Here is a 57,671-nt window from a genome sequence, read left to right as displayed (position 1 = left end):
CACGACCACATGGAAGGCTCGCGCGGGATCGCCACCGTGCGCCCGGGGATCGACGAGAAGGTCGACGAGGTCGGCGAATTCGGCGAAGGTGCTGGGCCAGCCGTGGTTGAGGACCAGGGGCAGCGCCCCGGGCTCGGGCGAGCGCACATGCAGGAAGTGCACATCCACCCCGTCGATCTCGGTGCGGTACTGAGGGAAGCGATTGAGCCGGGATTCCTGCGCCCGCCAGTCGTATTCGGTGCGCCAGTACTCGGCCAGCTCGCGGAGCCGAGCCACCGGGACGCCCCGGCTGCCGGCCGCGCCGGGCAGCTGCGGCGCCCACCGCGTCCGGTCGAGGCGGTCCTGCAGATCGTCGATGTCGGACTGCGGGATGTCGATGCGGAAGCCGCGGATCTCTGCGCTCATGAACGCCACACTAGGGGCGATATAGGCCAGATTCCGTCCCAGTTCTCGCAGGGCGTTTCGATCGTTTTCTACGGCTTTCTACAAGCGTCCGTAGATACCGGCAGATTCTTCTGCCCACCGCCCCGCCGGATCGTCGGCGAAGCGGCGGCAGCGGTTGTGCAACTTCTGCATAACACCAGGTTGGAGCGGTTAACGCGAGGGCACTCACAGACGACATCCGGGCAGGAACGGACTCTGCAGGAGGACGTTATGTCCACGACGATCGCCACCCGCGTCACCGTCTGCGCCGACGACGGCACCCCGCTGGCCGCCTGGACCCTCGGCCCCGCCACGGCCTCGGCGACGGTGGTCTTCGTCCACGGTCACTGCCTGCGGACCGAATCCTGGTGGTTCCTGCGCGATCAGCTGCTGCGGCAATGGGGCTCGGCCACCCGGATGGTGTTCTACGACCACCGCGGTCACGGCGATTCCGCCGGCGCGGATCCCGCGACGTACACCATCGACCAGCTGGGCCGCGATCTCGACGCGGTCCTGCGCGCGGTCGCGCCGGCCGGACCGGTGGTGCTGGTCGGCCATTCCATGGGCGCGATGGTGGTACTGGCTTATGCTCGCCTTTTCCCGGCCACGATCGGCACCCGGGTGGTCGGCGTCGGGCTGATCGCCGGGGCGGCCGCGGGCATCACGGCGGTGGGGCTGGGCCGATTGCTCAATCGCCACACCGTGACGTCACTGCGGGTCGCGGTACAGCGGGCGCCGCGGGCGCTACAAGTCTCGAAACGGTTGGGGCGCCGTGTTTTCGAGCCGATGGTGCGGGAGGCGAGTTTCGGCTCGCGGCGGGTGAATCCACGCATGGCCGCGCTCGCCACCGCGATGCTCAACGACACCCCGCTGCCCACCGTGGCCTACTTCCTCGAATCGCTCATCCGCTTCGACGAGACGCCGACGCTGCGCCTGCTGTCGGATCTTCCGGCGCTGGTCCTCGGCGGATCGGCCGACATCATGATTCCGTTCGCGCATTCGGTGGTCCTCGCCGCGCAACTCGGCCGTTCGGAACTGGTGCGGCTCGACGGCGCCGGGCACAGCGTGATCCTGGAGCGCGCCGAGGAGGTGGCCGTGGCCGTCGCGGCACTCGTGGACCGCGCGCTCGGAACGCCGGCCGCCGTCCCCGGGAATCGCCCTGCCGACGCCGCACTTCCGGTTCTCGCCTCGCTGGTCGGTATGGAGCCTGCGCCGATGACGGCGGCCCTGCCGGCCGCCGGATGAGACCCGCGTCGGGCGCCGGGTGCACGCAGGTGGCGAGATCTTTTTCCATTCGCGACGAGCCAGAACGCAAATGATCACGTAATGTGTTGTAGATCACGATGTGCGGTCCGTCACAGGCTTTGATCTTGCCCACGAGGGGAGGTCCGAACCGGTGATCGGCCCGAAAGCACCAGGAGGTTTCGATGACACGCAGTGAGATCGCCGAACTGCGCTTCGCGGTCGGACAGCTCCGGCAATGCGTCGGCGCGTTGCGCAGCCACTACGGAGATGCCAATTCGGTCCGCCGGCTGGAGAACGATCTCGAACGACTCACCATCGATGCCGAGGAGTTCGAACACACCCCGCCGCCCGAGGTGGACAGCCGCCGCCAGCAGGAGGTCATCTACGTGCCGGACAGCAAGTCCGACGAGGCGGCATGGATGGGCGCGCAGGACGAAGGCCTCGGGTTCCATTCGCGGCCGCGCACGAAGTAACCGGACGTTCACCAGCGGCGCGGGCAGTCGCGGCGGCCATCCGATCCGCCGTGACGGCGCTGCGCCTCGCTGGTTCCCGCCCCACCGTATTCGCGAAGAAGGTCTGAAGTAGCTCGTCATTCACTCGTTGCACCGCCGCCGTCGAGCACGCAGAAAATGTGGCGCAAATCATAGGACGCGGCGTGGATAGATCTTGCCTGGACCGGCCTCGAGTCATAGCCCGGTTGTCGTATGGTGCTCAGCATCACATTCGACGCCGGAGGTAACGATGACGTTCCACGGGGTAGACCAGCGAGGCAGCTTGCAGTGAGCGCAGCACCGACACGCGCCCCCGAGGCGGGCACGGGAGTTTTCAGCAAAGGCCGCGCGGCCATTTCGACACGCACCCTGCGTACCGACCGATGGTGGGTTCCCCCACTGCTCACGGTGCTCGGACTTGCCGCATTCATCATCTACGCAACCGTGAGAGCCTTTGTGCGATCGGCATATTGGGTCTCCGACTACCACTATCTGACGCCGTTCTACTCACCGTGCGTGAGTACCTCGTGCGTCGAGGGTTCGAGTCACTTCGGGCACTGGGTCGGCGACCTGCCGATGTGGATTCCGCTCGGTTTCCTGGTGTTGCCGTTCCTCCTGCTGTTCCGGCTGACCTGCTACTACTACCGCAAGGCCTATTACCGCGCGGTGTGGTTCTCGCCGCCGGCCTGCGCGGTCGCCGAACCGCACGGTAAATACACCGGTGAGACGCGGCTTCCGCTGATCATCCAGAACGTGCACCGCTACTTCTTCTATGTCGCGGTCGTCGTCTCGGTGGTCAACACCTACGACGCGGTCATGGCGTTCCACGGTAAGGACGGCGGCTTCGGCTTCGGCCTGGGCAACATCGTCCTGGTGGTGAATGTCGTTCTGCTGTGGGCATACACGATCTCGTGCCACTCCTGCCGGCATATCACCGGCGGCCGTCTCAAACACTTCTCCGCCCATCCGGTGCGCTACTGGATGTGGACGCAGGTGTCGAAGCTGAACACGCGGCACATGCAGCTGGCGTGGACCACGCTGGCCACCCTGGCGATCACCGACTTCTACATCATGCTGGTCGCCAGCGGGACCATCTCCGATCCGCGTTTCGTCGGCTGATTCCGGCAACAGACAACGCCATAGAGCCCAATTCCTCAGTGTCCCAGGAGTATTCGTTTCATGCCTGAAGTCGAACGGCACAAGTACGACGTCGTCGTGATCGGTGCCGGTGGCGCCGGCCTGCGTGCGGTGATCGAGGCGCGCGAACACGGTCTGTCGGTGGCGGTGGTGTGTAAATCGTTGTTCGGCAAGGCCCATACGGTCATGGCCGAAGGCGGTTGCGCCGCCTCGATGGGCAATGCCAACGAGAAGGACAACTGGCAGACGCATTTCCGCGACACCATGCGCGGCGGAAAATTCCTCAACAACTGGCGCATGGCCGAACTGCACGCCCAGGAAGCACCCGAGCGGGTGTGGGAGCTGGAGACCTACGGGGCGCTGTTCGATCGGACGCCCGACGGGCGGATCAGTCAGCGCAACTTCGGTGGGCACACCTATCCGCGCCTCGCCCACGTCGGCGACCGCACCGGCCTCGAGATCATCCGCACCATGCAGCAGAAGATCGTCTCGCTGCAGCAGGAGGACTACGCCGCGACCGGCGACTACGAGGCCCGGATCAAGGTGTTCGCCGAATGCACGATCACCGATCTGCTCAAGGACGGCGACGCCATCTCGGGCGCCTTCGGATACTGGCGGGAGTCGGGGCGGTTCGTCCTGTTCGAAACTCCGGCGGTCGTGCTGGCCACCGGCGGCGTGGGCAAGTCCTACAAGGTCACCTCGAACTCGTGGGAGTACACCGGCGACGGACACGCTCTCGCACTGCGCGCCGGCGCCTCGCTGATCAATATGGAATTCCTGCAGTTCCATCCGACCGGTATGGTCTGGCCGCCGAGTGTGAAGGGCATTCTGGTCACCGAGGGTGTGCGCGGTGACGGCGGCGTGCTCAAGAACACCGAGGGCAAGCGCTTCATGTTCGAGTACATCCCGGCGGTGTTCAAGGGCCAGTACGCCGAGACCGAGGACGAGGCCGATCAGTGGTTGCGCGACAACGACTCCGCACGCCGCACCCCGGACCTGCTGCCCCGCGACGAGGTGGCCCGCGCGATCAACGAAGAGGTCAAGGCCGGGCGCGGCACCGAGCACGGCGGCGTGTACCTCGACATCGCCTCCCGGCTGCCGGCGGCCGAGATCATGCGGCGGCTGCCGTCGATGCATCACCAGTTCAAGGAGCTGGCCGATGTCGACATCACCAAGGAACCGATGGAGGTCGGGCCGACCTGCCACTACGTGATGGGCGGAATCGAGGTCGATCCGGACACCGGCGCGGCCACCGTGCCCGGATTGTTCGCCGCAGGCGAATGTTCCGGCGGTATGCACGGATCCAACCGCCTCGGCGGCAACTCGCTGTCGGATCTGCTGGTCTTCGGCCGCCGCGCCGGCTTGGGCGCGGCCACCTACGTCGAACGACTGGCACAGCGGCCGGCGGTCGCCGATGCCGATATCGACGCGGCCGCGAAATCCGCACTGGCGCCCTTCGATCCGCCGGCCACGGGGACCGGAGAGAACCCGTACACCCTGCACACCGACCTGCAGCAGACGATGAACGACCTGGTCGGCATCATCCGCAAGGAGCACGAGCTGGAACAGGCCATCGTGCGCCTGGGTGAATTGCGGGAGCGCTACGAGAGCGTGACCGTCGAGGGCCACCGGCAGTTCAATCCCGGCTGGCATCTCGCACTCGACCTGCGAAACATGCTGCTGGTCAGCGAATGTGTCGCGCAGGCCGCGCTGCTGCGCACCGAGAGCCGGGGTGGTCATACCCGCGACGACCATCCGCAGATGGACGCGCAGTGGCGCAATCGGCTGCTGGTGTGCCGCGTCGACCCGGACGGTGCCGGCCGGACCGTGCCGCCGGTGGTGGTCACCTCGGAGGAACAGCAGCCGATGCGACCGGATCTGCTCGCCCTGTTCGAGTTGAGCGAGCTGGAGAAGTATTACACCCCGGCGGAGACCGCCGCTCATCCCGCGGCCGCCGAATCATCCGCGAAAGGGGATGAGTAGCAATGGGTTACGATGCCCACTTCCGCGTGTGGCGCGGTGACGACGACAAGGGTGAACTGCAGGACTACACCGTCGAGGTGAACGAGGGCGAGGTCGTCCTCGACATCATCCATCGGTTGCAGGCCACCCAGGCTCCGGATCTGGCGGTGCGCTGGAACTGCAAGGCCGGCAAGTGTGGTTCCTGTTCGGCGGAGGTGAACGGCCGCCCGCGCCTGATGTGTATGACTCGAATGTCCACCTTCGCCGCCGACGAGGTGGTGACGGTGACGCCGATGCGCACCTTCCCGGTGATTCGCGACCTCGTCACCGACGTGTCGTTCAACTATCAGAAGGCCAGGGAGATACCGTCTTTCACGCCGCCGGCCGATCTGAAGCCGGGCGACTACCGGATGCAGCAGCGCGATGTGGAACGCTCGCAGGAGTTCCGCAAGTGCATCGAATGTTTCCTGTGCCAGAACACCTGTCACGTCGTGCGCGACCACGAGGACAACAAGAACGCCTTCGCCGGGCCGCGCTACCTCATGCGGGTGGCCGAGCTGGAGATGCATCCCCTGGATGTGGCGGACCGGCGCGAGATGGCGCAGGAGGACTTCGGTCTCGGCTACTGCAACATCACCAAGTGCTGTACGGAGGTCTGCCCGGAACACATCAAGATCACCGACAATGCCCTCATCCCGATGAAGGAAAGGGTGGTGGATCGCAAATACGACCCCATCGTCTGGTTGGGTAACAAATTGTTCCGGCGATAATTCGACGGCGGAATCGGCGACAATATTCGTCGCTGATTCCGCCGCTTTTCCACTCTGTTCGAATAATGGTTGTCAACGTAGCCGGTCGGTTCGCCGACCGGCTACAGCATTGTCACCACACCGATCGCGACCACCGCGACCAATGCTCCTACCAGCAATGACGAGAGCATGGCCCCGGTCAGTACGTAAACCCCGACGGCCGATACCACGAACAACATTCCGACGATAAGGTGTTCTACCCAGTCACCCGGAAGCAGTTTGCGGTACCGAGGTGAGGTGTTTCTCAGCCCGCGATCCATGTAGTTCTGATTACCCGATCGGGCCGAAGGTAAACATACATTCGTTGCGAAACGGGTGTGGTTTCGTGATCTGCGGGCAAATATTCGCGGCACGCGTCCGGGCGGCGGCGCGGCGGCGTGCCCGGCGTGTTCGCAGGTAGCGAGGCCCGAGCGGATGCGAAAAGTCCTTTTCTCCCAAGCTGATTCGGTGCTGGCGATTCGCTGGGAATCGGACCGGATCGGCGATTCCGCCCCGCGCAGCGACGATCTGATGGATGCTGAGAGTGTGCTCGCAGCCGGGCCCCGGAGTCGGTCCGCCGGGCACAGTCGGGTATCGCATGCAGGAACGAGGAGTCATGGCTGTTCATGTCATCGGGTCGTCGTTGATGACCAGCGAACTTTCGTCCGCTTCGACCGGCCGCGCCGCGACCGGACCACAGGATCCACCAGCTCCACCGCGCCGCCGGTTCGCGGCGGGGGTGTCCGAATGCAACTGACGAATCTGCACATGCCGGTCGCCGGTCTGCTGCGCTGCGGCGCCGACCCGGGCATCATGACCGTCGAACAAGCCCACGCCGCAATGCAACTGCACCTCGACTGCACCGTCGATACGTGCGTGGTCCGGCGGCGAGCGCGTGCGGTGCTCGTCGAACAGGGCCGCTGTGTCCTCGACGATCGGGCCATCCCGTGACCGCGTTCGCCGGGGGAGGCGCCCGGCATGCCGCCCACCGGCACGCACGGCACCGGGTCGACGGCGGGCACCGCGCGGCCGTCCATTTCCCGGACACCCGGCCGCTACCCGTCGCTGGCACCCGCCGCCCTCGCCATGCGCGCCGCAGCGGACCGGATCTGTACGACCGCATCGTTCTCGCGATTGCCGGTTGGCTGCTGGCGATCCGGATCGCGTTCGTCGGGGAGCACATGGTCGACGAGGTCTAGTTGCGCGCGCCGGACGCTCGGGGCTGAAATCCGGCGCCCGGCGCGCGCCGGCGCCCGGCCCTCGAGAGACGGGGGTTGCGGGTCGCGCCGATCCCCCTATTCTTCTTCGGTAACGGGCGGGGTCCGCGTGTCCAGGTTCCTGCACGACCGAGAGGAACCACATGGCCCGCAACCAGTACGCGGAGCAACGCTGGCCCGAGGTCCCCGAAGAGGAGTACTGGACCGACGAGCCGGAATCCGCGGACGATCGCTGGGATCCGGCGCCGCCGCGACGGGCAGCCGGTCCCCGGCCTACCGAACCCGCCGACGATCGGTGGGACAGCGCGCCCAATCGCCGCCGCACCGGACGGCTGCGGGTCGAGGTGCCACCGATCGTCAATCCGTACGCGATCGTCGCACTGGTCGCCGCGCTGCTCGGACTGTTCCCGGTGGCCATCGTCTTCGGCCTGATCGCCTTCAGTCATCCGCGCGGGCGGGTGATGGCGATGTCGGCCCTGCTGCTCGGAATGGCCGAGGTGTTGATTCTCGCTGCGGCGCTGGTGCTTTCGGGAGTGACCTTGCCGCACACCACGCTGGGCACGGTTCCCGCCGCCCTCAGCACCGATACCGCCGCATCGAACACCACCACGCGGACCGTCGCTCCGACGACGGTGGTGGCACCGCCGCCCACCACCACGGCCGCTCCCGCCGGTCCCGTCTCGGCGGCCAAGGGCGAGGTGTGCACGCAGCAGCAGGCCGGATTGATCGGGTCCGCGACCGACGGCAGCACCCTGCTGTGCCTGCACGGGAGCAGTGGCTACCGCTGGACCGGACCGTATTCGGTGTCGACGGCGGTGTACGAGGGCGGGGCGAAATGCGATCCCGGTCTGGACAAGACGGCCCGCACCCCGGACGGGCACGCACTGGTCTGCGAGGGACAAGGGCGCAGCAGCATCTGGTCGCTGTGGGTGGAATAGCGACTGCCGCCGCGGTGGATGGAATAGCGGCTACCGCCGCGGTGGGTGGAAGAGCGGCTACCGCCGCAGGAGGGGCGGAACAGCGGCGCGTACCGTTCCCTCACAGCGAATGTTCCGAGAGGTACAGGAGGACCGCCAATGGCTGAACGCGTTGCCGTCGTCACCGGCGCGGCACGAGGCATCGGGGCCGCGATCGCGACCCGGCTGGCTCACGACGGACTGAAGGTAGGCGTACTCGACCTGGACGCGGCGCACTGCGCCGATACGGTCCAGGCGATCACCGACGCCGGTGGCCGGGCCGTCGCGCTGGGCGCCGACGTTTCGAACGAGGATTCCGTCGCCGCCGCGGTGACGCAACTGGCCGACGAGCTCGGACCCCCGACCGTCCTGGTCAACAACGCCGGCATCCTGCGCGACAACCTGCTGTTCAAGATGAGCGTCGACGACTGGGACGCCGTGATGAACGTGCACCTGCGCGGCGCGTTCCTCATGACCCGCGCGGTGCAGAAGTACATGGTCGACGCCAAGTGGGGTCGCATCGTGAACATGTCGAGCAGTTCGGCGCAGGGCAATCGCGGTCAGGTCAACTACTCCGCGGCCAAGGCCGGCCTGCAGGGCTTCACCAAGACCCTCGCGCTGGAGCTCGGCAAATTCGGCGTCACGGCCAATGCCATCGCGCCCGGCTTCATCGTCACCGATATGACCGCCGCGACCGCCGAGCGGGTGGGCGTGCCGTTCGAGGACTTCCAGAAGGCGGCGGCCGCGCAGATCCCGGTGCAGCGGGTGGGCCGGCCCGAGGATATCGCGCACACCGCGTCGTTCCTGGTCAGCGAGGGCGCCGGCTTCGTCTCCGGGCAGGTCGTCTACGTCGCCGGTGGTCCGCTGGACTGAGCCAGTCCGTCGCCGCGGCGCGCCGATACCGGTGGCCCGGTAGCGTCACCTGCTGTGAACCGACGAGCGGTTCGTCGTGCCGTGACGAGTTGGATGCTGCTGGCGCCGAGCCTTTTCGGGATCGGGATCTTCCTGATCCTGCCGATCGTGCTGGTCGGCTGGCTCAGCCTGCACAGCTGGAATCTGCTCGGGCCCATGGAATTCGTGGGCCTGCGCAATTGGCGCTCGGTGCTGTCCGATGACGCGTTCGGCCATTCCCTTCTGGTGACGGCCGCGCTCACCCTGCTCGTGGTACCGCTGCAGACCGCTCTCGGTTTCGCGGTGGCGGCACTGCTGGTACGCCGCCGTGCCGGTGGTGCGTTCCGGGTGCTGTTCGCGCTGCCCTGGATGTGCGCGCCGGTGGCGGTGGGCGTGATCTGGCGCTGGCTGTTCGCACCCACCGACGGGGCGCTCAACGCACTGCTGGGCCGGCGGATCGAATGGCTGGCCGATCCAGCGCTGGCCCTGCCTTCGGTTGCCGCGGTGAGCATCTGGTCGAACGTCGGCTATGTGGCCCTGTTCTTCGTCGCCGGTCTGCGGGCGATACCGCCGGAGATCCACGAGGCGGGGGCGCTGGACGGAGCCACCGGCTGGCGGCGCATTCGCTGGCTGACGGTGCCGCTGCTGCGCCCTACCCTGTTCTTCGTCCTGGTGACCGGGACCATCACCGCGTTCCAGACCTTCGACACCGTGTATGCCCTGACCAAGGGCGGTCCGGGCGATCGCACGAATGTGGTGGCGATGCAGATCTTCTCGGAAGCGTTCGACGCCGCGCGGCCCGGGCGGGCCGCGGTCATGGCGATCGTGGTGTTCGTGATCATGCTGGCGATCACCGTGCTCCAACATCGCTACTTCCGTACCAGGACCGGCTATGAATTCTGAGGCCCGGCACCGTTCTTCGGCGGTGACGCGATCGGCCGCCGCCTACCTGCTGCTGCTCGCGGGCGCGGTGTGCGCGGTGGCGCCGCTGGTGCTGGGAGCGTTCACGGCCGTGAAGACGCCGGGGCAGTTCGCGACTGAATCTCCGCTCGCCCTGCCGCATCCGGTGACCTGGGACAACTTCCGGGCCGCGTTCGACCAGGGGTTCGGCCGGGCGGTGCTGGTGACGGCGTTGATGACCGCGTTCATCACCGCCGGGCAGCTGATCACCTCGATCGCCGCCGCATACGCCTTCGGCTGCACCGAGTTTCGCGGCCGCGACCTGTTGTTCTGGATCTACCTGGCGACCATGATGGTGCCGCCGATCGTCACCGTGATTCCGCTGTATCTGATGTTCGCGCACCTGGGTTGGCTGAACACCTTCTGGGCGCTGGTGTTGCCGTTCGTCTTCGGCTCGCCGTATGCGATCTTCCTGCTGCGCCAGTACTTCCGGGGTATTCCGCGCGAGCTGATCGGCGCGGCGCGACTGGACGGCGCGAACACCCTCGATGTGATCGTGCACGTCGTGGTGCCGATGAGCCGGCCCGTTCTGGCGACGCTCGCGGTGATCACCGTGGTGACGCAGTGGAACAGCTTCCTCTGGCCGCTGGTCGCCGGCTCGGGCCGCTGGCGGGTGCTCACGGTGGCCACCGCGGATCTGCAGACCCGCTACAACGAGCAGTGGACGCTGGTCATGGCGGCGACGACGCTGGCGATCGTGCCGCTGCTGGTGCTGTTCGTGGTATTCCAGCGCCAGGTGCTGCGTTCCATCGCGTGGACGGGCCTGAAATGAGAGCCGTGAAGACCTCGACGCTGAGCGTGCTCGCCATAGCGCTCGGCGTGGTCCTGCTGGTGACCGCGGCGCTGTGGCTGGGCCATGACGGGGGCGGGACGGGTCGCACGGTGATCCGGCTGCGGATCTGGGATGCGAGTTTCGTACCGGTTTATCGCGCCGCACTCGACGAATTCCAGCGCGCCGAACCGGATGTCGAGGTGCGGATCACGGTGGTGCCGTGGGGTTCCTACCAGCAGAAGTTGCGTCTCGACGTGGCGGGCGGAACGGCGGACGATCTGTTCTGGACGAATCTGTACACCGATTACGCCGACGCCGGCCGGCTCGCCGATATCGGCGCCATGCTGAGCCCCGAGGCGGTGCGGCAGTGGGATCCGGGTGCGGTGGAACAGTACACGCGCAACGGAAAGCTCTGGGCGGTGCCGCAATTCGTGGACGGCGGTACGGCGGTCTACTACAACCGCGATCTGCTGGCCGCGGCCGGAATCGACCCCGCGGAATTGGCAGGTGCGACGTGGGATCCCCGCGGGCCCGATTCCTTAGTGCCGCTGTTGCGCCGGATCGCCGCGGCGGGGCCCTGGGCTTACAACGCCGCCAACGATTTCCAGTCGCTCTCGCTGCCGTATCTGGGATCGGCGGGCGGGCGGTTCCAGGACGGGGATCGGTACGTCTTCGATAGTCCCCAGGGTGTGGACGCCTTCGGATATCTCGTGGGGCTGGTGCGCGCGGGGCTCACCCCACCGGCGGCCGATACCCGCAGCGGCAGTGATTTCGCGAAAAACGCGTTCCTGCAAGGCAAGCTGGCCTTGTTCCAATCGGGCAGTTTCACTCTGGCGCAGATCGCACAGCAGGCTCGCTTCCGATGGGGGATCGCGATGATTCCGGCCGGGCCCGCGGGGCGGGTGAGTACCGACAACGCGATCGGCATCGCCGCCGACGCCCACACCGCCCATCCCGATGCGGTGCGGCGCGTGCTGGCGTGGCTCGGCAGCCCCGCCGGCAACCGCTATCTGGCCGCCGGTGGCCAGACCATTCCGGCCGTGGTGGCCGATCAGCAGCTGTACCGGGACTATTGGGCGAACCAGGGCATCGACGTGTCGCCGTTCTTCGATGTGCTGCGCGGGCCGCGGATCGCGTCGGGTGGCGGACCGGGTCTCGCGGCCGCACTGCGGGCGATCGACCCCGTCTTCGACGAGATGTTCCTCGGCCGCATTCCGGTACCCGAGGCGCTGCGTCGCGCCCAGAGCGCCGCACAGGCCACGGCGCAGCGCTGATCCGCTCAGATCCGGCTGTGGTCGACCAGCGGCGTCCGCGGGCCGAACGCCGGTTTGCGCGCCTGCCCCGATATCTCGAGCAGCCGGATCGCCCGATAGCGGTGCGGGCGTAGCGGTTCGAGGTAGTCGACCATGCCCTCGTCGTCGAGCGGGCGGCCCAGCAGCGTCCAGCCGACGATGGCGGCCAGATGGAAATCACCGACCGACAGCGCATCGGCGTCACCCAGGGCTCGCTGCGCGATCTCCGCGGCCGTCCACACTCCGATGCCCGGCACGATGCACAGCCGCTCGGCGGCTTGCTGCGGCGTCATCGTCGCGGCGGCCTCCAGCTTCTCGGCCATCCGGGCGGCGGTGACGATCGTGCGTGAACGTTGCGGATCGACATTGGCGCGGTGATAGACCCAGGACGGGATGTAGCGCCAGGTCTGCGCCGAGGGCGGCACCCGCATCGGCGCGGGCGTGGGTCCGGGGGCGGGTTCGCCGTACTGCCACACCAGTTTTCGATACGACGCGCGCGCGGTGACGGTATGCACCCGCTGCTCGAGCACGGCCGGCACCAGGGCTTCGAAGACGAGTCCGGTGCGGAGCATGTGCAGGCCCGGATGACGCCGGTGTGCCTCGGCGATGCGGGGATGTTCGGGGGCGAAGTCGTCGAGTTCCTCGTCGACACACAGCATGCGGGGCAGGTACTCCAGGAATTCCGCCGCCCCCGGACCCCAGGCCCGCGCCGCCACGACATTCGGGTCGGCCTGGACCAGGCGGTAGGTCACCGGGCCGCCGGCCATGCGCGACGCTCGCCAATGGGCGCCGTCGGGAGTGACGCGGTGGCACGGGTCGCCCTGCCCCCGGCGCAGCGGGGCGAGAGTATGGGCGAGGGCTATGGGCCGCGACGTGGTGAGGGTGCGAGCGAGCCCGTCGCGGTCGGCGCGAGGGATGCCGTGATTCGCGCGCGGGGAGTTGTGCCGGGCGGCGAATACCCCGGATCGGGGTGTCTCGATCATCGGCCTGCTTCGTCCTCGCACCGACTCATTGTGCGCCGTGCCCGAGGCGGACCGGGCCGGACCCGCGGTCCGGGCCCGCGCCGGCCGCCGGGCAGCCGCATCTCGAGGAAACTCCCAGGCATTCCTATGGCGGGGATCACGAACCAGGCAAGCATGTAACGATACGATCACGCACGGCGATTTCGCTGAAGAATGGTTCCAACAGCAATCATTCGGCAAGGCCGCAACGGAGGTGTCCATGCTTACCAACATTCTGAATTGGCTGCTCAACGCGTGGGGCGGAGTATCCGCCGGTAGCTCGGGCTACCAGATCCCTCCCGGCACCCTGCCGTTCGGCAGCTGATCCCTGCGCCCCTCGCCCGCCGCCGCTCGGCGCGGCGGGCGTGCGCGGTGAATCACCGGCGCGACCTACCGATATCTGAATCACCGATCAGTCAGATATTGCGCGAGGTGCCGGCCCCGGCGTCCGGCCAACTGGTCGGCCTGAGTACGGCACGAGAATCCGTCCGCCAGGAAGGACGTCTCCGGGTCGGCGGCACGTAATGCCGGGAGTAATCCGCCTTCCGCGATCGCGACCGAAATCTCGTAATGCCCGGATTGCATTCCGAAGTTTCCAGCAAGTCCGCAGCATCCACTGATTTCGGTGATCTCGGCACCCGTTCGCCGCAACAGCCGCCGGTCGGCGTCGAAGCCCGTCACGGCATGCTGATGACAATGCGGCTGCAACACCACGGTCTCGCCCGATCGGTCGGGTGGCTGCCAATCCGGTTGCTCCGTCAGGAATTCGGCGAGGGTGCGCACCGCCCGGGCGGTACTCGCCGCGCGCGGATCGTCGGGTAGCAACTCCGGCAGATCCGCTCGCAACGCCGCGGTGCACGACGGCTCCAGGCCGATCACCGGGCCGCCCTGTCGAACATGGTCGTCGAGCGCGTCCAGAGCGGCTCGCAATCGCCGCCGCGCACCGTCGAGTTGGCCGGTGCTGATCCAGGTGAGGCCACAGCACACCCGGCGCTCGGGGATGCGGACCCGGTATCCGGCCGATTCCACCAGTTCCACTGCGGCCCAGCCTATTTCCGGGGCGAAGGCATCGGTGAAGCTGTCGATCCACAGCATCGCCACCGGACCGTCCGGATGCCGGTCGCTGCCGCGGCGCACCCACCGGCTGCGGAACGAATGCGGCGCCAGTCGCGGCGCCGCGCGCCGCGGATCCATTCCGGCCAGGCGCATCCCCGCGCGCCGCAGCCACCGAATGCCGGTGAGCGCGTTGACGGTTCGTGGCATCGCCGTGCCCGCCGCCAGCCACTGCGGCAACCGGCCGAGCACATAGTGGTCGATCGGTCGCGGCCGTCCCCGGTACGCCCGATACAGCGTCTCGGATTTGTAGGTCGCCATATCGACACCGGCCGGGCAGTCGGAGGAGCAGGCCCGGCACGACAGGCACAGGTCCAGCGACTGTGCGACCGCCTCGTCGCGCCAGTCGAGCGCGCCTCGGACGACCTCCTGCAGCACGCGGGCCCGGCCCCTGGTGCTGTCCTTCTCGTCCGCCGTGGCGAGGTAGGACGGGCACATGACACCGCCGGTCGCACGGCTGTCGGCGCGACATTTTCCGACCCCGACGCAGCGGTGCACGGCCGCGCCGATATCGCCGTCGGCGGTGAACGGGAAACCGCCCACCTCCGGAACCGGCCGCAGTCCGGGCAGCCGCAGATCGGCATCGACCGGTTCGGGACGGACGAGAACCCCCGGGTTCAGAACGGCATCCGGATCGAAAAGCCCTTTGAATTCGGCGAATACGCGCAAGGCATCCGGTGAGTACAGGCGCGACAGCAGTTCCGAGCGGGCGCGGCCGTCGCCGTGTTCACCGGAGGCCGACCCGCCGTAGCGCACCACCAGATCGGTCGCGTCGAACAGGAAGTCGCGAAACCGTTGTGGCGCACGGGCGATCGGAAGATCGAGCCGGACGTGGATGCAACCGTCACCGATATGGCCGTACAGCAGGCCGTCCACACGGTGATCACGCATCAGCCGATCGAAATCGCGCAGGTAGTCACCGAGACGTTCGGGCGGAACGGCGGCGTCCTCCCAGCCCGGCCAGGCCGGCTCCCCCTCCGGTGTGCGCCCGGCCAGACCGGCGCCGTCGGCGCGAATCCGCCACAGCCGAGCCGCCGTGCGATCGTCGGTGACGATCCGGGTGTCGAGTGCGGCGCAGGCGGTGGTGACCGCGACCGCACTCTCGTAGGCGGATTCCGCGGTGTCCCCGGCGAATTCGACGAACAACCAGGCACCGCCCGCGGGTAGTTCGGGTACCGGGTGTCCGTGGGCGCGCACGACATCCACCAGACGGACGTCGAGACCTTCGACCGCGATCGGCCGGCCCGCCATGACCGCTTTCACGTCGTCGGCGGCGGCGGGCATATCGGGATATCCGAGGACCGCGACCGCGGTCGCGCTCGGCAACGGGACCAGATCGACGGTCGCGTCGAGAACGAGGCCGCAGGTGCCCTCGGACCCGACGAAGGCCTTGGCGATCGACGCACCGCGCTCGGGGGTCAGATACTGCAGTCCGTATCCCGACGCCTGCCGGTCGAACCGGCCCAGCTCGGTGCGCAGCGCCGCCAGATTGCGACGGGTGAACTCGGCCAGCCCCGCCACCACCGACAGGTCGGTGCCCAGGTCGCGCTCGGCGCCGGTGCCGTCGAGGATGCGCAGCTCACGCACGGTATCGGAGGTGCGGCCCCAGGACACCGCGCGGGGGCCGCAGGCATTGTTACCGATCATGCCGCCGAGCGTGCAGCGGTTCTGCGTCGACGGGTCCGGTCCCAGTCGCAGGCCGTGGTGGCCGGCGGCCCGTTGCAGGCCGGACAGCACGACACCCGGCTGCACCCGGGCACGGCGGCGGTCGGCGTCGATCGACAGGACGGCGTTCATGTACCGGCTGAAGTCGAGGACCAGTCCGGGCCCGATCGCGTTGCCCGCCACCGATGTTCCGCCACCGCGCGCGGTGATCGGCGTGCCTTCCTCGCGGGCGAACCGCACGGCCGTGGCCACATCCTCGTCCCCGCGTGGGTAGATCACCGCCGCCGGGAGGACGCGGTAGTTCGAGGCATCCGAGGAGTACTCCGCGCGGCGTCGGGCGTCGTCGTCGACCTCGCCGTCGATCCGGTCGCGCAAGGCCCGCACCCAGGAGTCGGTCATATCGCCAGCGTAGAACGCGCGCCGCGCCGGGCCGGTTACGGGAGCAGGACTATCTTGCCGAGTCCGTGACCGGTTTCGCTGTCGCGCTGCGCGGCGGCGGCCTCGGACAGCGGGTAGGTCCGTGCGGCACCGGGCAGGCGGAATTCCCCCGCGGCGACGAGCTGCGCGACACGGGCCACGATGTCGAGGTCGGGGCCGCCGGTTCGAGCGAAGAAGGTGACGCCCTTGTCGGCGGCGGCGCCGTCGGCGATGGTGATGATGCGATCGGTTCCGCCCCGCAATTCGATTGCGGCGTCCAGGAATCCGTGGCCGGCGCAGTCGTAGACCGCGTCGACGCCCTGCGGCGCCAGCTCACGCACGCGGTCGGCGACGCCGGGACCGTAGGTGGTCGGCACCGCCCCCAGCGTGCGCACGACCTCCTGGTTGGCGGACGAGGCGGTGCCGACGACCGTGGCCCCCCGCGCCCGGGCCAGCTGCACCACGAACGCGCCGACCGCGCCGGAGGCGCCGTTGACCACCACCGTCTCGCCCGATTTCACGGCCAGTACGTCGAGTCCGGTACCGGCCGTATTGGCGGCGACCGGAATCGCCGCGGCCTCGGGGAAGGACAGCTCGGCCGGTTTGGCGACCAGCTGGGTGCCCAGGGCGTACTCCGCGTAGCCGCCACCCTGAGCCCAGCCCAATACCTCGTCACCCGGCCGGAACCGGGCCTCGGGGCCGGCGGCGTCGACCACGCCCGCGATCTCGAATCCGGCACGACGCGGGAATCCGGGCGGACCGGGCATCAGGCCGGCGCGCATCTTCCAATCGGCCGGATTGACGCCGGCCGCCCGGATCGCCACCCGCACCTGCTCTCCGGCGGGCTCCGGAATCGGCACCTCCACCAGCGCCAACACCTCGGGTCCACCCACTCGCTCGTACTGGATCGCTCGCATGCTGTGGTTCGACGACATGACGTCGACCTTAGGAGGCGGACGAACCGCGGGCGGGCGCATCGCCGCGGCGCGCGTCGCCGGCGCGTTTCGCCCATGGCGAAGCGGGACTACTTGCTCTCAACCTTTGTTGAGGTCTTAATGTCGGTGGCCCGGAGTTGAATGAACCCGGCAGCGGAAGGAGATGCGGATGAGCATCGAATCGGTCGCGTGGAGTCAGCTGTACCGGCAGGCGCACGCACCCCAGCAGCGGCGTGGTCTGCGCCGGGAGACGGCAGCGCGTATTCTGCGATTCGCGCGCCCGCATCGGGCTCAGCTCATCGGCTTCCTGGTATTCAGCATCGCGTCGGCATTGCTCACGGTGGCCAATCCGGTGCTGGCCGGGCGAGTGGTCAACGACATCGTCGGCCATGCCGCGCCGCGCTCGGTCCTCACCCTCGCGGCGGTGATCGCACTGGTGGCCGTGCTGGACGCGGGCCTGGGCATCGTGATCAGGTGGCTGTCCGCGCGGATCGGCGAGGGTTTGATTCTCGATCTGCGCACCGCGGTATTCGACCACGTGCAGAAGATGCCCGTCGCCTTCTTCACCCGCACCCGCACCGGGGCGCTGGTCAGCCGGCTCAACAACGACGTGATCGGTGCGCAGCGCGCGTTCAGCACGACCTTGTCCGGTGTGGTCACCAATCTCGTGACGCTGCTGTTGACCGTGGGGGTGATGGTGCGGCTGTCCTGGCAGATCACGCTGCTGGCACTGATCCTGTTGCCGCTGTTCATGTTTCCCGCTCGTAAGATGGGCACCCGGATCGCGAGCATCCAGCGCGAGGCCGCCCAGCTCAACGCCTCGATGAGCACCCAGATGACCGAGCGGTTCTCGGCACCCGGCGCCACGCTGGTGAAACTGTTCGGACGCCCGGATCAGGAGTCCGCGGAATTCGCGATGCGCGCCGGGCGGGTACGCGATATCGGCGTGCGGACCGCGATGCTGCAGACGGTGTTCGTCACCGCGTTGACGCTGGTGTCCGCGCTCGCCGTGGCATTGGTCTACGGCCTCGGCGGCTGGTACGCCCTGCGGGGACAGCTCGATGCCGGTGCCGTGGTCGCGCTCTCGCTGCTGCTGACCCGGCTCTACACCCCGCTGACGGCGCTGGCCAGCGCTCGGGTGGACATCATGTCGGCGCTGGTGAGCTTCGAGCGGGTCTTCGAGATTCTCGATCTGAAGCCGCTGATCCAGGATGCGCCGAATGCGGTGGCGGTTCCGCCGGGGCCGGTGTCGGTCGAATTCGACCGGGTGCGCTTCGGTTATCCGTCGGCCGACAAGGTATCGCTGGCGTCGCTGGAAGATGTGTCGACGCTCGACCATCGCGGCGGCAGCGAGGTGCTGCACGATATTTCGCTGCATGCCGAGCCGGGGCGGATGATCGCCCTGGTCGGGTCCTCGGGCGCGGGTAAATCGACCATCGCCCAGCTGGTCTCGCGGCTCTACGACGTGGACGACGGCGCGGTCCGGCTGGGCGGTGTCGACGTGCGGGACCTGAGCACGCGCTCGATCCAGGACACGGTCGGACTCGTCACCCAGGACGGCCACCTGTTCCACGACACGATTCGGGCCAATCTGCTGCTCGCCCGGCCCGAGGCGAGCGAGGCGGAGCTGTGGGATGCGCTGGAGCGGGCGCGGTTGCGCACGGTGATCGACGCGCTGCCCGACGGTTTGGACACCGTGGTCGGCGAACGCGGATACCGGTTGTCCGGCGGCGAACGCCAACGGCTGACCATCGCCCGGCTGCTGCTCAAACAGCCGCGGGTCGTCATCCTCGACGAGGCCACCGCCTCGCTGGATTCCACCTCCGAGGCCGCGGTGCAGGAGGCCTTGACCGAGGCGCTGGAGGGGCGGACCGCCCTGGTCATCGCGCACCGGCTCTCGACCATCCGGAATGCGGACGAGATTCTGGTGATCGAGGACGGGCGCATCGTCGAGCGGGGCAGTCACGCGCAGCTGCTCGCCGAACAGGGCCGGTACGCGGAGCTCTACCGCACCCAATTCGCCGACGATACGGAAGTCGCTGCGGCATAAGGTCTTCGGTGCGGAGGTGGGATACCCCACCTCCGCGCCGTCACGTTCGCTACCGCTCTGCGGGGACGACCGTGGCCGTCTCGGCGGACGGCCGGGCCGCGCCGGTCGGCGACGGACCCGCGTCGGAGCGCTTCCCTTCGGCCCAGCTCAGGCCCACCGATGCCAACGCCGCCACTCCCAGACCCGCGCCGATCCAGGCCACCGCCGAGTAGTCCGCGCCGGCGCCGATGGCGAGTCCGCCCAGCCACGGGCCGAGGGTGATGCCGATGTTGAACGCCATCACGTTGCCTGCCGCGCCCAGCGTCCCAGCGGCCGGGGCGAGGGAGAACACGCGGCTGTTCAACACCGGATTGGTTCCGAAACCGAAGGCGCCCAGCAGGAACGAGACCACCACGACCGCCGGCCAATAGTGCGCGGTCGAGGCCAGCACGGCGGAGGCGAGCACCAGACCCGAGATGCCGACGGTGAGACTGCGCAGCGGATGCGCGTCCGCGGTGCGTCCGCCGATCACGATGCCGGCGAAGGAGCCGAGGCCGTAGATGCCCAGCACCACCGGGACCCAGTTCTCGCCGATCCCGGTCGTCTCGGTGAGCAGGGCGCCGAGGTAGCCGAAGGCGACCAGCAGTGCGGCGGTGGCCGTCACGGTGGTGCCGTACAGCAGGGCCACCGGGCGGGTTGCCAACGCGCGCAGTTCCTTTCGCACCGGCGGCACCTGCTCGGCGCGTTGTTCGGGCACCACGATCGCTACCGAGACCATCACCAGCGCGCATCCGGCGGCGACCGCCCAGAACGCCGCCCGCCAGCCCAGATGCTGACCGATGAAGGTGCCCGCCGGTAATCCGAGAATGGTCGCGATGGTGAGGCCGCCCGCGACGACGCTCATCGCGCGCCCACGAGCCGTCGGCGGCACCAGCCCGACCGCGGTTGCCGAGGCCACCGACCAGAATCCCGCGTAGACGAAGGCGCCGACCACGCGCGTGCCGACGAGCACGCCGTAATCGGAGGTCAGCGCCGCGACGGCGTGCGTGGCGACGAAGACGGCGAGAAAGGCGAGCAGGGCGGTTCGCCGCGACCAGCGCGCCGTGACGACGGCCAGAATCGGCGCGCCCACCAACATGCCGACCGCGAAGGCCGAGATCAGCAGTCCGGCCTGCGGAACGGTCACGCCGAGATCGGAGGCCATTCCCGTGAGCAGGCCGGACAGCATCATCTCCGAGGTGCCCTGGGCGAAGATGGCCAGGCCCAGTATGTATACCGCCGGGGGCATATCGTTCCCTCTCTCGTTTTGGATCATTCAGTTCAAAACAAAGCCACGCGGAGCCGCGTGCCAGCCGATGGACCACCCCGACCGGCCGGTCAGAGGCAGCGCAGAGCAACCTCGGCGATACCTGCCAACGTCTCCCGAGAGGCGCCGCCGCGCGCCGCGACCCGCATACCGCCGATGGTGGCGACGACGAATTGGGCCAGATCGGACGGATCGGCCCGCCCATCGATCTCACCCGACGACTGCCCGCCGCGAATCACCGCGACCAGCGCGGACATCCGACGGTCCAGGTCGGCACGCAGCATCGCGGCGACCTCCGGGTCGCGGGGGCCCATCTCGACGGTTGTGTTCACGACCAGACAGCCCAGCGGATCGTCTTCGGGCGCATCCACCACACGCCACAGCAGCGCCTCGATCTTCTCGCGCACCGAACCGGGGCCGTCGAGCAGTTCGAAGGTATCCGCGTTCTTGGATTCCATGTACCGCCGCAGCGCCCGCTCGAACAGGTCGTGCTTACTGGTGAAGGTGTTGTAGATACTCGAGCGGCCCAAACCGGTGGCCGCGCAGAGGTCCTGGGTGGACGTGCCCTCGTAACCGGCGCTCCAGAACGCTCGCATGGCCGCGTCCACCGCCTGCGGCTCGTCGAACTGCTTGGGTCGTGCCATGCGGTCAGGCTAACACATTTTGGATAGATCAGTTCAAAACTGAGGAGCGAGCGACGGACGCCCGATTCCGGCGTCCGCCGCCCGGTCAGAACTCGCCGGCCACCGCGAGTACGGTGCGGCCGGAGTGGTGACCGCGGCGAATGGCATGCAGTACCGCTTCGGCCTCGGTGATCGGCGCGACATTCTCCAGCGTCGACAGATGCCGGGGTTTCAGGTCTTCGCCGAGCCGGGCCCACAGCGCGCGACGCTGCTCGATCGGGAAGTTCACCGAATCGATGCCGAGGAGGCTGACCCCCCGCAGGATGAACGGTATGACGGTGGTGGGCAGTTCGGTCCCACCGGTCAGTCCGCTGACCGCCACCGACCCGCCGTAGCGGACGGTACTGAGGATGTGGGCGAGCGATCTGCCGCCGACGCTGTCGACCGCGCCGGCCCACTGCGCCTTACCCAGCGGACGAGGCTTGGCCTCCGGATCCTCGGGCAGGCGGCCGATGACCGCGGACGCGCCGAGGGTCGACAGCAGCTCGCCGGCATCGGTCTTCCCGGTGGAGGCGGTGACCTCGTAGCCGAGGCCGGCCAGGATGTCCACCGCGACACTGCCGACGCCTCCGGTCGCGCCGGTCACCAGCACCGGCCCGTCACCGGGTTTCAGGCCGCGGTCGAGCAGTGCCTGCACACTCATGGCCGCGGTGAATCCGGCGGTACCGAGAGCCGCTGCCTCGCGCGGGCTCAGCCCCTCCAGCTTGACCACCCATTCGGCGGGCACGCGCGCGTATTCGGCGAAGCCGCCGTTGTGCGCGACGCCGATCTCGTAACCGTGCGCGATCACGAGATCACCCACCGTGAAGGCGGCGTCTTCGGAGGCGACCACCTCGCCGGTCAGGTCGATACCGGGGATGATCGGGTAATTGCGCACCACGCCCCCGCGCGGGGTGATGGCCAGCCCGTCCTTGAAGTTCGCACTGGAGTAGTGCACCTTGATCGTCACCGTGCCCGGGCCGAGGAAGTCCTCGCCCACCTCCTCGCGGGTCAGTACCACGCCGTCGTCGGTCTCGTGCGCAACCATCGCCTGGAACTGCATGCGTCCGAGCATAGGGTGGGCGGACGCCTCGCGGCTACGACCGAGGTGCAGCCGCACCTCGGTCAGGAAATTTCCCCCGCCGGCCGTCCCTCCCGCCCGGGGCGCGTCTCGTCGGCTTCCGGCGCGTCGGCGGTCAATGCCCGAATGCGGCGACCCCTACCGGACCGACGCCGACGCACACATCCAAACCCGGAGTACGAGAACCGATTCGCAACACCTCACCGCTGCCGACCACATGCACGAACACCGTGTGGACACCCGCCCGCACCGGCGCCACCACCGCATCGCCGTGTTCCATCGCCACCGTGAGGCGACCGTCCTGATTCGCGAAATAGTTGATCTGCGCGGTCCACCCGTGCTCGATCATCGGCCCGTCCAGCCAGAGCGCGACCGGGTCGGAGCCGTCGATGCGGTATCCGCAGCCGGGTTCGGGACCGGCGAGGATCCGGCGATTCCACCAGACCGAGGCATCGACGAGTGTGCCGTCGTCGGTGATCATCCGCAGGTACGGTGTGGACGTGCCGAAAGCACCGTCCGGTGCGATCGGGCCCAGCACCTCGGCGATGAGATTCTGCGGATAGGTCATCGGCGTCAGCACTCCCCACGGCACCTCCTGCTCGAGGAGCGGTGCGCCGCGGGTATCCGCAAGTGCGGCACGGGCATTCGTGAGATAGGTGCGCGTCGGCGAGATCTCCCACGACCGGGCGAACGATACGGTCGTGCAGACACTGCTGACCACGAATGCCGCGGTCAGTGCGACCGCCGCGGCCCGCGACCACCGACGCGCCGGAGAGTACGAGCCCCCCGATTCGGGCGCACGACTCGCCCGCCCCGATCGTGGCCGAGCGACCAGCAGCAGCGCGATCGCCGCCGCCAGCACCACGGCGACATCGGCCAGATAGCGCAGCGACTGCATGAGTTCGGCGGCGGTGTTCGGCCCACCGCGGATCAGCACGATCGGAAGCTGAACGGCCAGAACGTATCCGGCGACCAGGACCCACACCGGCAGCACGCGGCGGCGCAGTCGCAGTGTCACCAGAACCACCGCGGCGACGATCAGCCAGGCCGGCACGACGGTCCACCCCGGCGGCGTGGCCCACGGTGTAGACGGCAGCCAGCGCGCCCACACCCACGGGCCGCCGAGCAGGGTCGGGACGATCCCCAAGGAGGTGGCGCTGTGCAGAAGCCGGCGCGCCCCGGCCAGGCTGGTGTCCATCGCGATGTGGTCGGCGACGGTGAGATAGGCCGCGGCCCAGCCCGCGAGAATCAACGCCGAACCCGCCCACAGCGCCGCGCCCGCGCGCGCCACGTCGCGAACCGCCGCCCGCGCGCTCGGGCCGGCACGATCGCCCGCCGGCTCGGCACCATCGGCGGTGCCGGCGCCGACGAGGTAGCGCTCCAGCACCGCGACGGCGAACGCGACGAACGGCACCACCACTGCCTTTTCGAAGAACAACAGCCCCACGATCAGCACCAGCACGCCGGAGATCGCATAGCGCCCGCGGCCGGTGCGCACCAGCAGCACCGCATCGGCGATCACCCAGGCCAGCGCGAATTGCAGCGGCAGCGCGTTGAGCGAGGCCGCCCACCAGGCGAATGCCGGAAGGGTCAGCGGACAGAACAGATAGCCGATCAACGGAATCAGCACGGCCCAGCGCACCGCACCGGCTCGCCGGGGAACGAGCACCAGCAGCATGCGCAGCACCGCTACCGAGGCCGCGAGTTGCAGCAGCACCATGGTCACCACCGGCCCGGCCCACTGCAGCGGCGCGATGCGGGTCACCACCCACGCGGTCGCGAAGGCCAGCGGCATGAAATGGCCGTCGTGGTCGTAGAGCAGCAGGTCGGCGGACCAGAGCGGATAGCGGTCGGCGCGGCCCACCAGAATGAGATCGTCCCAGTAGAAATAGCCGCGCCCCGCCACCCAGCCGCGCAACGCGATCTGGGCGAGGATCAGCAGTACCGCCACCAGCAGTACGGGACGACGGATCACCGCGCGCAGACCGGGGGACACCGATCGGCCGCGCAGCACGGCGCGCACCGATCCAGGGTGGTGTGCGGGCGCCGAGTCGACCGGGGCAGCCTCCGTCGATCTGTCGTATCGGGTGGCGGACGAGGCGACCTGCGCAACGGCGTCGACAGCAGCATTCCCCCGGCCGTCGCGGTCCGGGCGTCCGTCGCCGCGGTCTTCGTGCCCGTCGCGACGACCCGACCGCACCGGGACCGGTATCCACCCGCGTGCGAAGCCGGGCGCGGAGAACATGGCACCCCACCCTAGTGGCCCACGACCGGCCTCGCGCGCGGCGACGGGTCAGTCCTTCACTCGAAGACGGGGGCGCGCTTGCCGAGGAATGCCGCGATGCCCTCGGTGCCGTCGGGCGAATCGGCACAGGCCGAGATGAACGCCGCCTCGCGCGCGGTCTGCTCCTCGAGCGTGTGCGAGGAACTCACCAGCAGGAGCTTCTTGACGCCGGCATTCGAATGACGGGGCCCCGCTGCGAATTCCGCGACCAGGTCGTCCACGGCGGAGGCGAGTTCGGCATCGGGCACCACGCGATGCACGAGATTCCAGTCCAGGGCCTCGGCCGCCGTCAGGGTGCGGTTGGTGAACATGAGTTCCTGCGTGCGACGCAGGCCGATCAGGCGCGGCAGATAGTAGGAAGCGCCGCCGTCGGGGCTGAGCCCGGCACGGGTGTAGGCCATGGTGAACGCCGCCGATTCACCCGCGAGGACCAGATCACCGGCCATCGCCAGGCTGAAACCGGCGCCCGCGGCGACACCGTTGACCGCCACGACGAGCAGGGCGTCCATCCGGGCGAACGACGAGAGGGCCGCGTGCAGGTCGTCGGCCAGGCCCTTCACGTAGTGGCCGGCGCCGCCGCCCTGGGCGGCCATGGCCTTGAGGTCGCCGCCGGCGGAGAAGAATCTGCCCGCACCGGTCAGCACGACCACCTTCAGCGCCGGATCGTCCACGCACTGCCCCGCGATCTCGGCGAGTTCCCGGCCGAGGACGTGGTCGATACCGTTGGCGGCCTTCGGCCGGTTCAGGGTGATCCGGGCAACGGGGCCGGTCCGCTCGAAGGTGATCGTCTCGTACTCGCTCATGGGCTGCCTTTCGGTCGAGTCTGCGGGCCCAGCATGACAAACCGCCGCACCGCGTGCGACGCCGCCACCACCGAGACATATCCGGCATCCCGGCACGGAAACGCGGGGGACTCGGCTATTGCGGGACGAGTTCGAGTCGCACCCCGAGCAGCCGGACCGGCCGATCGAGTTCGAAACGGTCGATGATCTCGAGCGCGACCGCGGTGATCGCCTCGGCGTCGATCGTCGGTTCGGGCAACTTCTTCTGCTTGGTGCGCGTGTAGAAGGTGTTGGTACGCACCGTGACTCCCACCCGCGTGCCGATCCGGCCGGCCGCGGCCATCTCCTCGGCGACCTCGCGGGCCAGCCGCGCCACCTGCGCACGAATCTCCTCGCGATCGGTCAGATCGTGCGGGAAGGTTTCGGATTTGCTGCGCCCCACCGGGATTCGTGGCTCGGTCACCACATCGGTGTCGCCGGCGCCGTGGCCGAGAACCCAGAGGTACGGACCGGTGGCCGGGCCGAATTCGGCGGCCAGGGCATTCCGGTCGGCGGCCGCGAGCTGGGCGACGGTATCGATGCCCAGGGCCGACATTCGCTGTGCGATGCGAGTGCCGATGCCCCACAGCGCACTGGTCGGTCGGTGGGCCATGAGTTCGTTCCAGTTCTCGGCGGTGAGCCGGAAGACTCCCGCGCCCGGGTCGGCCGTCGGGGAGGGCACCGCTGCCTCGCCGTCCGCATGCTCCTGTCCCGCAACCTCCTTCGCGCGCTTCGCGTCCGTGCCTTTGCCCACGCTCTTCGCGAATCCGGTCGCCAGTTTCGCGCGCAACTTGTTGTCGCCGATACCTATCGAACAGGTGAGGTTCAATTCCGCTATCGCACCGCGGATTTCGCGCGCGAGTCGCTCGGGATCATCGGTGTCGGCGGCGAGAAATGCCTCGTCCCAGCCCAGCACTTCGACCCGCACCGGGAATCTCCGCAGCACCTCCATGACCTCGTCGGAAGCCTCCTCGTAGGTGGTCATGTCCAAGGGCAGGAACACCCCGTCCGGACATTTGCGGACGGCGGTGCGCAGCGGCATTCCCGCCCGCACGCCGAAGGCCCGCGCCGGATACGACGCACACGTGACCACCTTGCGCGGTTCGTTCGGGTCGCCGTTACCGCCGACGATCACCGGCTGCCCACGCAGCTCGGGATGACGGCGGAACTCCACCGCCGCCTGGAACTGGTCGAGGTCGACATGCAACAGCCACCTGGCCACGATTCCGTTCTTACCGCACGGCACCGACAGCCGGTGGGACTTCGCAGGTAGCGCCTTGCGTTCGCCGAAAAACAGAACTAAATTCTGGTCATGAAGATTCGGGATCGGTTGCTGCTCGCGGCCGAGCGGCAGTTCGCCGAGCACGGGGCGCTCGACGCGACGCTGAGCCGGATCAGGGCCGATGCCGGTGCCAGCGTCGGCGCGCTGTACCACCACTTCCCGGACAAGGCCGATCTGTATCGGCAGGTGTGGGCCAACGCGCTGGCCGACTACCAGCGGCATTTCTGGGCGAGCATCGCCGACAGCGCCGATGCCGAGCAGGGCGTCACCGCAGGAGTCGTCGAACATCTGCGGTGGGTGACCGACAACCGATACCGCGCGACGATTCTCATCTCACCGCGGCCGCCCGGAGTGCGCGACAGCGAGAGCAACCGGGAATTCCTCACCTCGGTCGCGCGCTGGTGGCGCACCCATGCCCGGTACGGCGCGGTGCGCGAACTGGAATTCGACGTGCTCTACGCGCTGTGGCTCGGGCCGGCCCAGGAGTACTCGCGGCAGTGGCTCGGCGGCAGTATCCGGATCGCACCGGCCGACGTCGCGGCGGAATTGGCAACGGCGGCATGGAAATCGCTGCGCAGCGATTGATGACCACGGCTTCGACAACAAAGGACGTGACGATGAACCCTCCGACTCGGGTAAACGGCTCCACCGACGGTGCGGCGGCCGAAAAACTGACGTTCGAACAGGCTCGCGCGGTGCTGGCCGCGCAGCCGTTCGCGCAGCACGTCGGCACCGAGATCACCGAGTTCGCGGACGGCGCGGCCACATTGGTGGTCGAGGTGGCCCCCGAGCACGCGCAGCAGTTCGGTTTCGTGCACGGCGGGGTGATGGCCTATCTGGCCGACAACGCGCTCACCTTCGCCGCGGGTTCCGCGCTGGGCCCGAACGTACTGACCGGCGGCTTCAGCGTCACCTATCTGCGGCCCGCGCGGGGCGGCCGGCTCCGCGCGCACGCGACGGTCACCGACGCCACCCGCCGCCAAGCCGTAACCCGCTGCGAGATCTATTGCGACAGTGAAGGTTCCAGCACGATATGCGCGGTCGCGCAGGGCACAGTGCGCGTCGTCGAGCGCACCCTGCCCACCAACGGATCACGTGAGCCGTAGGCGAGGATTACTGGGCGCACCGGCGAGATGATCCTTACGGCCGCTGCACCACACCACGGTCGGCGAGCACGCACACCCGGCACGGCAGCACACATGGGTCGCGCCGACCGATATCCCGGGCGGGCACCGGACGTAGGATTTCGGCATCACGACCATGAGGATGTGCCGATGACCGAATCCCCGGACCGCCGCCCGGACATCGCCCGTGACCGACCGGCCCCCACGGTACGCATCACCGACCACGAACGCGCCCAGGTGGAGCGACTGCTGCGACTGGCACTGAACGACGGCTCCCTCGATCTCGCCGAGCTCGACCGGCGCCTGGCCGTCGCCTATGCGGCGAACACTCGCGAGGAGCTCGCCGCGGTCACCGCCGATCTGCCGGTGGCGGCCGCGCGCGAACCCCTGGTGCTGAGCACCGTCAGTGGTTCGCTGCGCAAGGACGGTCAGTGGATCGTGCCCGCCGAGATCACCGTCTCCGCCGCCTCCGGTTCGGTGCGCCTGGACTTCACCGAGGCGATCTGCCCGCACGCCGTCGTGGACGTGCACGTCGGAATCGCTTCCGGCAGTCTGCGATTGACCGTCCCACGCGGCTGGCAGGTGGATCTGGACCGGGTGTCCTTCGTCAGCGGGAAGGCGAAGAACCGGGTGACCGAACCGCCGCTGCCCGGCTGTCCGACCCTGCGAGTCGACGGGTCCGTCACCTCCGGCTCGATCCGCGCCCGCTATCCGGAACCGCCTCGCCGCTCCTTCTGGGCCTGGTTGCTGCGCCGCCCTCGCCGGTGACCGGGCACGGCGAGGAGGCCGAAATACGGCGAGAGGCCGTTCACCCTCCGAGGGTGAACGGCCTCTCGACTCGTGCGAGCCGGTCGTCCGATCAGGCGCTGGCCGCGAACGCCTCGTAGGCCGGTTCGGCGACCGGTTCGATGGCGTAGGCCAGGATGTCGGCCACGTCGGCGACCGGGCGGACATCCAGTGCGGCGAGCACCTCGGCCGGGACCTCGTCCAGATCCGGCTCGTTGCGGGCCGGGATGAAGACCGTCTTCAAACCGGCACGCTGGGCGGCCAGCAGCTTCTGCTTCACGCCGCCGATCGGCAGGACCCGTCCGTTCAGCGTGACCTCGCCGGTCATGCCGACGTCCGCGCGGACCTGCCGGCCCAGGGCCAGCGACACCAGGGCGGTGACCATGGTGACGCCCGCGGACGGACCGTCCTTCGGCACGGCACCCGCCGGGAAGTGGATGTGGATATTGCGATCCAGCACCCCCGCAGCGCTCCGGCGGGCCGGAGCGTAACCACGTAGGCCCTCGGGAGCTGCGGCATCGGATGGAGCCTCGATGCCGATCTCTTCGAGGTGCGAGCGCACGTAGGTCAGTGCGATCTGCGCGGATTCCTTCATGACGTCACCCAGCTGGCCGGTCAGGGTCAGCGAGCGTTCGCCCTCGGCGGCGTTGGCCTCGATGTAGAGGACATCGCCACCGGCGCCGGTGACGGCCAGGCCGGTCGCCACACCGGGGACCGAGGTGCGTTCCACCGAATCGGGGGTGAAGCGCGGGCGGCCCAGGTAGTCCTTCAGATCGCCGAGGCCGATCACCAGTGGATCGGAATCTGCTGCGGCACCGGCGTTTTCCCCGTAACCGAGCGACGGATCGTAGCCCAGGTCGATCACCGTGGCATCCGAATCACCGTCCGCCGCAACCGGCTGCGCACCGAACTCGTCCTGCGACAGCCGAGTCGCCGCCTTGCGCAACGCCTTCGCGAGCAGCCGCTCCAACTGGCGCACACCGGCTTCCCGGGTGTAGTTGGCGGCGATCTCCCGTAGCGCCTCGTCGGTGAACGACACCTCCTCGGCGGTCAGCGCGTTCCGTTCCAGCTGCCGCGGCACCAGGAAGTCGCGGGCGATGGCCACCTTGTCGTCCTCGGTGTACCCGTCGACGGTGATCAGTTCCATGCGGTCCAGCAGCGGGCCGGGAATGGTCTCCATGACATTCGCGGTCGCGATGAACAGCACATCGGACAGATCCAGGTCCAGATCCAGGTAGTGGTCGCGGAAGGTGTGGTTCTGCGCCGGATCCAGCACCTCGAGCAGCGCGGCCGCCGGATCACCCCGGAAGTCCGAGCCGACCTTGTCGATCTCGTCCAGCAGGACAACGGGATTCATCGAACCCGCCTCCTTGATGGCGCGCACGATCCGGCCCGGCAGGGCACCGACGTAGGTGCGCCGGTGACCGCGGATCTCGGCCTCGTCGCGTACACCGCCCAGGGCGACGCGCACGAACTTGCGGCCCAGGGCCCGCGCCACGCTCTCACCGAGCGAGGTCTTGCCGACACCGGGAGGTCCGGCCAGCACCATCACGGCGCCGGAGCCACGACCGCCGACGACCTCCAGACCACGCGCGGCCCGGCGGGCGCGCACGGCCAGGTACTCGACCATGCGGTCCTTGACCTCTTCCAGCCCGTGGTGATCGGCGTCCAGCACGGCGCGGGCAGCCGAAACATCGGTGCTGTCGGTGGTTTTCACCGACCACGGCAGATCCAGGACGGTATCCAGCCAGGTGCGGATCCAGCCCGATTCCGGACTCTGGTCGCTGCTGCGCTCGAGCCGGTCGACCTCGCGCAGCGCGGCCTCACGGACGTTGTCGGGCAGCTCGGCGTTCTCCACCCGGGTGCGGTAGTCGTCCGCGCCGTCGGGCTCGCCGTCGCCCAGTTCCTTGCGAATCGCGTTGAGCTGCTGGCGCAGCAGGAATTCCCGCTGCGACTTCTCGACGCCCTCGCGCACGTCCTCACTGATCTTCTCGGTGACCTCGACCTCGGCGATGTGGTCCTTGGTCCACCCGATCAGCCGGGTCAGGCGCTCGGCGACATCGGGAGTGTCGAGCAGTTCGCGCTTCTGCTCAGCGGTCAGATACGGCGCGTAGCCGGCGGTATCGGCCAGGGCCGACGGGTCGGTCAGCCGGTTGACCACATCGATGACCTGCCAGGCTTCGCGACGCTGCAGAACCGAGACGACCAGCTGCTTGTATTCGGCGGCCAGCTCCTTCGTGCGCCCGTCGGGTGCCGGGACGTCGACCGGTTCGGCCTCCACCCACAGTGCGGCGCCCGGGCCGGTGACGCCGTGCCCGATCTTCGCCCGCTGCTCGGCCTTCAACACCGCGGCAGCGGCGCCGCCGCGCATCCGGCCGACCTGTTCGATGGTCGCGATCACACCGTAGGCGGCATAGCCCTCGTCCAGACGCGGTGCGAGCAGCACGGAGTCCGACTTCGCGGCCCGTGCGGCGTCGATGGCGGCCTGTGCCGATTCGTCGAGCTCGATGGGGACGACCATGCCCGGCAACACGACCGGATCGGTCAGAAATAGCACCGGCAGACGCTGTGGAGTACTCACAGATTCAGCCCCTTCCAAAGCATGCCCCGGATCCTGTGTTTCTTCGCCTCCAGGGTTGAGCGTTACCTACTCAACTACAGAGTGTGCCGAGTTGTTCCAACCCCTTGTTCACCGGCAGCGAACGTGGTAGGGCCAGCAAACCTCGCTCGGTGGGCCCGAAGGCGACGACCGCAGACCGCAACAGAAGCCCGTTCGCGGGACGGCCGGTGTTTTAGACTCGAGCGCGTGGCGATTCCCTCCCCGTCCGAACCGGCCCCGATCGGGGGGCGGCAGGCGCGGTGGCAGACGCACAACGACCGGCGGCGGAGTCGGATCGTCGGGGCGTTGATCGAGCTGCTGGAGGAGTCCGGCGGAGGTGCCGAGATCTCGATGCAACAGATAGCCGCGCGGGCGGGGCTGGCCAAATCGGTGGTGTACCGGCAGTTTTCGGGGCGCGACGAACTCGATCGCCGGGCTCGGACCGCGATCAGTGAGCAGTTCATCGATACCGTCGACGCGGCGCTGGATATCTGGGACGGATCGATCCACCGAATCCTGCATCGCACGATCGCCGCGGTCGCGGACTGGCTCACCGAGCATGCGCGGCTGTACGACTTCGCGCGCAGCGGGCCGGCGATGGGGGATCCCGACGATGTGGACGCGCTCAGCAGTATCAAGGCCACCATCGCGGCTCGGACCCGGCTGCTGGTTTCGAGCCTGGCGGGCGTGATCGGCGTGGTGGACGAGGCTACGGCCGACACGATGACCTTCGCCATCGTGTCGATGACCGAGGCGACCGTCAGCCGGTGGGCGCGGGACCCGGACCCACTGCTGAGTCGCGAACAGCTGATATCCGAGGTCGCCGGCTACGCCTGGAGCGTGCTCGACGGCGCGGCGCGCGCCCACGGGTTGACCCTGGATCCCGAACTGCCGCTGATCGAACTGATCAACGCGCTGGCCGAGGGAGCCGACGACACCTGAGCAGGCGCCGCCGGGTCCCGGCTCGTCAGGCCGCCAACCAGCCGACGAGAGAGCCGACCACCGGCAACCGGCCCGCCACCGCGGCCGCCGTATTCCGCCGCCCGGGCTCACCGCGATACCGCGACGGTTCGCCGTCGACGTGCAGCAGCGACCACAGCTTGCGGGTCACCGGATTCATCAACCCCAGCTCATCGGCGAGTTTGCGCATATCGCCGAAGTAGCCGGACAGGATCTGCCGCGCATGCGGGCCGTCCCAGAACGCTTCCCGGACGACCTCGCGCGGAATGTCGAATTCCTTCGCGAACGAGCGCGGGGGCGCCATGATCTCACCGGCCAGCCAGCGCATCGTGATCGGAAACGCCAACGCGCACATGCCCTTACCGAAGGGGCTCATCCGCTCGATATGCGCCTTCAGGAACTCGCCGGCGAAGGAGATGTGGCGGGCCTCCTCGGCGATGTGGATCTGCATGGTCCGCAGCACCGCCGGGGGCATCGCCTCGCCCTCCCGGATGATCGCCTTCTGATAGTGGTCGATCGGCTCCTCACCACCGAGGATGCCGATGAACAGGATGGCGTGCGCGTAGCCGCCGGCCACGCCGATGAAGGGCGACAACGCACGGAACAGCGGCCGCATCCCCGGGACATCCACGCCGATCCGGTTGATCAGCTCCTGGAACATCTGGATGTGGTTGCACTCTTCGGTCATCTCGTGCAGGCAGTAGCGAAACTCCGGAGATCCGTTGGGGAGCTTCATGATGTACTGCATCATGCCGCGGATGAGAATGCTCTCGAAAGCGGCGCCGACCTTGATCACGTTGGCGGTGCGCCATTTTCCGATCTCGATCCTGCGCTCCAGCGGCAGCGACTTGTACCAGTCGGTACCACCGAGTGGGTCGAGCTCCGGCGACAGCACCCATCTCGGATCGTCGGGATCGATCGCCAACTCCGGTGAATCCCAATCGATATCGAGATAGGGATCGAAATTGCGATGGACCGATCCCTCGGACAGGATCGCCAGCGTTTCCCGGTAGTCCGGGCCGAATATGTCGGTACGGATGGATTTCGACAGCGTCATCGATGTCTCCTGTGCTCTGCGGGACCCCCGCACCCGGTCGGCCCGGCGAGCGGGCTTCGCGGTGTGGCTCATCGGGCCTCCTAGCTCCCGGCCCCCGAGGCGCGGCCCCGGCGGCGGTCGACACCCAGCAGGTGTGGCCCTTCGAGGATATATGGGACTCGTAGTCCCACACAATCCCCGGAGCCCGGTGAGTCGCCCGGCGCCCGCGACTGCCGTTCGCAACCGCGGCCGAAATCGCGATGCCGGTGCGATACTCGACCGGGTTCGCGGGTCCGCCCGCCCGATCCACGAGGAGTAACCCGACATGCTGGCCGCACGCCTTCACCTGGGACCACGCCGCCGACTGGAACTCGACGACGTGCCGACACCGGAACCGGGGCCCGACCACGTCCTGGTCAAGGTCGAAGCGGCGGGCGTCTGCCTGTCCGATGTCCATCTCATCGACGCAACGCTGACCCCGGCGATGCTCGCCGGTGACGTGGTGACACTCGGCCACGAGGTCGCGGGCACCGTCCACGCCCTCGGACCGGAGGTGACCGGCGCGAAGGTGGGGGACCGGGTGCTGCTGCAAGCGGGCGAACTACGCGGCGGCGCGGTGTTCACCCGCGGCGTCGACTACGACGGCGGGTGGGCGGAATACACCCTGGCCCGGGTCGACACACTCGTTCCCATTCCCGACGATCTGCCCTTCGAACAGGCCTGCTTCATCCCGGACGCGGTCTCCACGCCGTGGGCGGCGATCACCGCGACCGCCCAGGTGCGGCCCGCCGAACCGGTCGGAGTCTGGGGTGTGGGCGGCCTCGGTGCCCACGGCGTGCAATTGCTGCGCATGGTCGGTGCGGCGCCGATCGTGGCGGTGGATCCGCTGCCCGCGGCGCGGGAGCGGGCGCTGAGTTTCGGCGCGGATCTGGCCTTCGATCCGGCCGATCCGGACCTGCGATCGCAGATCTTCGCCGCGACCGGCGGCGCCGGGTTGGCGGCCGCCTTCGATTTCGCCGGAGTCGCGGCGGTGCGGGAACAGGCCGTCACCTGCCTGGGCCCGGGTGGGCGCCTGGTTCTGGTCGGCCTGACCGACAAGCCGATCACGATCACCGGGGGTATCGGTTTCAGCTTCTTCCAGCAGCAATTGCGGGGACACTACGGATCGCAGCCCGCGCACGTCACCGAACTGGTGACGCTGCGGCGGCTGCATCGCCTCGATCTCGCCCGCTCGGTCAGCGCGGTGCTGCCGCTCTCCGAAGCACCGGACGCGGTGCGGGCACTGGAAACCAAACAGGGCAATCCGATTCGACTCGTCCTGCGCCCCTGAACGGGGTGCGTTTGCCCCGCCGACCAGGGCAAGTGCTGCCCCGCCGCATTGACACGGTCTGGCCCCGGTGAGAATGTGGGGACCCAGTCAACTCGCAAGTCCGCACGGCGCAAGGGGGATCCACGATGGCGGTAGTCGCCGGCGGTGTGTTCATCGACTGGGAACAACTGACCGGACAGTCCAAATTCGTCGTGGATCTGATCACCTTCCCGATCTTCAGTGCGGTGGCCGGCTGGCTCACCAACTGGACCGGTGTGCTGATGTTGTTCTGGCCCTTGCAATTTCGCGGCGTCCGGATCCCGGGGCTGCAGGTGCTGTATCCGTATTTCCCCCGCCGCGTGCAGGTGCTGCCGACGTTTTCCGGCGACGGTAGACAACTCGGCTTCCAGGGCTTCATCCCCGCCCGCGCGGAGAAGATGGCCAGCATCTGCGTGGATATGGCGATCATGCGGATCGGCAGCCCGCGCGATTTCATCCACGAACTCGATCTGGAAGGTATCGCCGACTACATCGCCGACCGCGCGCACGAACAGTTGCAGCAGATCGTCGACGATGTGATGTACCGGGAGAATCCGGAACTGTGGCGGGCCGTGCCGCGCCCGGCCAAACAGATCCTCTATCAGCGCATCGACCGCGAACTGCCGAAACTGTGCCGCCGCGGATTCGAGCAACTCGGCGACAATGTCGACCAGCTGATCGACATCAAGAGCTTCGTCATCCGCTATCTGCGGGCCAATCCGGAGATCCTGAAGGATCTGACCACCACGATCGCCGCGCCGGAGTTGCGGTTCATGGTGCGGATCGGGCTGCTCGGCGCGCCCTTCGGTGTCCTGCTGGCGCTGTACATGCATGTCCACTACGACATTCCGGTGATCGGCTGGATCCCGGGATGGCTGGTGGTCCTGGCCGCGGCCGCCACCATCGGCGTGCTGGTGAACATGATCGCCATCAAGATGGTGTTCGAGCCCGGCGATCCGCAGCCGCGGTACAAATACCTCTGGCGTCAGGCGCTGCTGGCCAAGCGGCAACCGCAGGCCGCCGACGACCTCGCCCAGATTCTGGCCTATCAGGTGCTGACCCTGCCGAATCTGGCGGCGGAACTGCTCGACGGGCCCAACGGAGACAAGACCCGTCAGCTCGTCGAACATCTGATCGCCGACGAGATCCGCACCCAGCTGGGACCCACGCGCTCGGTGGTGCGCGCCGCCTTCGGTGCGCGGCAATTCGACAACCTGCAGGTCGGCGCCGCCGGGGCCGCGGTGAGCCTGGCGCCGAGCCTGGTGCAGGACGAGGCCTTCGCCCTGGACCAGGCCAAGAAGATCGACGAATTCGCGGCGCGCAAACTCAAGCAGCTCACGCCCGGTGAGTTCATGGAGATGTTCTACGCCTCGGTCGAACAGGACGCCTGGCTGCTGTACCTGCACGGTGCCGCACTGGGGCTGGCCGTGGGCGGCGTGCACCTGCTGATCTTCGGCTGGTGATAAATACAAGCACGCATGCTTGCATTTTTTTCGGGGCGTTGCCATGCTTTCCGTCATGGCTGACCTAGAGGCGCTGCTCGACGACTTCGAGGCCGAATGCGCGGACCTGGACCGTCTGGTCGCCCCGCTGGAACCGGCCGGCTGGGCGCGCGAGACTCCCGCCCCGGGATGGACCATCGCCCATCAGATCGCTCATCTGACCTGGACCGACGAGGTTTCGACGATCGCGGCCACCGATGCCGCGGCGTTCGCCGAGCTGCTGCGCGAGGCCACGACGAAGATCGCGACCTTCGTCGACGACGCGGCCGCCGAGGTGGCGACCACACCGCCGCCGGAACTGCTCGAGCGGTGGCGTCGAGGCCGGGCCGGTTTGGCGAAGGCGCTGCGAGCGGTGCCCGCGGGCACGAAGTTGCCCTGGTTCGGGCCGCCGATGAGCCCGATGTCGATGGTGAGCGCGCGGTTGATGGAGACCTGGGCACATGGTCAGGACGTCGCCGATGCGCTGGGCGCGGAGCGGACGCCGACGGCGCGCCTGCGCAATATCGCGCATATCGGCGTGCGGACCCGCGATTTCGCCTACACCGTGCACGGTCGACAGGCTCCCGCGGAACCGTTCCGCGTCGAACTCACCGCACCGGACGGGTCGGTCTGGAGCTGGGGTCCCGAGGATGCCGCGCAGCGCGTAAGCGGTTCGGCGTGGGACTTCTGCCTGCTGGTCACGCAGCGCCGGCATCGTGACGATCTACCGCTGGTCGCTACGGGAACCGACGCGGCGGAATGGTTGACGATCGCGCAGGCCTTCGCCGGGCCGCCGGGATCGGGGCGCGAAGCGGGCCGATTCGCCTGACTTGCGGGTGCGGACTTCCGGATAGAGCGGGCGAGCGCCGACTCAGGGTGCGACGTGCTTGTGGCCGACCGGACGCCGTTGGCCGGAGGACTTCGAGACCGCAGCTCGAAGTTGACGCTCGCCAGCCTTCTCGGGTTACCCGGGGTCCGACGGGCGCAAACCTGGGCACCCGCCGGCGATCGGCGGCGCACCGGCACCGACCGGATGGCGTGAACAGCGGTTTTCACGCCGCTACGCCCGCTGTTGTGATCTTGACCGCAGGGCCTCGGAATCCCCTTGCGCCGGGCAGTAACCTGGACATGCGTACGACTTTCAACGGTGCGGGTCGGCCACGAGGGGAACCAGGGGAGAGGGAAGGACGCACCGCCATGGCTCAGTCCACGCAGTCCCGGTCCACCGGCCAAATTCTGCAACACACCGCTGTCGTGCTCGCCGGAATGGCGAGTATCGGCCTGACCGTCGCCGCCGGAACCTACGTCGTCAACCAGATCGGCGGCGCAGGCCTGCCGGCCGTCATCGGATCCGGCGAGCGGGGCGACACGCTCGTCCCGGCGCCCGGCACCCACCGATCCGAGGCGTCACCGAACACCGCCCCGGCCACCACCGGTTCGTGGGAGCCGGCCGCGGCGTCGCGCCGCCTGCCGGCCTTCGCGGCCGAGGCCGCGCCGGCGCTTCTCCTGCCGGAACCGGCGGATCGCTCGCCGGACACCGAAACATCATCGGCGACAACCGGTCCGGGCGGCGTCGGGGGCCGCCTGAACCTCGCCGGTGAAACCTACGTCGGGGCGAATCTGTCCAGGACACAACAGCATTCGTTCGCCGTCACCTTCGACACGAATGTGCCGTCCGCCCTGGGCGCCAACGGCTCCCCGGATCATCAGCCGGGCGCCGCGCCGAATACGGTGACCCAGTTCCGCACCGACGTCGACGTGCACAGCGGTGAGTTCAGCGTCGCGATGAGCGATCCACTGCTGGGCCGGCACGACGTACAGGTCCAGCGGCACGCGCGGCCGGCTCCGGTGCCGTCGCAGCATCCGCAGCAGATCGACACGGACCATGCCGGGTCGACCACGGCCGCACCGGATTCCACGCAGGCATAGCGTTTCGACACCCTCCCGGCCGGGTACCGTCAAGGTGCCTGGCCGGTTGTCGTCTGTGCCCGCTCCCATCGAGCACACTCGAAACGAACTGGTCGTTTGCCGCATTTGTCCTCGTCAGCGGTTATTCGCCACTCGACGTGCGGAGCGCACGTTATTCCCCGGTAACCGTTCAATAAAGAGGAATTCTGTAGTACTTTTGTGGCCAAGCGTGGAACAGGGAGGGCCTATGGGCCACATCAGGTACGCGAGCGACGTCGGGGCTCCGGTGGAGGTCGCATTCACGTACACCGACAACCATCTGTTCGTCCCGGATTGGATGTTCGGTATCGCAGCGTTCGAACCGGTCGGCGAGGCCGGCCACGGACCGGGGGCGGTCTACGCGGCGACGTTCCGGCTCGGGCTGTGGCATCCCACGGTCGACTGTGAGATCACCGAGTACCGCCGCAACGCGGTCATCGGGTACACCCTGCGCAGGCGCCGGCCGGGGAAGGTGGCGCCTGCGCAGGACCAGGAAGCCCGGCCCGCGCTGGCCACCCTGACGCTGCGGTTCGATCCGCTCGGCTACGGCCGGTCGGTGCTGACGTCGGAGGCGGACTACCCGCCGGCGCGCGGCTGGCCGGCCGCCAAGGTCATCGATGCGCTGGCCCAGGCGGCGGTGCGGCGCAGCGAGTCACAATTGCGCAGGGAGATCGAGGAATTCCACGGCACGGATCTTGTCGGCCGGATTGCGTAGGGTACCGGTCATGATCATCGTGAGCACCGACGGATCCTGCCTGCGCAATCCTGGCGGCGCCATCGGCTGGGCGTGGGTCAATCATCAGGGCAGTTCGGCCAGCGCCGGCGCGGCCTCCGGCACCAACCAGGTGGCCGAGCTACGCGCGGTGCTGGAGGCGATCCGCGCGCATCCGGGTGCCGAACCGCTGTTCATCGAGAGCGATTCGCTGTACGCGATCAAATGTGCGTCGGAATGGCTACCGAGCTGGCGGCTCAACGGCTGGCGCACCGCCACCGGCAGCGCGGTGAAGAATGTGGAGCTCGTGCAGTGGATCGATCACGCGATCGCCACTCGCCCGGGGCCGGTGCGGTTCCGCTGGGTGCGCGGGCACGTCGGCAACTACTACAACGAACAGGCGGACAAGCTCGCCGGTGAGGCCGCCCGCGCCGCCGCGGGCCGGGCCGATGCGACGCCGAACGGTATCGACGATCTGCCGCCGTTGCCGTCCGCGATGCGCACCGCCGCACCCGCCGAGACGATGTCCGACACCGCCGCCACGACGCCGCTGACGGTCGTCGTCACCGACAAGCCGGCGTCCCGGCGGAAACGCGGGCGCGCGACGGCCGAAACCGCGGACTCCCTCACCCTTTTCTGACCGGGCACGCGTCAGGCCAACTGAATGGCTTCCGGCGGTGGTGGGTCGGCCCACCGCCGGAGGCGCCCGGTTGCCGCCACCTCGAACGCGTTCCGGCCCCGCGACGGAAACCGTCGCGGGGCCGGAACGCGTTGTCTTGTAACCGGATTCAGTTACCCGGCTGCGGAGCCGGTGCGGGCTGGGCTCCGCCGTTGGCCTGCGGGCTGGTACCCGGGGCCGGCTGCGGCGCACCCGGCGCCGGACCGGACGGACCCATACCCTTGGTGACCGGCGAGTCGAACTTCGCGACGAGCCACTTACCGTCGTGCTTCTCCATCTGGGCCACGCCCGGGATGGTCAGCTTGTCCGGCTGCGGGACGGCCTGGTTGGTCTGCTCCTGCGTGATCACCAGCACCACATTGGCCTGGCTGTCGTTGCCGGACTCCCACGCGCAGTGGATCTCGTCCAGCTTCGACTTGGCCTGCACGCTGACCATGGCCTGCTTCAGCGTGTCAGAGGCGCCGCTGAAGAACTTGCCCCACTCACCCGTCGAGAGATCGTTGACGCTCTTGAAGTAGGCGTCGAGATCCTTCGAGTCGTAGCTGGCCACGGCCTTGCCGAAATCGCACGCAGCCTTGGTCGAATCGTCGCGTGCGGCGAGCTGATCCTCGCGATTGTCGGCCTTCAGATAGAAGACCACCACCGCGGTGATCGCGGCCACCAGCAGCACACCGGCGGCGAAGGCCGCGACGATCGGAACCCACGGAGTGCTCTTCCCGGAGGACGACGCGCCGGCGGGAGCCGGAGCCGCCGACCCGGCCGTCGGCGCACCGGACGAGGCCGGCTCCGCGGTCCGGAGTTTCACCGTCTCGTCCGCAGCGGCGGCCTTCGCGGTATCGGCATCCTTGGCGGCAGCAACCGACGAGTCCGACTCGAACTTGACCGTTGCGTCCGCGGCGGTGCTGTCTTGCGCCGCGCCGACCTTCTCGGTCGACTCGGCATCGTTGTTCGCCTTGTCCTTGGCGGTGTCGTCATCGGACATGAATCGATCTGTCACCTTCCCGGCATGTGGAAACCACGCCGTATGTTTCGGGCCACTCTACTTACCGCACCGGCTTCGGGGTCCGAGCGTTCGGATCGGCACCCGACGGCATCTGCGCTCCGTTGTTCGGAACGTCGGGCCGCGGCGCGTTCGCCGAACCACGGATCTGCTGGTCCGGAGGTGCGTTGGTGCAATAGTTCCACTTCGGGAACGAGCCGTCGGTCGCGACATACGGTGCGACCGGCGCGTGTGAGTACTGGCAGAACGGGCGCGGCCAGATATCGAGGATCGTATAGAACTCCCCGTCGTGGGCCGGCACCCCCATGGCCGAACTGCCGACGACCAGTGACGGGAACAGCGCCCGCAGCGCCGGCAGCCGCAGCTGCGCCGCCTTGGTGACGGCCACGAAGTTGGTCGCCAGGCTGGTGATCGGATCGGTGGTCTCGTCCAGCGTCGCACCCAGCGACTTCATCTGCGCCGGGGCCTGGTCCAGCACCTTGCGGAGTTCGTCGTTGGCGTTGTTGAACTGGGTGAACAACGTCGACGAGTTCTGCGTCAGGGTGCTCAGATCGGGCTGCGCGTTCGACGTGGTCGACGCGATGGTGCGCAGGTTGGTGAGCAGATTGGTGGTCTGCGGCAGCAGATTGTCCAGACCGGCCGTCACCAGGCTCAGCGCGTCGACCATGTCACGCAGCTGATCCGGTCCGCCGCTGAGCGCGGTGTCGAGTTCGGTGAGGATGGTGCTGAACCGGTCCGGGTCGATCTGATCGAAGAATCCGCTGGCGTTCTCCAGCACCGCCGACACCGGGGTCGGGGTCTGCACCTTCTGCGGATCGAACGGGATCACCGAACCGTCGGTGAGGTACGGGCCCTGGTCGGTCTCGGGCTGGAAGTCGATGTACTGCTCACCGGCGGCCGAGAGGGCGTGCACGACGACCTGGGTGGCCTTCGGAATCTTGTACCGGGTGTCGATCTGGGCCTCGGCCGCGATCGAGGCGCCCCGATCCGCCAGCTTGATCGAATTCACCTTGCCGACGCGGAATCCGCGCAGCGTGACGTCGTTGCCCGGCTGCAGACCGCCGGAGCGGTCGAGTGCGACCGTGACCGTATAGGTGCTGCGCAGCGGATTGATCCGCATGACGTTCACCGCCAGGTACGTCGCGCCCAAGACGAAGGCGATCACCAGCCCGATCGTGGACATCAGCAGTTTGTGTCGCAGCAGCCAGCTCATCGATGGCCCCCTGTCACTCGGCCGTAGACGATCTGCAGCACCTGGATCAGACTGCCCGCCATGTCCTGCAGATCGCGCAGATCCCAGAACTTGCTGTGCGGCGGGTCGGTGAGCAGGCCGATGTCGAGCTGGGTCAGGGTCGCGGCGACGGCGAGGGTGTTGCCCTTGAACGACGCGTCGACCTTGGGCCGGATCTCGTGCAGCGCGTCCAGCGCCGGACCGAGGTCGTTGCCGGCCCGCGACAACGCGTCCATCAGCTTGTGCACGTTCTCGAGCAGGCTCGCCAGCTGATCGTGGCTGGTCTCGGCGTAATCGCCGAGCGCCGCGCTGGTGGTGGAGATCTTGCCGAGCAGATCGCCGATCTGCTTGTTGTTCTCCGCGATGGCGCCGATCATCTGCGGCAGCGAATCCGCCACCTGGCCCAGCTGGTCGTGATTGGCCTCGATGGTGTTGGTCAGCGCGTCGAAGCCGTTGAGCGTGCTGTCGATGCGCTCGCTGTTGGCGTGCAGCGTGGTGACCACACTCGTCATCTGCTTGATCAGGCTCGCGAGCTGCTCGGGCCGGCCGCCGACCACCGAATCCAGTTCCGAGGTCAGCTTGGTCAGCGCGGCCACGCCGCCGCCGTTGAACAGCATCGAGACCGAGAGCAGCAGTTCCTCGACGGTGGCACCGGCCGAGGTGTGGTCGATGCCGATGGTGTCGCCGTCCTTCAGCATCGGCGTGGTCTCGTCGGACTTCGGCTTCGACAACGCGACGAACACATCGCCCAGCGGAGTGGCCTGCCGCAGTTCGGCGGTGGACTCGCGCGGCAGCGTGATGTCCTTGCGGACGTTCATGTCGACGATGGCCTGGTAGTTCTTGGTCGCGATGTGGGTGACCACACCGACATCGGAACCACCGATCTTGACCTTGGCCTGATCGGGCAGGTTGAGCGCGTTGGCGAAAATCGCGTGCAGGGTGTAGGTCTCACCGGACTGCCCCGGTTTGGGCAGCGGCAGGCTCTCCACGGTCAGACCGCAGCCGGAGGCCGCCACGGCCGCCGAGACGCCGAGGGCGAGCCAGGTGCGCCGCAGGCGCGTCGATGCCGTCATTTCGTCAGTCCCAACAGTGCGGCGGACAACCCGAGGTCGGGCCCGAAATCCTCGATCTTGCCGGTCCGGCAGCCGTCGGCCCTCATCTGAATGCGTTCACAGAACAGGCTGACGATCTCGCCGGACAGTGCGGTGCCGATTACCGCGTGCAGGCGTACGAAGCCGCGGTTGCGGTCCATCGAACGGTCCAGGTTCTGCAGCAGCAGCGGCGCCACGTCGACGGTCTCGACCACGCCGGCCGCGTTCTGCCGCAGCTGGTCGGTGACCTTGGTGAGTCCGGTGAGGCTCTCCGACAACTGGCTCTGGTACTGGCTGAACACGCCGCTGGTGTTGGACAGGAAGTCGTTGAGTTGATCCAGCGTGGCCTGCAGACCGGGCGCCTGCTCGGCCAGCAGCGACGACATCTGGGTGACCTTGTTGCTGAACTCGCGTACCGACTGGTCGTTGTCGGCCAGCATCGAGGTCAGTTCGTTGAGCTTGATGATGATGGTCGAGATGGCGTCCTTGTTGTCGACGCCGACCTTCAACGCACCCGAGAGCGCGTTGAGCGTGTCGCGGATCCGCTCACCTTGGCCGTTGACCATGTCGTAGAGCAGCGTGCCCGACAGCGGTCCCTGGCTCTGGCCCGGCGCCGGCTTCAGCGCGGCGGTGAACTGGTCGATGGTCTTGATCATCGTGTCCAGTTCCACCGGGGTGCGGGTCTGCTGCACCGTGAGGTGCGTATTGTCCGGCAGCTTGGGCCCGCCGGTGTACCGCGGGGTCAGCTCGATGTGCCGGTTGGTCACGATCGAGGGCGACACGATCGCGGCCGTCACATTCTTCGGGATGTCCACGTCGTGGTTCACCGTCATGTGCACCTCGACGAACTCACCCTTGGGGATGATCTTGTCGACCTTGCCGACCTCGAGCCCCAGCACGGTGATCGGATTGCCCTCGAACACGCCGGCGATATTGCGGAAGTCGGCGGTGATGTGGGTCGAACCGCCCATCGCGTTCTGCACCGAACCGCAGCTGCCGGCCACCAGGACGGCCGCGCCGATCGCGACCGACTTGGTGGCACGGGCCAGCCATTTGTTCAGCATCATCCCTTGCACCCCTCGATCACTCGGGCGAAGCACAACCAGTTGTCCGGGAACAGCCACGGCACACCGACCTCACCGTAGGGGCCGTTGCCGAACACGTTGTTGAACTGCCGCAGCGAGGCGGGCATGATCGTCAACAGTTTGTCCAGGTTGTCCTTGTTCTTCTGCAGGCCCTGGGCCATCGTGTTCAGCTGTTCGATGGTCGGTCCGAGCTGGTTGTTGTTCTCCGCGCCGATCTGCTGCAACTGCTTGGTCAGGGTCGCGGTGTTGTTCAGCAGTTGCTTGAGCAGCTCCTGGCGTTCCATCACCCGGCTGGCGATGGCCTCGCCCTGGGTGATCACCAGCAGCAGGCTGTTGCGGTTGTCGCCGAGGATCTTGGTGACCTTGTCCAAATCCTTGAGCAGACCGTCGACCTGGTCGCGCCGATCGTTGATGGTCTTGGCCAGCGCGCCGACGCTGTCGAGCGCCTGTGCGGTCAGCTGCGGCGAACCGTCGATCTGATCACCGAGCACCTTCAGCGACTCGGCCAGCTTCTGGGTGTCGAGCGCCTCGAACTTCGGGGTGCCGATCTGCACCACGTCGGCCAGGTCGTAGGGAACCTTGGTGTTGGACTTGTGAATCCGATTGCCCGGCAAGCCCTTACCGTTGCCCGGGTCGAGATCGACGTAGCGCGCACCCAGCAGCGTGGCCATCTTGATCGAGGCGCGGGCATCGGGGCCGAGCTTCACGTCGTTGTTCACGTGCAGGGTGATCAGCACGTGGTCACCCTCGAGTTTCGCCCCGGCGACCGTGCCGACCGGCACACCGGCGAGGTTGACCTTGTCACCGGTCTGGACGCCGGCGGTCTGCACGAACTCCGCCTGCACGTCCTTGGTGCCGACGCCCAGCTTCTTGTAACCGCTGGAGACCACGAGCAGCACCACGATGAGGACGGCGCCGATGACGCCGAGCCAGAAGAAGCGGTTGCTCTCGAAACGATTCCTGATTCGCCTACCGAATGTCGTCATGGGCGGCACACCGCCGAGTGGTTGGGTCCGCCGATCTGGCTGACCAGACCTCGCGGCAACAGCACCCCGTACAGCGAAACGTCCAGCGTGCACAGATAGGCGTTGGCGTAGGCGCCGTCGGAGGTGAACTTGCCGACATCGGCCAGGATGCCCGGCAGATCGATCGCGGCCTGATCCAGTTTCGAGCCGTTGTTGATCAGCATGGTCAGCGCGTCGGTGGACGAGTTCTGCGCGGCCGCGATCTTCGGCTGCACCTGATCGACCATATTCACCAGAGAGGATGTGGCATTCGCGATCTGGACGGTCGACGCCTGCAGGGATTGTCCCTGCTCGTAGAGCCCGCCGATCAGCGCGCGGGTCTGGGTCACCAGTGTCTCCAATTCATCACCTCGTTTCGCCAGTCCCGACATCACGCCCGACAGTTTGGTGATCACGTCGGCCAGGATGACGTCGCGTCGCTGGAAGTCACCGGCCACCGCGGCGGCCTGGGTGATGAACGAACTCAGCGACACACCGTCGCCCTGCAACGCCTGGATGAAGGTGTTGGTCAGGTCGTTGACCTGCTGGGGTTGCAAGGTTTCGAACAGCGGCTGAAAACCGTTGAGCAGACCCGAGATATCGAACGAGGGTTCGGTGCGCTCGACCGGGATGGTCGCGTTGTTGCGCAGTGCCGAATTGTCACCCTTGTTGCCCGGCGCCAGCGCCACATAGCGCTGGCCGATCAGATTCTGGTATCGGACAAGGGCTTTGGTGTTGCCGTACACGGTCTGATCGCTCTGCACGATGAACGACACCTTGGCCTGGTGCTGCCCTTCGACCTCGATCTTGGTGACCTTGCCGACGCGTACGCCGGCCATCCGGACGTCGTCGCCCTCCCGCAGGCCCAGCACATCGGTGAAGATCGCCGAATAGCTGTGTGTGGAACCGTTCACGGTGCGCGCCAGCGTATTCCAGATGACCACGGTCACCAGGACCGAGACGATGGCGAAGATACCGAACCCGATCAGCGGTTTGCGAATACCTCTCATCAGCTGGCACCGCTTTCGGATACTTGCAAGGTTCCACCCCTCAGGATCGAGCTCAGCAGCAGATATTCGGCAGTCGTCGGCTCCCGGCCGAGCAGCGCGCTCATCGCGTCACGTCCGGTGTAGTAGGCGATCGGCCCCGCGGCCGGCTTCTGCCCGTCCGCCGCCGGAGCAGCGGCCGGAGCCGGCTGCGGCGCGGGGGCCGCGGGCGCACCCGGCAGGCCCGGCAGCTGCGGGAACAGACCCTCCAACGGAGTTCCGGCGAACGGGTTGCCCGGCTTGGGCGCCTGCTGCGGAGCGGCCGTCTGCGCGGTGTCACCGGTCGTGACGCCCGGGATGGCGGGCAGACCCGGCATCGGCGGCAGCTTGGGCAGCCCCTGCGAGGCGTCCAGCGTGCGCGGCTTCAGGGCCGGTGTCGGCGGGCCGATATCGGAGACCACCGGGGCGGTGCCACAGCTCGGCGCCGCGAGGTCGCCGTAGCGGGGGCAGTCGGACCGGTCGTACGGCTTGTACGGCGTGAAGGTCAGGCCCGCGTTCCAGATCATCTGCTGCTGCGGACCCCAGTGGAAGGTGGTGCTCAGCTTGCGGACCGAGGCGTTCAAGCTCGCGATGGCCTGCGGAATCGCGTTGGGGTCCTCGGTGAGCGCACCGAACATGTCACCGGTGCCCGAGGTCAGCTGCTTGCCGACGTCGGGGTTGCGCGCGAACAGGTTGTTGACCTTGTCGATGGTCGCGGAGGTGCCGGTGATGAGACCGGCCAGCTCACTGCGCTTGTCGGCGATGGTCTGCGCGGTCTTCACCGATTCCGACAGCGTCGTCATCAGATCCGGCGCGGACTGGTTGAGCGCGTGGAACGAGGCGGAGAAATCGTTCAGCGTGCCTTCCGGATTCGGCACCGCGGCGCGGACCTGGGTGAACCAGTTGTCCAGCCGCTCGACGGTGGAACCGGGTACCCGGCCGCTGCCGTCCAGTGCGTAGGACAGGGTGCTCAGCACCCGGCCCAGCTGCATGGGGTCGATCTTGTTCAGAATCGTGCGGACCGTGGTGAGCGTGTCCTGCAGCGCGATGGTGCCCTGGCTGTGGTCCTCGGCGATCTGCGAACCGGCCTTCAGCGAGGCGTTGTCGGGACCGTTGTAGACCAGTTCGACCGAGGTGACGGCGAACAGGTTGCTGGGGACGACGCGGGCGGTGACATTGGCCGGGATATCGGAGATGTAGTCCGGCTTCATGTTGATGTGCACCTGCTGCAGCTCGCCCTTGGCGGCCACCGACACATCCTTGACCGCGCCGACCAGCACGCCGCGGAACTTCACGTCCGCCTGCGCGGGGAGGCCGTCACCGGTGGTGGTCAGGTTGGCGGTGACCTCCACCTTCGGGTTCAGGATGTAGCCCTTGTAGCGGGCCATCAGCAGCGTCAGCGCCGCGGCGACGACGACGATTCCGCAGACGCCCGCGATGAGCAGCTGCCGCATCGTCGGTCCGCGGCCACTCGGATCGATGATCATATTCAGGCCCCTATCCCGAGATCCTGATGCCCGGGTTCACTCCCCAGATGGCCAGCGTCATGAACAGGTCGGCGAAGACGACCGCGATGATGCAGAGCTTGATCGCACGGCCCGCGGCCACACCGACGCCCTCGGGACCACCCGAGGCGAAGAAGCCGTAGTAGCACTGGATGAAGGTCGTGATGGCCACGAAGAGAATGGCTTTCAGCAACGACCACAGCACGTCGTGCGGTACCAGGAATTGATAGAAGTAGTGCTGGAAGGTGCCCGACGCCGTGCCGCCGATGAACCCGACCGTGATGGAACACGACAGGTAGGCGACCGGCAGCGCCAGGCAGTACAGCGGCACGATCGCGATCATCGCCGCGATCATCCGCGTGCTGACCAGGTAGGGCAGCGGCCGGATCGCCTGCGACTCCAGCGCGTCGATCTCCTCGGCGATGCGCATCGAACCCAGCTGGGCCGTGAACCGGCAGCCGGCCTGTGCGGCGAATGCGAGGGTGGCGAGCATGGGCCCGAGCTCACGGGTGGTCGCGAAGGCGGAGATCGCACCGGTCAGCGGGCTCAATCCGAGCAGATTCAGCGAAGTGTAGCCCTGGATGGCGACGGTCATACCGCCGAAGGCACTGAGGATGAGAACCACGCCGATGGTGCCACCACCGACGATCAGGCTGCCGTTACCCCAGGTGACGTCCGAGAGCAGCCGCCAGACTTCCTTCGGATAGTGCTTGAGCGCCAACGGCATCGAGCCGATCGAGCGCAGGAAGAAGAAGACCTGGTGACCGACCCGCGCGAGCCAGTCCCGCGGGGCGCCGGCGGAGCTGCGGATCCGCTGTAGAGGCCGCAGTAGCGGCGGAACATAAGTTGACGACACCGGCTCAAACCATCTGTGGGGGGAACAGGGCGTTGTAGATCTGCGTGATGATCAGATTCGTGCCGAACAGCATCAGCGCGGACAGCACCACGGCGGTGTTGACCGAGTTCGCGACACCGCCCGGGCCGCCGCGGGTGTTCAAGCCCGAATCACACGCGATGATCGCGGCCAGCAGGCCGAAGATCAGCGATTTGATCAACGCCACCAGCAAATCGCTGGTCACCGCGAACGACGCGAACGTGCCGATATAGGAGCCGGGGGTGCCGTTCTGGGCGAAGATATTGAAGATGTAGCCGGTCAGGAAGCCGACGAAGATCACGAAGCCGCACAGCAGCACCGACACCAGCATGGCGGCGCCGAGCCGGGGGGCCACCAGCCGGCGCATCGGGTCGACACCCATCACCTTCATGGCGTCGATTTCCTCGCGGATGGTGCGGGAGCCGAGGTCGGCGCAGATGGCCGAGCCGACGGCACCGGCGATCATCAACGAGGTGACCAGCGGCGCGCCCTGCTGAATGATGCCCAGGCCGTTGGCCGCGCCGATGAACGAGGTGGCGCCGACCTGCTGCGCGACCGAACCCACCTGAATGGAGACGATGACGCCGATCGGAATTGCGACCAGCAAGGTAGGGGCCGCTGCGACGCTGGCCATGAATGCGCACTGCCGGACGAATTCACCGAACGGGAAGCGACGCCGGAAGATGGCGACGAACAGTTCCGCGACCGCGGAGAAGCCCATCGTGATCTGTCGGCCGAAGGTCTCGAGAGACCGCTTGGGGTGATCCTGCCAGTACGCCTTCGTCCAGTCCGCCGCGGCACTCGTTCTCGATGGTGAACTAATTGCCCCCGACCCGTCCGGACCGTTGGTGACTTGCACTGGCTACCCCTCTCGACGCCGGTTACCCGCCCCGACGACTGTTTCGCTTGAGGCACCTTACTACGGAGTTAGGAAAAACACAGCACAAAGTGTGGCTGTGGTCATAGACCCAGATCACGTTGGTTCCGGGCCTGTGATCGGGCACACCCGACTGGTATCGATCACAAAGAACACGACCATTTCCTAGAACAGGTTCTAGTTTACTGATCGGATGTCCAACTCGAGATCCAATACCTGTTTTATCGGATTGAAATTCTCGTTATTAAGATTTGCCCCCGAATACTGACGAAAGCCTATAGCGAGTACCCGCGAAACAGCTGTCGTCGCGCGCAGGTGTCGCATCCGGCCGGCCTCGTAGGTGTCGTCGCGCGGCCACGGCATCGATCCAGCAAACTGCATGCGCATACCGGGCGCACTCCGGCCCGACAACTGCAAGGATGTAGTGCGACAAGGCTGATATCGTGCGGACTTCCGACGTCTGGAGGGAAATGTTCAACACACTCGTCAGGGCGGCTCGTGCCGCCTTCGCCGTAGCTCTGGGCGCGGCGCTGCTCGGGACGGGCGCGGGGGTCGCGCAAGCCGGTCCCGGATCGCCGGTGATCGGCGGCGGCTCCGGCATCATCATCGACAACCAGTTCGAGTGCACCGTGACGACCATCGGCCACGACGCCGGTGGCCGCCTGGTCGGCCTGACCGCCGGTCACTGCGGCGAGGCGGGTTCCGAGGTGTGGTCCGAACAGGACCGCGGCGCGGGCGTGATCGGACATTTCGTCTATTCCAATCACGATCTGGACTATGCGGTCATCCAGTTCGATCCGGGCCACGTCACTCCGGTCAATCGGATCGGCAATGTGACGATCACCGGGATCGGGGCGCCGGCCCAGTTCCCCAGCATCGTCTGCAAGGAAGGCCGGACCACCGGTAACACCTGCGGCCTGGCCTTCGGCGACATCTTCCAGACCGACGAGACATGGTCGGAGATGTGTGTGGTCGAGGGCGACTCCGGCGCTCCCGTCGTGATGGGCTCCACCCTGGTCGGCATGGTGAACGCCTACCTGGCGGTGGCCTGCTTCGGGCCCGAGGTCGGCACCAACATGACGGCGATCGTCAATGACATGAACGGGCGCGGTGGCGCCGGGGCGGGTTTCGCGCCGATCTGATCGGTGGCACGACGACCCTGGTAACGGGCGGCGATTCGGGTATCACACCGGAGTCGCCGCCCGTTTTCCGTGCCCCGGGCGGGACCGGCCGCGCGGCGCGGATCGGGTCGGCCGCCGCGGGGTGCGGTTATGGTGAGGGCTGCCGGCCCGAAAGGAGCACTCCGTGAAGGTGATGAGCGCGATCACAGGTTGGGCCGTCGCGGCCGGGGCCGCGGTGTGCTGGGCCACCGGCACCGCCTCGGCAACCACCGTGCACTGCGATACCGACCGCACCCGCGATATCACGATCGTCGCCGGTACCACGGCGTGCCGCGCGATGGGCGACGAATCCGGGCACGCTCGCTCGGCGGGAATCGATGGTGTCGGCTATGCCAAGGCAACCACGGGTGCGATCGCCCTCGGCCTGGGCGCCGGCGGTGGGGTCGGGGCCAGTGAGGGCGCCGCCGGGCTGCCGGTCGCGGTCGGTATGGGTCCCGACGCCCTCGCCTTCACCTCGCTCGCGCCGGAGGCCGTCCCCGGCCGGATCGGACTCTCCTTCGCGATGAACGGCTCACAGGCGCAGGTGGTTTCGGGTGAGCGCAGCACGGTCTGTCTCGGCTCGGCGGCACTGGCATGGGATTCGCGGACGGGCGCGCTCTGTCTCGCGACGCCGTTCGGGCTGTGGCAGGTCCCGGCGGGCACTGAGCACGATTCCCGGGCTGCCCTACCCTGACGGGTAGGGGTAACGACGCCGCGACCACGCGGCGGCAGGAGGTCGACACACGGTGGATCCGGCACGTTCGGAGCAGGCAGACGAGGCGGAATCGGCCCGGGTGGCGCGGACCGCCGATACCGACGACGCACAGCAGATGGTCATCGACCCGCGATTCGTGCCGGTCGTGCACCATTTCTTCCGGATGTTCCCGCGGCCCAACCGGGGCGGGGGCGCGTTCGCGATATTCCTGCACGGGCGGCCTGTCGTCGATGTGTGGGCCGGATGGTCGGCGCCGGATCAGCGCTGGCAGTCCGACACGGTGGCCTTGAGCTTCTCCACCGGTAAGGGTGTGGTCACCACGGTGCTGCATCGAATCGCCGAACGCGGGCTGGTCGATTACGACGCGCCGGTGGCCGACTACTGGCCGGAATTCGCCGCGAACGGCAAACAGGACATCACCGTACGGGAGGTGCTCACCCATCGCGCGGGACTGCACAAGGTGCGCGGCCTGGCCGCCGACGCCGACGGCATTCTCGACTACGACGCGATGATCGCGGCGTTGGCGGCCGCCGAACCGGATCCGCGCCGGTTGCAGGGGTCGGGGTATCACGCCGTGACCTTCGGCTGGCTGGTCGCGGAAATCGTGCAGCGCGCGACCGGTGAGCCGTTCACCGAGGTATTGCGGCACGAGATCGCCGAACCGCTTCGGACCGAGGAGTTCTGGTACCGGGTGCCCGAATCCGAGCGGCACCGCATCGCCCGCACCTTCCCGCGGTTGCGCATACCCGGGCTGCGCTGGGATACCGCCTCGAAGGTGATCGCCCGCAGCCGCGCAGTGGGTGCGATCGCCGAGGCCGGGATGCCGGCCGGCTTCGATGTGCTGGTCGGCGATTCGCGAGTGCACGACGCGGTGATGCCCGGCTTCAACGGGGTGTTCTCCGCTCGTGCCCTGGCCCGGATGTACGGGGCCCTGGCGAACGAGGGCCGGGTGCTGCTGCCGGACCGGACCTGGAGCGAACCGCTGCTGCGCCCGGAGACCATCGAGAACATCAACCATGTGCAGCGCAGTGAACATCGCGACTACGTCATCGGCGTACCCGTGCCGTTCACGCTGGGATACCACCGGCCACCGATCGCCTCCCGGCGCCCGCTGCGCCGGGCGTTCGGCCATTACGGCGTGGGTGGTTCCGGTGCGTTCGCCGATCCGGAATCGGGCATGTCGGTCGCCTTCGTCACCAATCGCCTGGGTAATGCGCTGAATACGATCGGCGACGGGCGCCTGGCCCGGTTGGCCGCGGAGGCCCGCGCGGCACTCGGCTGACGGCGGCGCGCGCGGACCGCGTCTCGCGTCGAACCCGGCGCCGGGCTGTCTCGTGTGCTGGGTATGCGCGCAGCTACAGCAGGCCGGCACCGCACACCGCAGATTTCCGGCGAACGGGCCGCGCCCCGGCAGCCGCGGTGGGTCGCGGCGCACGCGCTGGCGGCCGGAATAGATTTCGATCGCTACTTCCGGCTGCGTCGCGCGCACGACGGTGATCCGTTTCTGGTCCGGTTCCCGGGATTCGGCGCGGTATTGTTCACGGGAACACCCGGCGGCACAAAGGAATTACTTCGGTCGCCGATCGGAATTCTGCATCCGCCGCAACCGAATCCCATTGAACCGCTGATCGGTTCGGCCTCATTGATACTCGCTCGTGATCAGCGGCATCGCGGCGATCGGACGGTGCTGACGCCCGCATTTCATCGCGCTCGAATTGCACAGTACGGCACGGTAATTCGGGACAGCACCCGCGATGAGCTGTCCGGCGCCGGCACCGGTCCGGCGTGGTCGCCGGGGACGGTGGTCGATGCGCGGGTGGCGGCGCGGGCGCTGACGCTGCGGGTGATCCTCACCCTGATCTTCGGGGCCGACGACCCGCACCGGCGCGACACCTACACCGCGGCGGTCGGCGAGTTTCTCACCGCCTTCACCGGGCCGCTGATGCTCGTTCCCGCCTTGCGGCACAGCGCATTCGGGTTGTCACCGTGGGACAGGTTCGCCCGGGCGCGCGCCCGGCTGGACGCGCTGCTCGATGCCGACATCGCGGCCCGGCGGGCTACCGGTACGCCCGGTGACGGCGCGCTGGGTGTGTTGTCGAGCGCCCGCCACGACGACGGCAGCGGCGTGAGCGACGCCGATCTGCGCGAACAACTGCGCACCCTGTTGGTGGCCGGTCACGAGACCACGGCCACGAGTCTGGTGTGGGCGCTGTTCCGGTTGCACCGCGATCCCGGCGTGCTGGCCCGGCTGCGCGCCGAATTGGGTGCGGTGGGGCCCGACGCCGATCCCGGGGATCTGGCCGGCCTGCCGTATCTGAGTGCCGTGTGCCAGGAGACGTTGCGACTACATCCGCCGGTGCCGATCGTGCTGCGGCGGTTGACCGCACCGCACACGGTATGCGGAGTGGAATTGGCCGAGGGGGACACGATGGGGGTCGCGATTCCGCTCGTGCACTCCGATCCCGGCACCTGGGACGAGCCCGACCGGTTCCGGCCCGAGCGGTTCCTGGATCGCCGGTACGGGCCGTTCGAATACCTGCCCTACGGCGGCGGCCATCGGCGCTGTCTCGGCGCCACCCTGGCCGACTACGAGCTGCGGATCGCGCTGGCCACCATCGTCTCTCGCGTCGAGTTGTCGCTGCTCCCACGCTATCGTCATGGCCGAATTCCGCGCTCGGTGCCGCACAACATCGCGACCGGTCCACACCGCGGAATCCGCTTCAGGGTGGAGGGAATCCGCCACTCATGAGGTGATTTACCTCACAATGAGGTTTGCTGGGTATCGATCCGGCTCTCCTCCGCCCGTCCGGACCTCGAACCCGACTCGCCGATGCGAACGGGACTTTCACCCTGTCACCACTACGCCGCCTGCCCATGGTGACGCATCGCACACGCGCGATGCGGACTTCATAACTGGCGGAACGCAATTGGCCGATGCCCGCGAGAGATGTAGTAATGGATGCCGGGCCGGGGCCTGATAGACCATTCGCGCACCCGCGCGCGAATATTCCTGTGCGCCGTGGCGCGCGATCTAGGTGGGAGAGGACGAAACGGCTGTGCGCACCACAACCTGTCGGAAGCCCGTTCGGGACGAGACCAGCCTGTCCAAGCGGACCGGCCTGTTAGCCCTCGCGGCGACCTCCCTGGCGGTGACCGCCGCCGGTGCCATCGCCATGGCGCCCGCCTCGGCAGCGCCGCTGTGGCCCGGTGGACCCGATGTTCCCGGCGCTCCCGCTGTCGTGCAGGCGCCGCAGCCCGAGCCCGGTGCCGCGCCGGTGAAGAACCCGCCGCCGCTGCCGCAGGCGAATTTCGCCGCGCCGAGCATCAGCCCCGGCGACGGCGACGTGGTCGGCGTCGCGCAGCCCATCATCATCAACTTCAAGGATCCGGTCGGCGACCACGCCGCGGCCGAGAAGGCCATCCGGATCACCTCGAGCAACGCCACCCACGGCCACTTCTACTGGCGCGGTGACAAGCAGGTGCGGTGGCGGCCGGAGGAGTTCTGGCCCGCCAACTCCGACATCACCGTCGAGGCCGGCGGCACCAAGGTCGCCTACAAGGTGGGCGATGCGGTCGTCGCCACCGCCGACGACGCGACCCACACGATCACCGTCACCCGCAACGGCGAGGTCATCAAGACCATGCCGACCTCGATGGGCAAGAAGGACCACGAAACCCCCAACGGCACCTACTACGTCGGGGAGAAGAACCGGAAGATGATCATGGACTCCTCGACCTACGGGGTTCCGATCACCGATCCGCAGGGCTACAAGCTCGAGGTCGAGTACGCGACCCGGCTGTCCAACAGCGGCATCTTCGTGCACGCCGCCCCGTGGTCGCTCGCCCAGCAGGGTGTGTCCGACTCCAGCCACGGCTGCCTGAACGTCAGCACCGAGGATGCCCAGTGGTTCTTCGAGAACGCGCAGAAGGGTGATCCCGTGGTGGTGACGAACTCCACCGGAAACTTCAGCGCCGGCGACGGTATGGGCGACTGGAGCTAGATGCGACGTTGTCCGATAGCGGCCCCGGAGCGATTGTGCTCTGGGGCCGTTGTCGTTGCCGCGGCATTGCGCACGGCGCACTGTCGCCGAATCCCACCGGTGGACGCGCTCGGCCACTTAGTATTCGGCGCATGACCCGGGTGTCGGAGACCACCCTCGCCGACCGGAGTTCGCGCACATCGTTCAAACGCCCGGCGACGGGACTTCACCGCGTGTTCGCACGAGAGCGGCAGGCTGCGAATGTGCGCCGACCGCCCGAACGGGTATTGCCCCAGAATCGGCAGCGCGGTCTGTGGCGGCGGCCGTGGGGCGACTACGGGCTGTTTCTGGTGCTGGTCGTGCCGAATCTGGTGCTGCTCGGGCTGTTCGTCTACCGCCCGCTGGTCGACAACATCCGGCTGTCGTTCACCGACTGGAATCTCGCCGAACCCTTCGCGCACTTCATCGGAGTCCGCAACTACCGCGAGTGGTGGACGCGGGCGGACACCTGGCAGATCGTCGGCAATACCGTGATCTTCACCGTCTTCGCGGTCGGCGGCAGTATGGCGCTGGGCCTCGCGCTGGCTCTGCTGCTCGATCGGAAACTGTTCGGCCGCAATGTGGTTCGCTCGGTGATCTTCGCGCCGTTCGTGATCTCCGGCGCGGCGGTCGGGGTGGCGTTCCAGTTCATCTTCGATCCCGGCTTCGGGCTGGTGCAGGATCTGCTGCACCGCATCGGAATCACGAATGTGCCGGATTTCTATCAGGATCCGCACTGGGCGCTGTTCATGGTGACGGTGACCTACATCTGGAAGAACCTGGGCTACACCTTCGTCATCTATCTCGCCGCACTGCAGGGGGTACAGCGAGAACTGCTGGAGGCCGCCGCGATCGACGGCGCGGGACGCTGGACCACCTTCACCCGGGTACTGCTGCCGCAGCTGCGGCCGACGACGTTCTTCCTGTCGATCACGGTCATGCTGAATTCCCTGCAGGTATTCGACATCATCAACGTGATGACGCGCGGCGGACCACTGGGCACCGGCACGACCACCATGGTCTATCAGGTCTACCAGGAGAGCTTCCGTAATTTCCGCGCCGGATACGGTGCCACGGTCGCGACGATCATGTTCGTGGTGCTGCTGATCATCACGCTGATCCAGGTGCGAGTGATGGATCGAGACGAATGACGAGCACGACGACAACGCCCGCCACCCGCAGCCGGCAGCGGAAACGCCTGCTGGCAACGGTTTTCGGCTATGCGGCGATGGTGTGCGTGCTGATCGTCGTCGGGGTGCCGCTGTTCTGGATTCTGATCACCTCGTTCAAAGCGCGACCCGATATCTACACCCAGCCGGCGGTGTGGTGGCCGCGCAGTTGGCATCCGGAGAACTATCGCGAGGCCACGACCACGCTGCCGTTCTGGACCTTCCTGCGCAATTCGCTCATCGTCACCGCCGTCGTCTCGGCGGTCAAATTCGCGCTGGGCGTATTCAGCGCCTACGGCCTCGTGTTCCTGCGCTTTCCGGGTAAGACGCTGATCTTCCTCGCCATCATCGCCGCCCTGATGGTGCCCAACCAGATCACCGTGATCTCCAACTACGCCCTGATCGCCCAGGTCGGATGGCGCAACACGCTGCTGGGCATCATCGTGCCGCTGTGCGGCGTGGCATTCGGCACCTTCCTGATGCGCAATCATTTTCTCTCCCTGCCGGTTTCGGTGATCGAGGCGGCACGCATCGACGGCGCGAACTGGTGGCAGCTGCTGGTCCGCGTGGTGCTGCCGATGTCCGGCCCGACGATGGTGGCGTTCGCGGTGGTCACGCTCGTCAACGAGTGGAACGAATACCTGTGGCCGTTCCTGATGGCCGACGATGCCGGCGTCGCGACCCTGCCCGTGGGATTGACGCTGCTACAGAACACCGAAAATCCCAGTGTCACCAACTGGGGGCCGGTGATGGCCGGAACCCTGCTGACCATGCTGCCGATTCTGGTGGTGTTCGTGCTGCTGCAGCGGCACATGATCAAGGGCCTCACCACCGGTGCCGTCAAAGGCTGATTCGCTCGAGGAGAGTGCCGTGACCCGACCGCGCACACTGACCCGCCGCGGATTTCTCACCGCCACCTCGGCGGCCGCCGGACTGGCCCTGTCGGCGTGTGCGGGGATGGGCGGCAACACCGGAGCCGGCGGCGACCCGAACACGATCATCTTCTGGTCGAATCATCCGGGCACCTCGAAGAATCAGGAAACCGAGCTGATCAACCGGTTCCACGCACAGCATCCCGATCTGACGGTGAAGCTCGTGGACGCCGGGCGCAACTACGAAGAGGTCGCGCAGAAGTTCAATGCCGCGCTCACCGGCGGTGCGCTGCCGGATGTGGTGGTGCTCTCGGATGTCTGGTGGTTCAACTACGCGCTGAACAAGGCGATCGAACCGCTCGACGAGCACATCGCCGCCGCCGCGGTGCCGCTGGCGGACTACGTCGACAGCTTCGTGGACGACTACCGGTTCGCCGGCAAGCTCTGGGCATTGCCGTATGCGCGCTCGACGCAGATCTTCTGCTACAACCGCGGCCTGTGGGCCCGCGCCGGACTGCCCGACCGTGGCCCGCAGAGCTGGCAGGAGTTCGATGAATGGGGACCTGAACTGCAACGCGCCATCGGCGCGGGGAAATGGGCACACGGCTGGGGTGACGCCAAGAACTACCTGGCCTGGACATT

General features: G+C 67.7%; 52 protein-coding genes (2 of these 52 cut by a window edge). 31 read left to right on the top strand and 21 right to left on the bottom strand.

Annotated elements, in window-relative coordinates; genetic code table 11:
- Positions 1–405 carry the 5' end (the start) of an epoxide hydrolase family protein gene (locus tag NA3_RS26975; RefSeq protein WP_062966451.1) on the bottom strand. Its footprint begins 726 nt before the window's first position, so the window shows 405 of its 1,131 coding nt (coding positions 1–405); its start codon is at positions 403–405; its stop codon lies beyond the left edge, outside the window.
- A 249-nt stretch (positions 406–654) separates the two neighbouring features.
- On the opposite strand from NA3_RS26975, the gene NA3_RS26970 reads away from it, so the two are divergent.
- The 12 genes from NA3_RS26970 to NA3_RS26910 all read left to right on the top strand — a co-directional run bounded on the left by NA3_RS26970 (position 655) and on the right by NA3_RS26910 (position 12,116).
- A complete protein-coding gene (locus tag NA3_RS26970) occupies positions 655–1,668 on the top strand; it encodes an alpha/beta fold hydrolase (RefSeq protein ID WP_063917776.1) in 1,014 nt (337 codons plus the stop codon).
- A gap of 182 nt (positions 1,669–1,850) precedes the next feature.
- Positions 1,851–2,141 (top strand): Rv0250c family protein, encoded by a 291-nt coding sequence (locus tag NA3_RS26965; RefSeq protein ID WP_062966450.1) that lies wholly within the window; start codon positions 1,851–1,853, stop codon positions 2,139–2,141.
- Positions 2,142–2,447: 306 nt separating this feature from the next.
- Positions 2,448–3,278 (top strand): succinate dehydrogenase subunit SdhC, encoded by an 831-nt coding sequence (gene sdhC / locus NA3_RS26960; RefSeq protein WP_062966449.1) that lies wholly within the window; start codon positions 2,448–2,450, stop codon positions 3,276–3,278.
- Positions 3,279–3,338: 60 nt separating this feature from the next.
- Positions 3,339–5,279 (top strand): fumarate reductase/succinate dehydrogenase flavoprotein subunit, encoded by a 1,941-nt coding sequence (locus NA3_RS26955; RefSeq protein WP_062966448.1) that lies wholly within the window; start codon positions 3,339–3,341, stop codon positions 5,277–5,279.
- Between the two features lie 2 nt (positions 5,280–5,281).
- Complete coding sequence (locus tag NA3_RS26950; RefSeq protein ID WP_062966447.1) at positions 5,282–6,028, top strand: succinate dehydrogenase/fumarate reductase iron-sulfur subunit; 747 nt, start codon at positions 5,282–5,284, stop codon at positions 6,026–6,028.
- Between the two features lie 765 nt (positions 6,029–6,793).
- Positions 6,794–6,997 (top strand): hypothetical protein, encoded by a 204-nt coding sequence (locus NA3_RS26940; RefSeq protein ID WP_036507264.1) that lies wholly within the window; start codon positions 6,794–6,796, stop codon positions 6,995–6,997.
- Positions 6,994–7,245, top strand: a complete 252-nt coding sequence (locus NA3_RS26935) for a hypothetical protein (RefSeq protein ID WP_062966445.1) — start codon at positions 6,994–6,996, stop codon at positions 7,243–7,245. Before NA3_RS26940 ends, NA3_RS26935 begins: the two co-directional genes overlap by 4 nt.
- Before the next feature lie 161 nt (positions 7,246–7,406).
- Complete coding sequence (locus tag NA3_RS26930) at positions 7,407–8,201, top strand: DUF4190 domain-containing protein (protein WP_062966444.1); 795 nt, start codon at positions 7,407–7,409, stop codon at positions 8,199–8,201.
- Between the two features lie 138 nt (positions 8,202–8,339).
- Positions 8,340–9,092 (top strand): 3-oxoacyl-ACP reductase FabG, encoded by a 753-nt coding sequence (fabG, locus tag NA3_RS26925; RefSeq protein ID WP_062966443.1) that lies wholly within the window; start codon positions 8,340–8,342, stop codon positions 9,090–9,092.
- Positions 9,093–9,185: 93 nt separating this feature from the next.
- Positions 9,186–10,013, top strand: a complete 828-nt coding sequence (locus tag NA3_RS26920) for a carbohydrate ABC transporter permease (protein WP_062966442.1) — start codon at positions 9,186–9,188, stop codon at positions 10,011–10,013.
- Positions 10,003–10,842, top strand: a complete 840-nt coding sequence (locus NA3_RS26915; RefSeq protein ID WP_062966441.1) for a carbohydrate ABC transporter permease — start codon at positions 10,003–10,005, stop codon at positions 10,840–10,842. The genes NA3_RS26920 and NA3_RS26915 overlap by 11 nt, the downstream gene beginning before the upstream one ends.
- Entirely contained in the window at positions 10,839–12,116 is a 1,278-nt protein-coding gene (locus NA3_RS26910) for an ABC transporter substrate-binding protein (RefSeq protein ID WP_062966440.1), read from the top strand. The genes NA3_RS26915 and NA3_RS26910 overlap by 4 nt, the downstream gene beginning before the upstream one ends.
- Before the next feature lie 5 nt (positions 12,117–12,121).
- On the opposite strand, the gene NA3_RS26905 is transcribed toward NA3_RS26910, so the two are convergent.
- The 3 genes from NA3_RS26905 to NA3_RS26895 form a co-directional block, all read right to left on the bottom strand.
- Entirely contained in the window at positions 12,122–13,117 is a 996-nt protein-coding gene (locus NA3_RS26905; RefSeq protein ID WP_227995610.1) for a DNA-3-methyladenine glycosylase family protein, read from the bottom strand.
- A gap of 423 nt (positions 13,118–13,540) precedes the next feature.
- A complete protein-coding gene (locus tag NA3_RS26900; RefSeq protein ID WP_062966439.1) occupies positions 13,541–16,312 on the bottom strand; it encodes an FAD-binding and (Fe-S)-binding domain-containing protein in 2,772 nt (923 codons plus the stop codon).
- 35 nt (positions 16,313–16,347) lie between these two features.
- Positions 16,348–17,265, bottom strand: a complete 918-nt coding sequence (locus NA3_RS26895) for an NADP-dependent oxidoreductase (RefSeq protein WP_227995611.1) — start codon at positions 17,263–17,265, stop codon at positions 16,348–16,350.
- Between the two features lie 169 nt (positions 17,266–17,434).
- Here NA3_RS26895 and NA3_RS26890 point away from each other — a divergent pair, with 169 nt between their 5' ends.
- Positions 17,435–19,315 (top strand): ABC transporter ATP-binding protein, encoded by a 1,881-nt coding sequence (locus tag NA3_RS26890; protein WP_062966613.1) that lies wholly within the window; start codon positions 17,435–17,437, stop codon positions 19,313–19,315.
- 49 nt (positions 19,316–19,364) lie between these two features.
- On the opposite strand, the gene NA3_RS26885 is transcribed toward NA3_RS26890, so the two are convergent.
- The 6 genes from NA3_RS26885 to NA3_RS26860 form a co-directional block, all read right to left on the bottom strand.
- Entirely contained in the window at positions 19,365–20,582 is a 1,218-nt protein-coding gene (locus NA3_RS26885) for a Cmx/CmrA family chloramphenicol efflux MFS transporter (protein ID WP_063917773.1), read from the bottom strand.
- An 89-nt stretch (positions 20,583–20,671) separates the two neighbouring features.
- Positions 20,672–21,244, bottom strand: a complete 573-nt coding sequence (locus tag NA3_RS26880) for a TetR/AcrR family transcriptional regulator (RefSeq protein WP_062966438.1) — start codon at positions 21,242–21,244, stop codon at positions 20,672–20,674.
- Between the two features lie 85 nt (positions 21,245–21,329).
- Positions 21,330–22,325, bottom strand: a complete 996-nt coding sequence (locus NA3_RS26875) for an oxidoreductase (protein ID WP_062966612.1) — start codon at positions 22,323–22,325, stop codon at positions 21,330–21,332.
- A gap of 133 nt (positions 22,326–22,458) precedes the next feature.
- Entirely contained in the window at positions 22,459–24,366 is a 1,908-nt protein-coding gene (locus tag NA3_RS26870; RefSeq protein ID WP_372464298.1) for a hypothetical protein, read from the bottom strand.
- 278 nt (positions 24,367–24,644) lie between these two features.
- A complete protein-coding gene (locus tag NA3_RS26865; RefSeq protein WP_062966437.1) occupies positions 24,645–25,430 on the bottom strand; it encodes an enoyl-CoA hydratase/isomerase family protein in 786 nt (261 codons plus the stop codon).
- 115 nt (positions 25,431–25,545) lie between these two features.
- Positions 25,546–26,670: a DNA polymerase IV gene (locus tag NA3_RS26860; RefSeq protein ID WP_062966436.1), complete on the bottom strand. Its 1,125-nt coding sequence runs from the start codon at positions 26,668–26,670 to the stop codon at positions 25,546–25,548.
- A 90-nt stretch (positions 26,671–26,760) separates the two neighbouring features.
- Here NA3_RS26860 and NA3_RS26855 point away from each other — a divergent pair, with 90 nt between their 5' ends.
- The 3 genes from NA3_RS26855 to NA3_RS26845 all read left to right on the top strand — a co-directional run bounded on the left by NA3_RS26855 (position 26,761) and on the right by NA3_RS26845 (position 28,622).
- Positions 26,761–27,315 (top strand): TetR/AcrR family transcriptional regulator, encoded by a 555-nt coding sequence (locus NA3_RS26855; protein WP_062966435.1) that lies wholly within the window; start codon positions 26,761–26,763, stop codon positions 27,313–27,315.
- A 32-nt stretch (positions 27,316–27,347) separates the two neighbouring features.
- The gene (locus tag NA3_RS26850) at positions 27,348–27,836 is read left to right on the top strand and encodes a PaaI family thioesterase (RefSeq protein ID WP_084491898.1); all 489 of its coding nucleotides are present in this window, start codon (positions 27,348–27,350) and stop codon (positions 27,834–27,836) included.
- A 168-nt stretch (positions 27,837–28,004) separates the two neighbouring features.
- Entirely contained in the window at positions 28,005–28,622 is a 618-nt protein-coding gene (locus NA3_RS26845; RefSeq protein ID WP_063917790.1) for a DUF1707 SHOCT-like domain-containing protein, read from the top strand.
- Between the two features lie 91 nt (positions 28,623–28,713).
- On the opposite strand, the gene lon is transcribed toward NA3_RS26845, so the two are convergent.
- A complete protein-coding gene (gene lon, locus NA3_RS26840) occupies positions 28,714–31,161 on the bottom strand; it encodes an endopeptidase La (protein WP_062966609.1) in 2,448 nt (815 codons plus the stop codon).
- Between the two features lie 285 nt (positions 31,162–31,446).
- Between lon and NA3_RS26835 the strand changes: the two genes are divergently transcribed.
- On the top strand, positions 31,447–32,181 hold the full coding sequence (locus NA3_RS26835) for a TetR/AcrR family transcriptional regulator (protein WP_062966433.1): 735 nt from the start codon (positions 31,447–31,449) through the stop codon (positions 32,179–32,181).
- Between the two features lie 25 nt (positions 32,182–32,206).
- Here NA3_RS26835 and NA3_RS26830 read toward each other — a convergent pair whose 3' ends face one another.
- The gene (locus tag NA3_RS26830) at positions 32,207–33,256 is read right to left on the bottom strand and encodes an AurF N-oxygenase family protein (RefSeq protein WP_062966432.1); all 1,050 of its coding nucleotides are present in this window, start codon (positions 33,254–33,256) and stop codon (positions 32,207–32,209) included.
- Positions 33,257–33,560: 304 nt separating this feature from the next.
- Here NA3_RS26830 and NA3_RS26825 point away from each other — a divergent pair, with 304 nt between their 5' ends.
- The 6 genes from NA3_RS26825 (at position 33,561) to NA3_RS26800 (ending at position 39,363) form a co-directional block, all read left to right on the top strand.
- The gene (locus NA3_RS26825; RefSeq protein WP_062966431.1) at positions 33,561–34,565 is read left to right on the top strand and encodes a zinc-binding dehydrogenase; all 1,005 of its coding nucleotides are present in this window, start codon (positions 33,561–33,563) and stop codon (positions 34,563–34,565) included.
- 125 nt (positions 34,566–34,690) lie between these two features.
- Positions 34,691–36,046, top strand: a complete 1,356-nt coding sequence (locus NA3_RS26820; RefSeq protein WP_062966430.1) for a DUF445 domain-containing protein — start codon at positions 34,691–34,693, stop codon at positions 36,044–36,046.
- A gap of 55 nt (positions 36,047–36,101) precedes the next feature.
- Positions 36,102–36,893, top strand: a complete 792-nt coding sequence (locus tag NA3_RS26815) for a TIGR03084 family metal-binding protein (protein ID WP_062966429.1) — start codon at positions 36,102–36,104, stop codon at positions 36,891–36,893.
- A gap of 368 nt (positions 36,894–37,261) precedes the next feature.
- Positions 37,262–37,993 (top strand): hypothetical protein, encoded by a 732-nt coding sequence (locus NA3_RS26810; protein WP_062966428.1) that lies wholly within the window; start codon positions 37,262–37,264, stop codon positions 37,991–37,993.
- Between the two features lie 226 nt (positions 37,994–38,219).
- Positions 38,220–38,726, top strand: a complete 507-nt coding sequence (locus NA3_RS26805; protein ID WP_062966427.1) for an SRPBCC family protein — start codon at positions 38,220–38,222, stop codon at positions 38,724–38,726.
- A gap of 10 nt (positions 38,727–38,736) precedes the next feature.
- Positions 38,737–39,363: a ribonuclease H family protein gene (locus NA3_RS26800; protein ID WP_062966426.1), complete on the top strand. Its 627-nt coding sequence runs from the start codon at positions 38,737–38,739 to the stop codon at positions 39,361–39,363.
- 148 nt (positions 39,364–39,511) lie between these two features.
- On the opposite strand, the gene NA3_RS26795 is transcribed toward NA3_RS26800, so the two are convergent.
- The 9 genes from NA3_RS26795 to NA3_RS26755 form a co-directional block, all read right to left on the bottom strand.
- On the bottom strand, positions 39,512–40,384 hold the full coding sequence (locus tag NA3_RS26795; protein ID WP_062966425.1) for a hypothetical protein: 873 nt from the start codon (positions 40,382–40,384) through the stop codon (positions 39,512–39,514).
- 61 nt (positions 40,385–40,445) lie between these two features.
- Positions 40,446–41,615, bottom strand: coding sequence for an MlaD family protein (locus tag NA3_RS26790; RefSeq protein ID WP_062966424.1), 1,170 nt, complete (start codon positions 41,613–41,615; stop codon positions 40,446–40,448).
- Positions 41,612–42,706 (bottom strand): MCE family protein, encoded by a 1,095-nt coding sequence (locus tag NA3_RS26785; RefSeq protein ID WP_062966423.1) that lies wholly within the window; start codon positions 42,704–42,706, stop codon positions 41,612–41,614. Before NA3_RS26785 ends, NA3_RS26790 begins: the two co-directional genes overlap by 4 nt.
- On the bottom strand, positions 42,703–43,791 hold the full coding sequence (locus NA3_RS26780; RefSeq protein WP_062966422.1) for an MCE family protein: 1,089 nt from the start codon (positions 43,789–43,791) through the stop codon (positions 42,703–42,705). The genes NA3_RS26785 and NA3_RS26780 overlap by 4 nt, the downstream gene beginning before the upstream one ends.
- On the bottom strand, positions 43,788–44,795 hold the full coding sequence (locus NA3_RS26775; RefSeq protein WP_062966421.1) for an MCE family protein: 1,008 nt from the start codon (positions 44,793–44,795) through the stop codon (positions 43,788–43,790). Before NA3_RS26775 ends, NA3_RS26780 begins: the two co-directional genes overlap by 4 nt.
- Entirely contained in the window at positions 44,792–45,823 is a 1,032-nt protein-coding gene (locus NA3_RS26770) for an MCE family protein (protein WP_062966420.1), read from the bottom strand. Before NA3_RS26770 ends, NA3_RS26775 begins: the two co-directional genes overlap by 4 nt.
- Positions 45,823–47,325, bottom strand: coding sequence for an MlaD family protein (locus NA3_RS26765; protein WP_062966419.1), 1,503 nt, complete (start codon positions 47,323–47,325; stop codon positions 45,823–45,825). The genes NA3_RS26770 and NA3_RS26765 overlap by 1 nt, the downstream gene beginning before the upstream one ends.
- A gap of 10 nt (positions 47,326–47,335) precedes the next feature.
- The gene (locus NA3_RS26760; RefSeq protein ID WP_030514081.1) at positions 47,336–48,199 is read right to left on the bottom strand and encodes an ABC transporter permease; all 864 of its coding nucleotides are present in this window, start codon (positions 48,197–48,199) and stop codon (positions 47,336–47,338) included.
- Positions 48,200–48,203: 4 nt separating this feature from the next.
- Positions 48,204–49,040, bottom strand: coding sequence for an MlaE family ABC transporter permease (locus NA3_RS26755; RefSeq protein WP_062966608.1), 837 nt, complete (start codon positions 49,038–49,040; stop codon positions 48,204–48,206).
- Between the two features lie 524 nt (positions 49,041–49,564).
- On the opposite strand from NA3_RS26755, the gene NA3_RS26750 reads away from it, so the two are divergent.
- The 8 genes from NA3_RS26750 to NA3_RS26715 form a co-directional block, all read left to right on the top strand.
- Complete coding sequence (locus NA3_RS26750) at positions 49,565–50,236, top strand: chymotrypsin family serine protease (RefSeq protein ID WP_062966418.1); 672 nt, start codon at positions 49,565–49,567, stop codon at positions 50,234–50,236.
- Between the two features lie 172 nt (positions 50,237–50,408).
- Positions 50,409–50,948 carry a DUF6764 family protein gene (locus NA3_RS26745; protein ID WP_227995638.1) on the top strand — a complete coding sequence of 180 codons (540 nt, stop codon included), beginning with the start codon at positions 50,409–50,411 and terminating at the stop codon, positions 50,946–50,948.
- Between the two features lie 136 nt (positions 50,949–51,084).
- Positions 51,085–52,251: a serine hydrolase domain-containing protein gene (locus NA3_RS26740; protein WP_062966607.1), complete on the top strand. Its 1,167-nt coding sequence runs from the start codon at positions 51,085–51,087 to the stop codon at positions 52,249–52,251.
- Positions 52,252–52,314: 63 nt separating this feature from the next.
- Positions 52,315–53,718: a cytochrome P450 gene (locus NA3_RS26735; protein WP_084491920.1), complete on the top strand. Its 1,404-nt coding sequence runs from the start codon at positions 52,315–52,317 to the stop codon at positions 53,716–53,718.
- 352 nt (positions 53,719–54,070) lie between these two features.
- Positions 54,071–54,970 (top strand): L,D-transpeptidase, encoded by a 900-nt coding sequence (locus tag NA3_RS26730; protein ID WP_062966605.1) that lies wholly within the window; start codon positions 54,071–54,073, stop codon positions 54,968–54,970.
- Between the two features lie 242 nt (positions 54,971–55,212).
- The gene (locus NA3_RS26725) at positions 55,213–56,139 is read left to right on the top strand and encodes a carbohydrate ABC transporter permease (protein WP_062966604.1); all 927 of its coding nucleotides are present in this window, start codon (positions 55,213–55,215) and stop codon (positions 56,137–56,139) included.
- Positions 56,136–57,008, top strand: coding sequence for a carbohydrate ABC transporter permease (locus NA3_RS26720; protein ID WP_062966416.1), 873 nt, complete (start codon positions 56,136–56,138; stop codon positions 57,006–57,008). The genes NA3_RS26725 and NA3_RS26720 overlap by 4 nt, the downstream gene beginning before the upstream one ends.
- 19 nt (positions 57,009–57,027) lie before the next feature.
- Positions 57,028–57,671: the beginning of an ABC transporter substrate-binding protein gene (locus NA3_RS26715; protein WP_227995612.1), read on the top strand. Its footprint extends 676 nt past the window's final position; the window shows 644 of its 1,320 coding nt (coding positions 1–644); it begins with the start codon at positions 57,028–57,030; the stop codon falls past the right edge of the window.

This window comes from Nocardia africana NBRC 100379 (assembly GCF_001612635.1).
Classification (GTDB): domain Bacteria; phylum Actinomycetota; class Actinomycetes; order Mycobacteriales; family Mycobacteriaceae; genus Nocardia; species Nocardia africana.
Note: the sequence above shows the minus strand (reverse complement) of the source record. Positions and strands in the feature narration are given on the sequence as shown.

Bases quoted from the DNA above. Each gene is read 5' to 3' on its own strand.
- NA3_RS26815 (WP_062966429.1), top strand. From the start codon at position 36,102: ATGGCTGACCTAGAGGCGCTGCTCGACGACTTCGAGGCCGAATGCGCG.
- NA3_RS26795 (WP_062966425.1), bottom strand. From the start codon at position 40,384: ATGTCCGATGACGACACCGCCAAGGACAAGGCGAACAACGATGCCGAG.
- NA3_RS26780 (WP_062966422.1), bottom strand. From the start codon at position 43,791: ATGATGCTGAACAAATGGCTGGCCCGTGCCACCAAGTCGGTCGCGATC.
- NA3_RS26890 (WP_062966613.1), top strand. From the start codon at position 17,435: ATGAGCATCGAATCGGTCGCGTGGAGTCAGCTGTACCGGCAGGCGCAC.
- NA3_RS26875 (WP_062966612.1), bottom strand. From the start codon at position 22,325: ATGCAGTTCCAGGCGATGGTTGCGCACGAGACCGACGACGGCGTGGTA.
- NA3_RS26970 (WP_063917776.1), top strand. From the start codon at position 655: ATGTCCACGACGATCGCCACCCGCGTCACCGTCTGCGCCGACGACGGC.
- lon (WP_062966609.1), bottom strand. From the start codon at position 31,161: ATGGTCGTCCCCATCGAGCTCGACGAATCGGCACAGGCCGCCATCGAC.
- NA3_RS26805 (WP_062966427.1), top strand. From the start codon at position 38,220: ATGGGCCACATCAGGTACGCGAGCGACGTCGGGGCTCCGGTGGAGGTC.
- NA3_RS26770 (WP_062966420.1), bottom strand. From the start codon at position 45,823: ATGAGAGGTATTCGCAAACCGCTGATCGGGTTCGGTATCTTCGCCATC.
- NA3_RS26940 (WP_036507264.1), top strand. From the start codon at position 6,794: ATGCAACTGACGAATCTGCACATGCCGGTCGCCGGTCTGCTGCGCTGC.
- NA3_RS26775 (WP_062966421.1), bottom strand. From the start codon at position 44,795: ATGACGACATTCGGTAGGCGAATCAGGAATCGTTTCGAGAGCAACCGC.
- NA3_RS26855 (WP_062966435.1), top strand. From the start codon at position 26,761: ATGAAGATTCGGGATCGGTTGCTGCTCGCGGCCGAGCGGCAGTTCGCC.
- NA3_RS26900 (WP_062966439.1), bottom strand. From the start codon at position 16,312: ATGACCGACTCCTGGGTGCGGGCCTTGCGCGACCGGATCGACGGCGAG.
- fabG (WP_062966443.1), top strand. From the start codon at position 8,340: ATGGCTGAACGCGTTGCCGTCGTCACCGGCGCGGCACGAGGCATCGGG.
- NA3_RS26845 (WP_063917790.1), top strand. From the start codon at position 28,005: ATGACCGAATCCCCGGACCGCCGCCCGGACATCGCCCGTGACCGACCG.
- NA3_RS26905 (WP_227995610.1), bottom strand. From the start codon at position 13,117: ATGATCGAGACACCCCGATCCGGGGTATTCGCCGCCCGGCACAACTCC.
- NA3_RS26895 (WP_227995611.1), bottom strand. From the start codon at position 17,265: ATGTCGTCGAACCACAGCATGCGAGCGATCCAGTACGAGCGAGTGGGT.
- NA3_RS26750 (WP_062966418.1), top strand. From the start codon at position 49,565: ATGTTCAACACACTCGTCAGGGCGGCTCGTGCCGCCTTCGCCGTAGCT.
- NA3_RS26785 (WP_062966423.1), bottom strand. From the start codon at position 42,706: ATGACGGCATCGACGCGCCTGCGGCGCACCTGGCTCGCCCTCGGCGTC.
- NA3_RS26720 (WP_062966416.1), top strand. From the start codon at position 56,136: ATGACGAGCACGACGACAACGCCCGCCACCCGCAGCCGGCAGCGGAAA.
- NA3_RS26765 (WP_062966419.1), bottom strand. From the start codon at position 47,325: ATGATCATCGATCCGAGTGGCCGCGGACCGACGATGCGGCAGCTGCTC.
- NA3_RS26865 (WP_062966437.1), bottom strand. From the start codon at position 25,430: ATGAGCGAGTACGAGACGATCACCTTCGAGCGGACCGGCCCCGTTGCC.
- NA3_RS26825 (WP_062966431.1), top strand. From the start codon at position 33,561: ATGCTGGCCGCACGCCTTCACCTGGGACCACGCCGCCGACTGGAACTC.
- NA3_RS26955 (WP_062966448.1), top strand. From the start codon at position 3,339: ATGCCTGAAGTCGAACGGCACAAGTACGACGTCGTCGTGATCGGTGCC.
- NA3_RS26950 (WP_062966447.1), top strand. From the start codon at position 5,282: ATGGGTTACGATGCCCACTTCCGCGTGTGGCGCGGTGACGACGACAAG.
- NA3_RS26790 (WP_062966424.1), bottom strand. From the start codon at position 41,615: ATGAGCTGGCTGCTGCGACACAAACTGCTGATGTCCACGATCGGGCTG.
- NA3_RS26965 (WP_062966450.1), top strand. From the start codon at position 1,851: ATGACACGCAGTGAGATCGCCGAACTGCGCTTCGCGGTCGGACAGCTC.
- NA3_RS26920 (WP_062966442.1), top strand. From the start codon at position 9,186: ATGCTGCTGGCGCCGAGCCTTTTCGGGATCGGGATCTTCCTGATCCTG.
- NA3_RS26810 (WP_062966428.1), top strand. From the start codon at position 37,262: ATGGCTCAGTCCACGCAGTCCCGGTCCACCGGCCAAATTCTGCAACAC.
- NA3_RS26930 (WP_062966444.1), top strand. From the start codon at position 7,407: ATGGCCCGCAACCAGTACGCGGAGCAACGCTGGCCCGAGGTCCCCGAA.
- NA3_RS26880 (WP_062966438.1), bottom strand. From the start codon at position 21,244: ATGGCACGACCCAAGCAGTTCGACGAGCCGCAGGCGGTGGACGCGGCC.
- NA3_RS26740 (WP_062966607.1), top strand. From the start codon at position 51,085: ATGGTCATCGACCCGCGATTCGTGCCGGTCGTGCACCATTTCTTCCGG.
- NA3_RS26800 (WP_062966426.1), top strand. From the start codon at position 38,737: ATGATCATCGTGAGCACCGACGGATCCTGCCTGCGCAATCCTGGCGGC.
- NA3_RS26910 (WP_062966440.1), top strand. From the start codon at position 10,839: ATGAGAGCCGTGAAGACCTCGACGCTGAGCGTGCTCGCCATAGCGCTC.
- NA3_RS26735 (WP_084491920.1), top strand. From the start codon at position 52,315: ATGCGCGCAGCTACAGCAGGCCGGCACCGCACACCGCAGATTTCCGGC.
- NA3_RS26745 (WP_227995638.1), top strand. From the start codon at position 50,409: ATGAGCGCGATCACAGGTTGGGCCGTCGCGGCCGGGGCCGCGGTGTGC.
- NA3_RS26830 (WP_062966432.1), bottom strand. From the start codon at position 33,256: ATGACGCTGTCGAAATCCATCCGTACCGACATATTCGGCCCGGACTAC.
- NA3_RS26915 (WP_062966441.1), top strand. From the start codon at position 10,003: ATGAATTCTGAGGCCCGGCACCGTTCTTCGGCGGTGACGCGATCGGCC.
- NA3_RS26885 (WP_063917773.1), bottom strand. From the start codon at position 20,582: ATGCCCCCGGCGGTATACATACTGGGCCTGGCCATCTTCGCCCAGGGC.
- NA3_RS26850 (WP_084491898.1), top strand. From the start codon at position 27,348: ATGAACCCTCCGACTCGGGTAAACGGCTCCACCGACGGTGCGGCGGCC.
- NA3_RS26820 (WP_062966430.1), top strand. From the start codon at position 34,691: ATGGCGGTAGTCGCCGGCGGTGTGTTCATCGACTGGGAACAACTGACC.